Raw genomic sequence first — 57,671 nt, 5'->3', positions numbered from 1 at the left:
GTCCTTCATCACGTGCTTGCCGAACGGTTTGACGTCCGCGAGGTGCGGGACGCGGGCGCCGACGCGGGAGAAGTCCTCGAGTGTGAGTTCCACTTCGGCTTCGCTGGCGATGGCCAGCAGATGCAGGACGGCGTTGGTGGAACCGCCGAACGCCATGACCACGGCGATGGCGTTCTCGAACGCCTCCTTGGTGAGGATGTCCCTGGCGGTGATGCCGCGGCGGAGCAGTTCGACGACGGCTTCGCCGCTGCGCCTCGCGAATCCGTCGCGACGACGGTCGGTGGCGGGCGGGGACGCGCTGCCGGGCAGCGACATGCCGAGCGCCTCGGCGGCACTGGCCATCGTGTTCGCCGTGTACATGCCGCCGCACGCACCTTCGCCGGGGCAGATGGCGCGTTCGATGGCGTCGACGTCCTCGCGGCTCATCAGTCCGCGCGAACACGCGCCGACCGCCTCGAATGCGTCGATGATGGTGACGTCGAGTTCGGTGCCGTCGGACAGTTTGGCGATGCCCGGCAGGATCGACCCCGCGTAGAGGAACACGCTCGACAGGTCGAGGCGGGCCGCGGCCATCAGCATGCCGGGCAGCGACTTGTCGCAACCGGCGAGCAGCACCGACCCGTCGAGGCGTTCGGCCTGCATCACCGTTTCCACACTGTCGGCGATCACCTCACGGGACACGAGGGAGAAGTGCATGCCCTCGTGTCCCATCGAGATGCCGTCGGAGACGGAGATGGTGCCGAACTCGAGGGGGTACCCGCCAGCGGCGTGGACGCCGTCCTTGACGGCCTTCGCGAGCCGGTCGAGCGACAGGTTGCAGGGGGTGATCTCGTTCCACGACGACGCCACGCCGATCTGGGATTTTCCCCAGTCGTCGTCGCCCATTCCCACCGCACGGAGCATGCCGCGTGCTGCGGTCTTCTCCAGTCCGTCGGTGACGTCGCGGCTGCGGGGTTTCGGATCCGGGGTATTCATGGATCCCAGCGTAGGCGGGACCCTCGGGCGCGGTTGGTTAAATGCGTTGCCGGGGATCGCGACCGGTCAGGGCGATCAGGCGATCCTGCAGCGGCGCGTCGCCGGGGACGTCGACGGGGTCGGCGAACAGCCCGCTCTCGGACAGCATCTCGCGTTGGCTGTCGAGGTCCGACCAGACGCCGGCGACGAGGTGCTGGTCGAGCGTGTCGTCGGATCCGGTGGCCTTGGCGAGGTCCCAGGCGTGGATGGTGACGTCGGCGATCTGCTGCCGCAGGTACGGCTCGAGCGGCACCGTGCCGTAGGACAGGTGCACGTGCGTCTGCGGGTCGGTCGACGACCATGCGCGGATGGCCGCATCCGAGTACCGCTGCCATTCGGTCCGCATGTCTCCGTGCAGGGGCTCGATATCCGGGGTCGCCTCGCCCACCGTCTTCCCGGCGAGCAGCGGGGGAACCCACTGCTGCTCCTCGATGACGTGCCGCACCAGTTGGGTGACGTCCCATTCGCGGTCCGGTGTCGGCGCCGACCAGTCGGTGATTGCGGCGACCCGCGCACCGAACTCGCGGTGGGCGATGCGGGCGAGTTCGAACCAGTCGAAGGCCATGCCTTCAGGGTAGAGGCAGCCGGGTCACGATCAGCGCGATTCCAAACGATGCACCTGTCGGGGTGCTCGGGAAGGATGGGGCGCATGACCAACATCCCCACCGTGCAGTTGTCCGAAGGCCTCACCGTCAGTGCGCAGGGCTACGGCGCCATGTCCGTCGCCCCCGTGTACGGGCCCGTCGATCCCGCGGAGGCGCTCGCGACCCTCCACCACGCCATCGACATCGGGGTGACGTTCATCGACACGGCCAACGTGTACGGCGACGGCGCGAGCGAGATCGCGGTGGGCACGGTGCTGAAGGAACGCCGCGACGAGGTGCAGTTGGCCACCAAGTTCGGTCTCGTCGGCAACATCGCGAACGGCAGGCGCAGCATCAACGGCAAGCCCGAGTACGTGGGGCAGGCCCTCGACGAATCGCTGAGCCGGCTCGGCGTCGACACCGTCGACCTCTACTACCTGCACCGCGTCGACCCCGAGGTGCCCATCGAGGACACCGTCGGCGCGATCGCGGAACAGGTGAAGGCCGGGAAAGTCCGCCACATCGGACTGTCGGAGGCGACCGGCGACGAACTCCGTCGCGCGTCGCAGGTGCATCCCATCGCCGCGATCCAGAGCGAGTGGAGCATCTGGAGTCGGGACGTCGAGAAGTACGTGGTTCCCGCGGCGGCGGAACTGGGCATCGGCTTCGTGCCGTACTCGCCCGTGGGCCGGGGCTTCCTCACCGGAACGTACGACCCGGCCGTGCTGGGCGACAAGGATCTGCGTCGCCGGTTCCCGCGTTTCGGGGACGACGCGCTGCCGTCGAACCTGAAGGTGCTCGACGTCGTCCGCGAGGTGGCCGCCGAACTCGACGCGACGCCCGCGCAGGTGTCGCTGGCGTGGCTGGACGCGAAGGGCCGCGAGTTCGGGTTGCCGTCCGTGTCGATTCCCGGCACCCGGTTCGCGGCCCGTGTGACGGAGAACGCAGGCGCGGTCGCCCTCACGCTGACCGAGGGGCAGATCGCCCGCCTGGACCTGCTCGCGGACCTCACCGTCGGCGAGCGCACGGCCGACCCGACGTGGGTGTCGCTGGGCCGCGAGTGACTTCACTCAGCGGGTAATACCTGCTGACGGGTAGTTTGATCTGCGATGAGCAGAGTGTGGTTGGTGTGGGGCGTCGGGGTTGTCGCATATATCGTCGCCGTCCTGCATCGAACCTCGTTCGGTGTGTCGGGGCTCGCGGCGTCGGAACGATTTTCGATCAGTCCGAGTGTGCTGTCGAGTTTCGTCGTGCTCCAGATCGTGGTGTACGCGGGGATGCAGATCCCGGCCGGTGTGCTCCTCGACCGGTACGGGTCGCGGGTCATGATCGCCGCCGGCGCGCTCATCATGGCGTCGGCGCAGATGGTGCTCGCGCTCACCGAATCGCTGCCGCTGGCCGTCGCCGCGCGCGTGTTCGTCGGCATCGGCGACGCGATGACGTTCATCTCCGTGCTGCGCCTGGTGCCGCAATGGTTCGCGCCGCGGCGGGTCCCACTCGTGTCCCAGCTGACGGGCATCTTCGGTCAGATCGGTCAGATCCTGTCGGCGCTGCCGTTGATGCTGCTGCTGAACGGGCCGGGCTGGAGTTTCGCGTACGGCACTGCGGCGTCGCTCGGGTTGCTGTCCTTCGTGCTGGCCGTGTCCGTCATCCGCAACGCCCCGCCCGGTCTCGAGGTGGTGGCCGCACCCGCCGGACTGCGGGAGGTGGGGACGCAGATCCGCGCCGTGTGGCGGCGGCACGGCACCCGGCTGGGCTTCTTCACCCACATGGGCACGCAGTTCTCGATGACGACGTTCGCGCTGCTGTGGGGTGTGCCGTATCTGCGGTCGGCGCAGGGGTTGTCGGCGGCCGAGGCCGGTTCGCTGCTCACCCTGTCGGTGATCTCGGCGATCGTGGCCGGGCCGGTCATCGGCATCCTCAGCGGCCGGTTCCCGATGCGCCGCTCGTATCTGGTGCTGGCGATCATGATCAGCAACGCGGCGATGTGGACCGTCGTGCTGGCGCTGCCGGGTCCGGCGCCGATCTGGTTGCTGGCCCTTCTGGTGATGGTGATCTCGGTGGGTGGCCCCGGTTCGATGATCGGCTTCGACTACGCCCGCATGTTCAACCCCAGCACCAGCATGGGAACCGCGCAGGGAATGGTCAACATCGGTGGCTTCCTGGCGTCGTTGCTGGTCATCCAGGCGATGGGGCTCATCCTCGACGCGATGGGCGGGTACTCGTTCGACAGTTTCCGGGTGGCCTGGCTCGTGCAGTATCCGGTGTGGATCGTGGCGATCACCGGGGTTCTGGTGACGCGGGGGAAGACGCGGAAGCAGATGGGACTGGTGCTGCGGCCGATCCGGCAGGTGTGGCGGGAGCGGGGCGATCGCCCGAAGGGCTAGTTACACTCTTACATAATGTGTAACACTATAACGCATGAGCAATGAGCGTTCGGAAGATCACGCCGTCCTGACGGCACCCCCGATGCAGTGGGACGCCTGGGGCGCGCCCGAGAAGCACAAGGTCCTCTCGGACGGCATCAAGGGACTGCTGCAGCAGGCGCTCGGCGTCACCATCCGGGAACCCTCCGACCGGGCGGCAGACGACGTCGTCCTCGCTCCGAGCGCACTGTCCGAACGGCACGTCGCCGCGCTCGCGGGCATCGTCGGAGAACGGTTCGCCAGTACCGCACACGCCGACCGGTTGCTGCGTTCGGGCGGCAAGAGCACGCTCGACCTGCTGCGCCGCCGCAGCACCGAACCCCAGAACGCGCCCGACGCCGTCGTCACCCCCGGCACCGACGCCGAGGTCGCCGACGTGCTCCGGTACTGCGCCGCCAACGGCGTCGCCGTGGTCCCGTTCGGCGGCGGCACCAGCGTCGTCGGCGGACTCGACCCGGTGCGCGACCGATTCGACGCCGTCGTCTCGCTGGACCTGCGCCGGTTCGACTCGCTGATCGACCTCGACACCGACTCCGGCATCGCGACGCTGGGAGCGGGCGTGACGGGCCCGCTCGCCGAGGAACTGCTCGGCGCACACGGCTTCTCCCTCGGGCACTTCCCGCAGAGTTTCATGTTCGCGACCATCGGCGGTTTCGCAGCAACCCGGTCGTCGGGGCAGGCGTCCGCGGGGTACGGCCGGTTCGAGGACATGGTCCAGGGACTGCGGGTGGTGACCCCCACCGGGACCCTCGACACGGGGCGTGCCCCGGCCTCCGCGGCGGGCCCGGACCTCGGCGAACTGTTCGTCGGGTCGGAGGGCACGCTCGGCGTCATCACCCGGGTGCGGGTGCGGGTGCACGCGGTCCCGGCCACCACCGTCCGGGAGGGGTGGCGTTTCCCCGACTTCGAGACGGGCGCGGCCGCACTGCGCGCGCTGCGGCAGGAGGGTGCGGTCCCGACCGTGCTGCGACTGTCCGACGAGGCGGAGACGGCGGTGAACCTGGCGACCACCGACAAGATCGGCGAGGAGACCGTCACCGGCGGCTGCCTGGCGATCACCACGTTCGAGGGCACCGCCGAGCACACCGCGGAGCGGACGGCGGAGGCCCGCGCGGTGTTGGAGGCGCACGGCGGCACGTCGCTGGGTGAGGAACCCGGAAACGGCTGGGAGCACGGCCGTTTCGACGCACCGTACCTGCGCGACTCGCTGCTCGACGCGGGAGCGCTGTGCGAGACACTGGAAACCGCGACCACCTGGGGCAATCTCGCCGCCCTCCGCACGGCGGCAACCACCGCGCTCACGGAATCGCTGTCGGCGCAGGGCACTCCGCCGCTCGTCCTCTGCCACATCTCGCACACGTACCCGACGGGCGCTTCGCTGTACTTCACCGTCGTGTCCGCGCAGGTGGACGACCCGATCGAGCAGTGGCGGAAGGCCAAGACCGCCGCCGGGGACGCGATCGTCGCCGCCGGCGGAACCATCACGCACCACCACGCGGTCGGCGTCGACCACCGCCCGTGGATGCGGGACGAGATCGGCGATCTGGGCGTCACGATTCTGCGGGCCGTCAAGGACGCCGTCGATCCTGCGGGAATCCTCAACCCCGGCAAGCTGATTCCGTGAGCACGCAGCAGGTGATCGAGAAGGTCACCGTCCTCGTCAACCCGCTCGCCGGGCACGGTCACGCGCCGGTCGCCGGACGCAAGGGCGTCGCGCGCCTGCGGGAACGGGGCGTCGCCGTCACCGAAATCATCGGGACGGACGCCGATCACGCGCGCACGCTGGCCCGGCGGGCGATCGACGACGGCACCGACGCGCTCGTCGTCGTCGGGGGAGACGGCGCCATCAGCATCGGGTTGCAGGCGGCGGCGCAGTCCGGGACACCTGTCGGGCTGATCCCCGCGGGCACCGGCAACGACCATGCGCGCGAATTCGGCATCCCGGTCGGCGATCCCGTCGCGGCCGCCGACGTCATCGCGGACGGCGAGGTGCAGGAATCCGACCTCGCCCGGATCACCCTCGACGACGGTGCGGTCGTGTGGGCGGGCACGATCGTCGCGAGCGGTTTCGACTCACTCGTCACCGACCGCGCCAACCGGATGTCCTGGCCGAAGGGCCCGATGCGGTACAACCTGGCGATGCTCGCCGAACTGACGCAACTCCGGCCGCTGCACTACCGCATCGAACTCGACGACCAGACCGTCGAGGTCGACGCGACGCTGGTCGCCGTCGGCAACGGCCGCTCCTACGGCGGTGGGATGCAGATCTGCCCCAACGCGGACAAGACCGACGGACTGCTCGACGTCACCGTCGTCGACTACGGCCGCCGGTCGAGGCTGGTCCGGCTGTTCCCGCGCGTCTACAAGGGCACCCACGTGGAACTCCCCGACGTGCAGACCTACCGTTCACGGACGGTGCGACTGCAGTGCGACAGCATCACGGCGTACGCGGACGGCGACCGCGTCGGCCCGCTGCCGGTCACCATCGAGGCGGTGCCTGCCGCGCTGCGGATCCTCAGCCACACCCCGGCCTGAACGGTCACAGCCCGCGCAACCGGTCCATGTCGCGGCGTTCGCGTTTGGTGGGCCTGCCCGCGCCGCGGTCGCGCTGCGGGATCGACGCGAGGACCTCGCGCGGCGGGGGTGGTGGTGTGTTGTCGGTGTAGCACTCGACGGCCACCACGGCGCCCACCCGTTTGGTGATCGGCCGGATCACCTCGACGATCCGTTCGACACCCGCCGCGCGGATGCGGACCTCGTCGCCTGCTTTGACCGGCTGCGCGGGTTTCGCGGTGCTGCCGTTGACCCGCACATGCCCCGACCGGCACGCGGCCGCCGCCGCGGAACGCGTCTTGAACAGCCGGACCGCCCACGTCCAGCTGTCGACGCGGACGCTCGACGGGTCGGTACCGGAAATCGCCACCGGACCAGGATACGAAAGCGTGCCGGCGGGTGCGTCACCCCTCGGTGGGCCTCGGCCGCGCGAGGGCCGGTTGCACCGCCGGACCGGTGACGTCGCAATGCGGCTTGCACGCGACCGACTCCGGTATGGGACCGGGCGGGACGGGACCGCGCGGGGCGGGAGCCGGCGCGGCGGGCGCCCGGATCAGGACTGCGGCGATGGCCGCCCCGACGAGGAGCAGTGCGATGCAGATGAACATCGCGATGCGGAAGCCGTCCGAGAAACTGTCCGGGTCGAGCATGCTTTCGGCGTCGATCCCGGCGATCCCGGGGAGCGCGGCCACCGCCAGCAACTGGCTGGTGCGCGCGACCGCGTTGTTCACCCCGGACGCGATACCCGACTGTTCCACCGGGACCGATCCGAGCACGGCCGCGGTCAGCGGCGCGACCATGGCGGACAGTCCGAGACCGAACACGACGACGGCGGGAAGCACCACCGTCCAATAGCTCGCGTCCGGCCCGATCCGCGTCATCAACAGCAACCCGACCGCCGCGAGGGCGGGCCCGACGGTCATCGGCAGTCGCGGGCCGTGGGTCTGGGCGTAGCTGCCGGCGCGGGACGAGAACGCCAGCATCGCCAGCGTGATCGGGATGGTGGCCAGCCCGGCCTCGAGCGGCGAATACCCGGCCACCAACTGCAACTGCAGAACCAGCAGGAAGAAGACGCCGCCCAGCGCGGCATACACGGCGAGTGTCACCAGGTTCGCCGCCACGAACATCCGCGACGAGAACAGGCTCGGCGGCACCAGCGCGTTCGGGGAACGCACTTCCACGACGACGAACGCGATCAGCACGACGGCGCCCACCACCCCGGCGATCAGGTTCATCTCGATCAGACCGTAGGTGAGCGCGCCCAGACCGATAACCGCGCATGCCGAACCGAGTACGTCGAGGTGATCGGGCGGGTGCGGATCCCGGCTCTCCGGGACGTGCCGCATCGACGCCCACACGACGAGTGCGGCCAGCGGAAGGTTGAGCAGGAACACCGACCGCCAGCCGGCCACCTCCACCAGCCAGCCGCCGAGCAGAGGTCCGATGGCCCCCGCCACCCCGCCGAGCCCGGACCACAGTCCGATCGCGGCGCCCCGGTCGTCCTCGTGGATCGACGCCGAGATCAGCGCGAGACTGCCGGGGGTCAGCATCGCGGCCCCGACGCCCTGCAGAATCCGTGCGATCACGAGCAGGGGGATGTCGGGTGCGATGCCGCACAGCAGGGACGCCGCCGCGAACCACACCGTCCCCCAGACGAAGACGCGGCGCCTGCCCCAGCGGTCCCCGAGCGCCCCGCCCAGCAGGATCAGCGACGCCAGGGCCAGGGTGTAGCCGCTGAGAATCCACTGCAGTCCGGCGACACCCGATCCGAGGTCCTCGCCGATGTGCGGCAGGGCGATGTTCACCACCGTGCCGTCCAGCAGCGCGAGGCTCGAGCCGAGCACGGTGGCGACGACGACCCACCGCCCCCGGCGGGTGCTCAGGCGCAGAACGGTCTCGGTCACCTCCCCATGGTGCGCCGCGATCCGCTCGGTGCGGCGCTCGTTGCGAATTCCGGCGCCGGCTTCGGCATACTCGACGTCGTGCGTGCGACGCCGCGGGACAACGGCAACGATCCGAATAGCAACTTCTTCACACTCGCCCTGTGACGGCCGCGCGCGTGCGACACTGTCCGGCACGAACCTCGACAGACGGAGTACTCATGGACATCAAGCGCAAGGTCGCAGTCGGGGCCGTCGCGGTGGCCGGCCTGTCTCTCGTCGGCGCGGGGACGTCCGCGGCGGATCCGATCCCGGCACCCATGCCCGTCCCGGTCCCGCTGCCCGTGATGCCTGCCGGCACCTATGTGGGAACGACCAACCTTCCCGGTGCCGACCTGATCTGGAAGGGAAAGACGTTCGGGCACGGGTGGGTCATGGACAACTTCGGGGTGTTCTTCCCCTACGTCTTCGGCATGACCACCCCGGAACCGGGCGGCTCCCTCGTCACCGACTACAGCCCGTCCGGTCTGAATTTCCTCACCGACCGGATCACCCCGAAGCCGGACGGGACCTACGAGGGCACCGTCTACGTCAACGGCAACCCCGTGGTCGGGTACGCCCTCCACAAGTAGGGCGGTCGACGGCTACACCTTCGACGACGCGAGCGATTCGGTGGGAATCGCGTCCGGCGCCGAGGTCCCGGCACGGCGGGTCGGGATCGCCAGGGTGATGGCCGCGGCGACGAGCGCGACGCCGCACCCGATCAGCAGACCGGTCCGGAATCCGCCCTCCGTGGGCAGGGTGTGGCCCGCGACCTGCACGCTCATCTGTGCCAGGACCACCCCGACGACGGCCGCGGACACCGACGTGCCCACCGAACGCATCAGCGAGTTGACGCTGTTCGCGGACGCCGTCGCGGACTGCGGCACGGCGCTCATCACGAGGGCGGGCATCGCGCCGTAGGCGAGGCCCACGCCGGCGCCGCAGATGCAGGTCACCACCACCAGACCCCACGTCGACCCCATCAGGAACATCGACGATCCGTAGCCGAGGGCGATGACGAGGCTGCCGACGAGCAGCGTGACCTTGGGTCCCCGGGTGGACGACAGCTTGGCCCCGAACGGGGACACCGCCATCATCATCAGGCCCGACGGGGCCATCCACAGACCCATTGCCAGCATCGACTGTCCCAGGCCGTATCCCGTCGACGCGGGCAGCTGGAGCAGCTGCGGAACGATCAGCGACTGCGCGTACATCGCGAAGCCGACGACGACGGACGCGGCGTTGGTCAGCAGCACCTGACGTCCCGCGATGACCCGCAGGTCGACGAGGGGTTCGGGGGTGCGCAGTTCCCACCAGCCCCATGCCGTCAGCGCGATGACGGTGGTCGCGAACAGGCCGAGGGTGGTGCCGCTCGTCCAGCCCCAGTCGGCGCCCTTGGACACGGCCAGCAGCAGGCACACCAGTCCGACGCCGAGCCCGACCGCCCCGACGGGATCGAAGCGGCCCCGGGTGCCGTGGACCGGGGTGGCGGGCACGAAGTACCAGAGCAGCACGGCGATCACCGCGCTGAGCCCGGCGGCGCCCCAGAACAGCACCCGCCAGCTGGCGTTCTCGGCGAACGTCGCGGCGAGCGGCAGGCCGAGAGCGCCGCCGATCCCCATCGACGAGCTCATCAGGGCGATGGAGGAGTGCAGGCGCTCGGGCGGCAGCAGGTCCCGCAGAGCACTGATCCCCAGCGGAATCAGGCCCACACCGACGCCCTGCAGCCCGCGGCCGATCACCATCGGGGCCAGGGTTGTCGCGAGTGCGCAGACCACCGAGCCCAGGACGAGCGGCACCGTGCAGATCAGCATCATCCGGCGCTTGCCGTAGAGGTCGCCGAGACGTCCGGTGACCGGGGTCGCCACCGCGCCGGCGAGCAGCGTCGCGGTGATCACCCAGGACGCGTTGGAGGCGGTCGTGTCGAGGAGCCGGGGCAGGTCACCGATCAGCGGCACCACGAGGGTCTGCATGAGTGCGGCGACGATGCCGGTGAATGCCAGCACGGCGACGAGGCCGCCCGGGCGGACGACGGGCGTCGGACTGTCCACACGAATCTCCTTGACGTTGCGGAACGCAATTTGTGCACCATACACACTCTATGCATGGTGCACAACGTATGCATCCTGCATATTGGTCGGTCGCGGCGTCTTCCGAGGTAAGCGGCGGTGAGGCCGCACGCGACCACGGCGGCCACGGACACTCCCGTCGATGTCCACGCCCACGTGACCGGTCCGCTCGACGGCAGGCTCGACGCGAACGTGTACGTGGCCGCCAGTGGAAGGAGCAGCCACATCGCGCCGAGGTGCAGGTTGTCCCACGGCGGGTGCTCGAACACTGCCGACGCGGCCACCATCGCGAGCGCCGCGATACCCAGCACCGGCCGCGGGAAACGGCGTCCGAGCACGGTGCCCGCGAGCGCCAGCGCCGCGGGCACCAGCAGCCACGGCCACGAATCCGGGAACACGGACCTGCCGATGCCGCCCGTGGCGACGAGCGCCATAGCGGCGAGCAGCACGATCCCGGTCCGGTCCTCCAGCCACAGCGCGGCGGCGATCACCACCGCGACGAGGACGATCCCGAACACCCACCGGCCCCGCATTTCGCCGCCGGAGCCGACGTCCCACGCCCGGTGAACGAACCACCAGCACAGCACCAGTCCGACCAGCGGCACCACGATCCCCGCGACGACGGCGCGCCTGCTCACCGCGAGATCCGCCCGCTCGCCGAAGTCGCCGGACCGCAACGCCACGGCCAGAACCACGGCCGTGAGCGCGAGGACGGCCAGCGCCGCCGCATCGACGGTGGGTCCGGGAAGGTAGTCCGCGTAGCGCCGGGGAAGGGACGTCCGGAGATGCTCGATCGGTCCGCCGAGGAGGACCCCGGCGAGGACACCCGTCGCAAGTGCGGTCTGCAACCACGCTCGGTCGGCGGTGGCGCACAGTCCGACGAGACCGCCGAGGAGAAGTCCCGCAGCGACGCCGCCGAGGTACATGTCGACGTCCCAGGGCCCGGTCGAACGAGCGGCACCCAGCAGTGCGAGGCCGGCGAACGACAGCGCCGACAGGCCCCGGCGGGCACGAACCAGCACCGTCACCAGGACCGCGACCACCGCGGCGAGGGTGGCACCGGCGGCGGGATCGAGGTACGACACGTCCAGGACATCACGGCCCACGACGAACACGAACCCACCGGACCCGGTGGACGTCAACGCAATTCCCGCGACGAACCCGCCCAGCAGCAGGCACATGTGCGAGATCCGGAAAGTCATCCTCCGAGCATCGCGTACGGGTGTCGGCCTTGAAGTGACCGACGCGCAGGAGAAGGGTGGAAGTCGTCGCCGTGCGCTCGGCAGAGAAGGGGTGGTCGGCTTGGTCATCGACAACGACGTCTACAACCGGGTGGGGGAGTCGTGGTGGGAGGAGGACAACCCGCTCAATCTGCTGCACGGAAGCCTGACGCCGGGACGATTCGCCTACTTCCGCAAGGTGCTCGGCGAGACGATCGGTCGTGACTATCGCGGCCTGCGTGCCCTCGACGTCGGTTCCGGTGGCGGGTTCCTCGCGGAGGAGTTCACCCGCATCGGTTTCCGCGTGACGGGCATCGATCCGTCAGCGGTGTCGATCGACACCGCGCGCCGTCACGCCACCGGCGCGGAACTGGACATCGAGTACCGCATCGGGTCGGGCGAGCGACTCCCCGTGCCGGACTCCACATTCGACGTCGTCTACTGCTGCGACGTCCTCGAGCACGTGTCGGATCTCGACCAGGTGATCGCCGAAACCTCCCGCGTGCTGAAACCCGGGGGCCTGTACCTGTTCGACACCATCAACCGCACGTTCGTCAGCAAGCTCGTCGCCATCAAGATCATGCAGGAATGGCGGATGACCCGGATGTTCGACACCCCCATCCACGACTGGTCGATGTGTATCCGTCCCGCGGAACTGACGGCGAGCATGGAACGCCGCGACCTGCGGCTCGGCGAGATCGTCGGGCTCGGGCCGCGGTCGAAGAATCCCCTTCGGCTCCTCGACCTCGCGCGGGCGGGCGGAACCCGGCTCAGCTACGGGGAGTTGAGCCGCCGCCTCGACTTCGGGCAGATCCGGAGCACGGCCATCTCCTACATGGGATACGCCGTCGCGAACGGCGAAAGCCCGCCGCGACAACGCGACGGGCTCCCGGACGGGCGCGATCAGCTGTAGTCGTAGAAACCCTTGCCGCTCTTCTTGCCGAGGTGCCCGGCATCCACCTTGCGCTTGAGCAGCGTCGGGGGAGCGTAGTGCGGCTCGGCGAACTCCGCGTACAGCGACTCCGCCGCGGCGAGCGTGATGTCGAGACCGACGGTGTCGATCAGCGTCAGCGGACCCATCGGGTACCCGCAGCCGCCCTTCATGGCCTCGTCGATGTCCTCGGCAGTGGCGTAGCCCGACTCGAGCATCCGGACCGCCGACGTGAGGTACGGGATGAGTAGTGCGTTCACGATGAATCCCGCGCGGTCGCCGGCCCGCACCGTCTTCTTGCGCAGCGTGTTCTTCGCGTAGTCGGTGACCGCGGTGACGGTCTCCTCCGACGTGACGAGGCTGACCACGATCTCCACCAGCGGCATCACCGGCACCGGGTTGAAGAAGTGGACACCCACGACCTGCCCGGGACGCTGCGTGGCGTTGGCCATCTTGATCAGCGGAATGGACGACGTGTTGGACGCGAGGATGCCGGACGGCTTCACGACCTTGTCGAGCTTCTGGAAGATGTCGACCTTGAGGGACTCGATCTCCGGCGCCGCCTCGATGACGAGGTCGCGGTCGGCGAAGTCGTCGATGTCGAGGGTGACTCGCACGCGGGCGAGCGCGGCGTCCGCGGCCTCCTGGTCGAGCTTGCCTGCCTTGACCCCGCGGGCGAGGGACTTCTCGATCCGGGCCTGAGCGGCCTCGGCGTACTCCGGCTTCGTCTCGAGGATGAGAACCGAGCTGCCGGCCTTGATACATACCTCGGCGATGCCGGCACCCATGGTGCCGCCGCCGATCACGCCTACTAGTTCCACAAATTCTCCTCACGTAGCCGTGCGCCTTTTTGGTAGCGGCAGCTACCAAAAAGGCGCACGGGCGGCGTAGCCGCCTACTTCAACAGTGCGCGCGACATCACGACGCGCTGGATCTGGTTCGTGCCTTCGTAGATCTGTGTGATCTTCGCATCACGCATCATCCGCTCGACAGGGAAGTCCGTGGTGTAGCCGGCGCCACCGAACAGCTGGACGGCGTCGGTGGTGACCTCCATGGCGACGTCGGAGGCGAAGCACTTGGCTGCCGCGGAGATGAATCCGAGGTTCTTCTCGCCGCGCTCGGCGCGTGCCGCGGAGGTGTAGACCATGAGACGCGCGGCCTCGACCTTCATCGCCATGTCGGCGAGCATGAACTGCACGGCCTGGAAGTCGCTGATCGACTTGCCGAACTGCTTGCGGTCCTTGGTGTAGTCGAGGGCGGCGTCGAGGGCGCCCTGCGCGAGGCCGACTGCCTGCGCACCGATGGTGGGGCGGGTGTGGTCGAGCGTCTGCAGCGCCGTCTTGAAACCGGTGCCGGGCTCGCCGATGATGCGGTCGCCGGGGATCCTGCAGTTCTCGAAGTACAGCTCGGCGGTGGGCGAACCCTTGATGCCGAGCTTCTTCTCCTTCGGCCCGACGACGAATCCTTCGTCGTCCTTGTGGACCATGAACGCGGAGATGCCGTTGGCGCCCTTGTCGGCGTCGGTGACGGCCATGACGGTGTACCAGGTGGACTTGCCGCCGTTGGTGATCCAGCACTTCGACCCGTTGAGGATCCAGTCGTCGCCGTCGGCCTTGGCGCGGGTGCGCATGCTCGCGGCGTCCGAACCGGCTTCACGCTCGGACAGCGCGTACGACGCCATCGCCTCGCCGGATGCGAGCTGCGGCAGGACCTGCTGCTTGAGTTCCTCGGAGCCGTTGAGGATCAGGCCCATGGTGCCGAGCTTGTTGACGGCGGGGATCAGGGAGGAGGAGCCGCAGACGCGGGCGACCTCTTCGATGACGATGCAGGTGGCGACGGAGTCGGCGCCCTGACCGTCGTACTGCTCGGGGACGTGGATGGCGTTGAAGCCGGAGGTCACGAGGGCCTGCAGGGCCTCTTCGGGGAAGCGCGAATCTTCGTCGACTTCCTTCGCGTAGGGTGCGATCTCCTTCTCGGAGAGCGCGCGGATCGCGGACCGCAGTTCGTCGTGCTCTTCAGCGAGCTTGAACAGATCGAAGTCCGGATTTCCGGCCATGGGGGCGCTCCTTGTTGAGTCTCGACGGCACCGAGTCTGAGCGGCACTCCGTGCCAGGTTCATTTCCGTTCAGGTGGGCCGCAACGTTCTTGGTCGGCAAACTACTGCCACTACCGTGCAGTCAACCACGGCACTGAGTGCCAGTCAAGGGTGGGAGTCGTCACCCTCGGCCGCTCAACTCCGGCGCCGCGACAACTGGCTCCGAATGCGCCCGGTGATCTCCTCCACGGGAGTCCCCGGCGGGTACGAGACCACCAGCACGGCGTCCTCTTCCTGCGTGGATGCCCCCGGGGCGACGCCGAACGTCCGGCGCACGTCGAGGAGGGCCCGTTCCAGTTCCTCCGCGGTGGCGTCCGGGTCGCCCTTGATCATGTTCCGGAGCAGGAAGTTGTGGCACGCGGTGACAGCGGCCGTGAATCCGATCACCTTCAGGACCGGTTCGGTGGGCACGACACCGCGCAGATAGTCGACGAACAATCGTTCGTAGCGGACGCCGGTGACGATCTCCCGGTCGCGGAGCGCGGGAGATCGCTGCACCACCTGGTACCGGCGCAGCGACAGTTCCCGGTTCTCCCGGAACCTGTCGAAGACCAGGCGCGCCGTCCTGCAGACCGCCGCCCACGGATCGTCGGTTTCCTCGGACAGATAGGCCTCTGCCTGCTGCAACAGTGATTCGTGATCGGCGAAGATCACGTCCTCCTTGGAGCGGAACTGGCGGAAGAACGTCCGCCGGGACACCCCGGCGGCCGACGCGATCTGCTCGACGGTCGTCGCCTCGTACCCGTTCTCGGAGAACAGCCGGATGGCCTGCGCCACCACGTGGACGCGGAAGTCCGCGGGATCGATGCCGGGAGTGTCGACGCGCTCGGTCATGAGGCCCAGTATCCATCGGCGGCATTCGACCCGCAGTGCCCTGGACCCGGAACACCGCGCGGGCGGATACTCGAAACAGTGCGTCCGTCCTGGTAGGGCGGGGCGAGGTCGAGTTCTAGTGTGCCCTGGACAAGGTGAAGGACCCGTTCCGGGGGCGGGGGATCCGCGCCGCCCCGCGGACCTGCGCGTCCCGGGGCAGCGATCGGACGGTTCCGCCCCGGGCGGCGGCGAACCGATTCCGTTGTCGGCGGCGCAGCGGGCCACGTGGTTCGCGCAGCAACTGGAACCGCGGGTCCCGATCTTCATCGCCCAGTACGTCGAGTTCCACGGTGCGCTGGACATGGACCTGCTGCGGCAGGAGACGGTGGAGGCGGCCCGCGAATTCGAATCGCCGTTCCTCAAGGTCTACGACGTCGACGGCCGCCCGCTGCAGTACGTGGACCATCGGACGGACACGTCGATCGCATATGTCGACTTCCGCACCGAAGAGGATCCGGTGGCGGCGGCGCACGAATGGATGGAGCGTGACTACGTCACGCCGATCGACCTGAGCGTCGACCGGCTGGTGGAGACGTCGATCCTGCAGACCGGGGACGCGCACTTCCTGTGGTACAGCAGGATTCACCACGTCGCCCTCGACGGCTACGGAGCCATGACGATGCTGCGCCGCATCGCGCACCGGTATTCCGCGAAAGTCGCGGGCCGCGAACCGGATCCGAACCGGGCGGTCAGCCTGCGGCAGCTGTACGACATCGACAGCCGGTACCGTGCCTCGGACCGGTTCCTGACCGACCGGGAGTACTGGGCGGAGCGGGTCGCCGGGGTCGAGGGCACCACACTGGCGCGAACGGCGGGATACGTGTCCGCCGCCAGCACGGTGGAGAGCGCCGTCCTCTCCGACGACGTCGTGGCCGTTCTCGATTCCCGCGACAGTCCGTCGGCGGCCACCATCATCGCGGCCGCGGCGTGCTACCTGGCGCGACGCACCGGCAGAACCGATGTGCTGGTGACCATCCCGGTGTCGGCGCGCACGACGGCGGTGTTGCGCAATTCCGGCGGCATGCTCGTCAACGTCGCCCCGATGCCCGTCCGCGTCCGCGCCGAGGACACCGTCGCGGACCTGATCGAGCAGGTCCAGCGTGAACTCGTCGCGGCACTGCGGCACCAGCGGTGCAGTCTCGACGACATCCGCCGCGACGCCGGCGACACCGCGTCGACGGCGCTGTACGGGCCGATGGTGAACGTCATGTTGTTCCGCCAGGAGGTGGCGCTGGGTTCGCTGGTCGGCGACTTCCACATCGTCACCTCGGGTCCGGTGGAGGACCTGCTGATCAACGTGTACCAGAGCGGCACGCCCACCAGGATCTTCGTCGACTTCCGCGCGAACCCCAGCCGCTACGAGCGCGGCGAACTGCGGGACCACCATCGGCAGTGCGTCGAACTGCTCGCGGAACTGGCCACCGCCGACCCGGCGTCGCGGGTGGGCGACATCCACGAGGAAAGCGCCCGCATCGGGGAACGGTTGCTGGGCGAGGCCCGGGAAGTCGAGTACTGGCGCCGGCGACTGGACGGGTTGCCCGACCTCCTGCCGTTGCCCACCGACCGGCGCCGGCCCGCCAGGCTGTCGCCGGAGAGCGACCGGGTCACCGTGGTGGTGCCTGCGGAGTTGCACCGCCGGGTGGTCGCGCTGGCCGAGGACGCAGGCACCGCAGGCCGCTCGGTGTTCCTCACCGCCCTGTCGATCCTGCTCGGCCGGGTCACCGGAAGCAGTGACATCGCCGTCGGAACAGCAGTGGACGTGGGCGACCACACGGACACCGTGGTGGTGCGTTCGCGGTACGCGGGCGCGGTGTCGTGCCGCGACTACCTGGCCCACGTCCGGGACGTCGCCGCGGAGGCGGTGTCGCACACCGGGGTTCCGTTCGACCGTCTGGTGCAGGAGCTCGGCGTGTCGGTGTCGGAGGCGTACGCACCGATCGTCCAGGTGCTGCTCGACACCCGGCCCCCGGGCTCCCCGGATGCGGAGTTCCCCGGCCTCGACCTGTGCGTGTCCGTGACGGAGGCGGTCGGCGAGTCGGGGGAACCTGCCGGTGCGACCGTCGAATTCGGCTTCGCCGCAGACCTGTTCGACGCCCGCACCATCCGGGTGGCCGCCGAACGGTACCTGCGCATCCTCGGTGCGATGACGGCCGGTCCGGACGTTCCGGTCGGCGACATCGAGATCCTGTCCGTCGCCGAACGTTCCGCGTTGACACCGGTCCGGGGCCTGCCCGCCCGGTCCGAGCGCACCCTGCCCGACCTGTTCGCCGACGCCGCGGCACTGGAACCGGCGGCGACGGCCCTCACCCGGCAGGGCGAGGAATTGTCCTACGGTGAGCTGGACCGGTGGTCGACGCAGGTCGCGCGGATCCTGATCGACCGGGGTGTGGGACCGGAATCGTTCGTCGCGCTGGCGCTGCCGCGGTCGTTCCGGTCGGTGGCCTCCGTCTGGGCGGTCGCGAAGACGGGGGCGGCGTTCGTTCCCGTGGACCCGAACTACCCGGCCGACCGGGTCGACTACATGCTGGCCGATTCGGGTGTGGTGCTCGGTCTGACCGAGCAGTCGGTGCGCGGCCGCCTGCACGACTCGATTCCGTGGTGCGTGCTGGACGACCCGGACTTCCGAGCCGAGTGCGCCGCCCGCCCGGACAATCCGCTGACCGACTCCGACCGCACTCGGCCGCTGCACCTCGACAACGCCGCGTACCTGATCTACACGTCCGGTTCGACGGGGCAGCCGAAGGGCGTCACCGTCACCCACCGCGGGCTGGACAACTTCGCCGCCGATCAGCAGGAGCGGTTCGGCGCCACCAGATCGTCTCGGACACTGCACTTCTCGACCCCCAGTTTCGACGCGTCCGTGTTCGAGTACTTGCAGGCCTTCGGGGTGGGCGCCACCATGGTGGTGGTGCCGCCGACCGCGTACGGCGGCGCCGAACTGGCCGACCTGCTGCGATCGGAGCGCGTCACGCACGGTTTCGTCACCACCGCGGCGCTGGGAACGATCCCGCCCGATTCGCTGGGCGACTTCCTCGACGTGGCCGTCGGCGGCGAGGCCTGCCCGCCCGACCTCGTGGCCCGGTGGGCGCCCGACCGCAGGCTGTACAACGCGTACGGCCCCACCGAGACCACGATCATGGCGAACATCAGCGCGCCGATGACCGCGGGTGACCCCATCACGCTGGGCGGGCCGATCCGGGGCGCGGAGGAAATGGTGCTCGACGCCCGGCTCCATCCGGTTCCCGTCGGGGTGCCGGGTGAGCTGTACATCGCCGGGTGCGGTGTGGCCCGCGGCTATCACCGGCGTCCCGGACTCACGGCGGCGCGGTTCGTCGCCGACCCGTACGGCCGGGGCCGGATGTACCGCACCGGCGACGTGGTGCGGTGGCGGCCCGACCACACGCTCGAGTACCTGCGGCGCAGCGACTTCCAGGTGAAGGTGCGCGGATTCCGCATCGAGCTCGGCGAGATGGACGCGGTGCTGCAGACACACCCGGACGTGCGACTGGCCGTCACCATCGGCAGGCCGGGCCCGTCCGGGGACACGGTTCTGGTCTCGTACGTCGTCCCCGCTGCCGGCAGGCCGATCGTGACGTCGGAACTGCTGCGGCAGGTGCGGAACCGGTTGCCGGCGTACATGGTTCCCTCGGTGGTCGTGGTGCTGGACGAGATCCCGCTGAACCCGGTCGGGAAGCTGGACCGCGCGGCGCTGCCGGAACCGCGGTTCCTGTCCGCGGCCGCCGAGTTCAAGGCGCCTGCCGACCCGGTCGAGGAGTCGATCGCCGAGGTGTTCACCGAGGTCCTCGGCGTCGAACGGATCAGTGTCGACGACAGCTTCTTCGACCTCGGCGGCAACTCGCTCGTCGCGACGCGGGTGATCGCCCGGGTCAACGCGGCACTCGGTTCGGACGTGGGGGTGCGGGCGTTGTTCGAGGCGCCCACCGTCGAACTGCTGGCGGCGCACGTCCGCCGGGCGGGCACGGAACTCGTGGACCGGCCACCCCTGACCGTCGGGGAGCGGCCCGAGCGCGTCCCGCTGTCGCTGGCGCAGCAGCGGATGTGGTTCATCAACCAGTTCGACACGTCGTCGGTGGCGTACAACATCCCGATGGCCGTGCGGCTCATCGGACCCCTGGACGCAGACACGCTGCGGGCCGCGGTGGGGGACGTGATCGAGCGGCACGAGTCGCTGCGCACCAAGTACCCCGCGTCGGAGGACGGGCCGTACCAGGTGGTCGTCGACACCGCGGACGTCGTTCCCGACCTCACCCCGCAGGTCGACGGCGACGAGTCGCTGCACGACCGGATCGCGACCCTCCTCGAGAGCGGGTTCGACGTGAGCGCGAAGGTCCCGCTGCGCGCGGCCCTGTTGTGGACCGGCCCGGACGAACACGTGCTCGTGATCGTGGTGCATCACATCGCGGCCGACGGGGCGTCGCTCGCGCCGCTGGCCCGCGACCTGATCGTCGCCTACTCGGCGCGCCGGTCCGGGACCCTGCCGAGCTGGGAGCCGCTGCCCGTGCAGTACGCCGACTTCAGCGTGTGGCAGCGCCGCCTGCTCGGCAGTGCCGAGGACCCGGACAGCCTCATGTCCCGGCAATTGCAGTACTGGCGCGAAGTGCTGGCCGACCTCCCGGAGGTCAGCGCGCTCCCGCTCGTCCGGAACCGGCCGGTCACCCGCTCGCTCGCGGGGGCGACCGCGGCGTTCCCGATCGATGCCGGCCTGCACCGGAAACTGCTCCTCCTCGCACGCGAGCACAACGCGACGCTGTTCATGGTGATGCACGCGGCGCTCGCCGTGCTGCTGTCGCGGATGACCGGATCCGGGGACGTCGCCATCGGCACCCCGATCGCGGGTCGCGGCGAGGCGGCGCTGGACGACCTGGTGGGGATGTTCGTCAACACACTGGTGCTGCGGACTCCGGTGGCATCGGGCGACGTGTTCATCGACGTGCTGGCGCGGGCCCGCGACACGGATCTGGGAGCGTTCGGGCACACGGACGTCCCCTTCGAGAGCGTCGTCGACGAGCTGGCCCCCGGCCGGTCGACGTCGCACTCGCCGCTGTTCCAGGTGCTGCTCGAATTCCAGAACACGGTGCGCGCCCACCTCGAACTGCCGGGCCTCACCGTCGAAGCGGTCGACGTCGACCCGGGCGTCGCCAAATTCGACCTGCAGTTGTCGCTCGCCGAGCACCACGACGAGAACGGCGGCGCCGCGGGAATGTCCGCGGCCTTCCTGTATGCGACGGACGTGTTCGACCGGACGTCGGTGGACGGGTTCGGGGAACGCTTCGTCCGGGTTTTGCGGGCGGTGGTGGACGACCCGGTTGCGGTGGTGGGGGACATCCCGGTTCTCGGCGGCGCCGAGCGCGACCTGGTACTGGACCGGTGGAACCGGGAGGGCGTCACCGCCGAGGCGCAAACGGTGGTCGAGTTGTTCGCGCGGGTGGCCGCGGACACCCCCGACGCCACCGCGGTGGTGTGTGGCGACGAGACACTGACCTACGGCCAACTCGACGAGCAGGCGAACCGGTTGGCACGGTTGCTGATCGCCGAGGGGGTGGGCACCGAGTCGCTGGTCGCGGTGATGGTGGATCGCACACCCGCCCTCGTGGTGACGTTGCTGGCGGTGCTTGCGGCCGGCGGCGGGTACGTCCCGGTCGACACCAGCTATCCCGCCGAGCGGGTGGCGGCGATGTTCGAGGACGCGCAGCCCGTCTGCGCCGTGGTGAGCGCGGAATTCGCGTCGGCGGCCCCGGCCGGACTTCCGGTGGTGGTGATCGACGATCCGGCGACGGATCGTGCGGTGGCGGGACTGTCCGGGCTGCCGGTCACCGACTCGGACCGGCTGCGGCCGCTGTGGGGCGACGCCGTCGCGTACGTCATCTTCACGTCCGGATCGACCGGGCGGCCGAAGGGCGTCCAGGTGTCGCATCGGTGCGTCGTCGCGCTGCTGGCCAACACCCGGGACCTGTTCGGGTTCGACTCGTCTGACGTGTGGACGCTGTTCCACTCGTATGCCTTCGACTTCTCCGTCTGGGAACTGTGGGGTGCGCTCGTCCACGGCGGCAGGCTGGTGCTGGTCGACTACTTCACCGCACGCTCGCCGGACACGTTCCTCGAACTGCTCCGGCGGGAACGGGTGACCGTGCTGAACCAGACGCCGACGGCGTTCTATCAACTGACGGAGGCGGATCGCGCGGCGAGCGCCGTCGAGGACGGCGACGCAACGCCATTGTCGTTGCGGCACGTGATCTTCGGTGGCGAAGCCCTCGACGTCGGGCAACTGGAGAAGTGGTACACCCGGCACGACGACCGCGCCCCCGTGCTGGTGAACATGTACGGCATCACCGAGACCACCGTGCACGTCAGCTTCCTCGCCCTCGACCGGGCGCTGGCGGCGTCCGTGCCCGGCTCGGTCATCGGCGGCGGACTCCCCGGACTGCGGGTCTACGTCCTCGACGACCGGTTGCATCCGGTGCCGCCCGGGGTGGTGGGCGAGCTGTACGTGTCCGGCGACCAGGTGACCCGCGGCTACATCGGACGGCAGGGTCTGACCGCGACGCGGTTCGTCGCCGACCCGTTCGATCACCGCCGGGCCGGGGCGCGCATGTACCGGTCGGGCGACGTCGTGAAGTGGGGTGCGGGCGGCCGGCTCGAGTACGTGGGGCGCAGCGATTTCCAGGTGCAGCTGCGCGGATTCCGGGTGGAACTCGGCGAGGTGGAGGCGGCCCTCGCCGCGTGCGCCGGGGTGGCGCAGTCGGTGGTCGTGGTGCGCGGCGACGAGCGGGACGGCGACCGGCTGGTGGGTTACGTGGTCCCCGAGGCGGGCGCCGACGTCGACGCGGCGGCGGTCCTCGACGCGGTCGGGGCGAGCGTGCCGTCGTACATGGTGCCCGCCGCGGTGGTGGTGATCGACGCCCTGCCCCTGACCGTCAACGGCAAGCTCGACCGGAAGTCGCTGCCGGACGCCGACTTCGGCACTGCGACGGTGGGATTCGTGGCCCCGCGCAACCCGGTGGAGGAGATCGTCGCCGCCGTGTTCGCCGACCTCCTCGGCATCGTCCGGGTGGGGGCGAACGACAGTTTCTTCGCGCTCGGCGGGAACTCCCTGACCGCCACCAGGCTCGTCGCCCGCATCAACGCGGCGGTCGGCGACCGCCTGGGTGTTCGGGACGTGTTCGACGCCCCGACCGTCGCCGGCCTCGCCGCCCGCGCCGAGGCCGGGGAATCCCGGACGGACTCCCGGCCCGCGCCCGCCCCACGGGATCCGTCGCGGGAGGTCCCGGTCTCGCTGGCGCAGCAGCGGATGTGGTTCGCCAACCAATTCGACACGGCCAGTGCGGCATACAACGTCGCGATCGCGCTCCGCCTCACCGGCACGCTCGACGTGGCTGCGCTGCAGGCGGCCGTCACCGACGTCGTCGAGCGCCACGAGTCCCTCCGCACCGTCTTCCCGCTCACCGACAGCGGCCCGCGGCAGGTGATCCTCCCACCGGAGTCCGTGGCGCCCGATCTCACACCGCACCCGGTCGCGCCGTCGGACGTCGACGCGGAACTCCACCGCCTGCTCTCCGCGGGATTCGACGTGACGACGGAAGTGCCGCTGCGGGCAAGGCTGTTCGCGGCAGGCGAGCACGAGCACGTGCTGGCCGTGGTGGTGCATCACATCGCGGCGGACGGCTTCTCGATGGTCCCGCTCGCCCGCGACGTCCTGTCGGCGTACACGGCCCGCGCCCACGGCGTGGCACCCGACTGGACCCCGCTGCCGGTGCAGTACGCCGATTACACACTCTGGCAACGGGACCGGCTCGGCGACGAACACGACGAGGAGTCGCCGCTGGCCCGCCAACTCCACTACTGGGCCGCGACGCTCGCCGACATCCCGGACGTGCTGGAGCTGCCCACGGACCGGCCCCGCCCGGCCGCCCGCACCCTCGGGGCGGGCCGCGTCGAGTTCGGCATCGGCCCCGACCTCCACCAGGGTGTCGTGCAGCTCGCGCGCAGGCACGGGTCGACCGTGTTCATGGCGCTGCACGCCACGCTGGCGGTCCTGCTGTCGCGGCTGAGCGCGTCGGACGACGTCGCCGTGGGCACACCGATCGCGGGCCGCGGCGAGGCCGAACTCGACGACCTGGTCGGGATGTTCGTGAACACCCTCGTGCTCCGCACCCACGTCGACGGCGCCCGCACGTTCGCCGAACTGCTCGCGCAGGTCCGCGAGACCGATCTCGGGGCGTTCACGCACGCGGACGTGCCGTTCGAACGCGTCGTGGAGAGCCTGCGCCCCTCCCGCTCGACGGAGTACTCACCGCTGTTCCAGGTGATGCTCGAATTCCAGAACACCGAGCGCCCCGAGTTGGAGCTGCCGGGTCTCCACGTCGAGCCTCTCGACCTCGCGTTCGACACGATCAACTTCGACCTCCAGCTGACCCTGCGGGAGAATGTCGACGCCGAGGGTCGTCCCGCGGGGATCAGTGCGGCGCTGGGATACGCCACCGACATCTTCGACGAGGACACGGTGGCCGCGTTCGCCGAGCGACTGGTCCGGATCCTGGGCGCCGTCACCGACTCGCCGGACGCCCCGGTCGGCGACGTCGACGTCCTCGGCGCCGGCGAGCGGGCCGCCCTGACGCCGGTGAGCGGGGGACCCGGCGTGCCGGCGCGGACGCTGCCGCAGTTGCTGAGGGCCGCCACCGTGGACCCGGATTCCGCGGCACTGGTCTTCGACGGACACCGGGTGTCGTACCGGGACCTCGACGAACGGTCGGACCGGCTCGCCCGGCTCCTGATCGGGCGGGGCGTCGGCCCGGAACAGGTGGTGGCGCTGGCCTTGCCGCGGTCCATCGAATCCGTGCTGGCCATCTGGTCGGTGGCGAAGGCCGGGGCCGCGTTCCTGCCGGTCGACCCGAACCATCCGGCCGAGCGCATCGAGTACATGCTCGGCGATTCGGGCGCCGTCGCGGGTCTCACCACGGCCGCGGTGCGGGCCGCCCTGCCCGCGTCGATCCCGTGGCTGGTGATCGGTGACCCCGGCACCGACGCCGAGCTGTCCCTGTTCCCGGCGACGCCGGTGACCGACACCGATCGCGCGTCCGCGTTGCACGTCGACCACCCCGCGTACGTGATCTACACGTCGGGATCGACCGGCCGGCCGAAGGGTGTGGTGACCACACACCGTGGTCTGGCGAATTTCGCTGCGGCGGAACAGGACACGTTCGGCACCACCGCGGAGTCCCGGACCCTGCACTTCGCGTCGCCGAGCTTCGACGCGTCGGTGCTCGAACTGATGCTGGCGACCGGGCCGGGCGCGACGATGGTGATCGCAGCCCCGTCCGTCTACGGCGGCGAAGACCTGGCGGAACTGCTGCGGCGCGAGCGGGTCACGCACTGTTTCGTCACGCCGGCGGCGCTCGCGTCGGTCGATCCCGCCGGCCTCGAGAGCGTGCGGTGCGTGGTGACCGGCGGCGAGGCCTGCCCGCCGGAACTGGTGGCGCGCTGGGCGCCGGGCCGGACCATGTTCGACGCGTACGGTCCGACCGAGTCGACGGTCGTGTCGAGCATCAGCGCCCCGCTGGCGCCGGGCGAACCGGTCACGATCGGCGCGCCGACACTCGGGTTCACCGAGACCGTCCTCGACGCGCGACTGCACCCGGTACCGGCAGGCGTGGCCGGGGAGTTGTACCTCGCGGGCCCCGCGCTCGCACGCGGCTATCACGGCAGGCACGCCCTCACCGCGGAACGCTTCGTGGCCAACCCGTTCGGGCCGCCGGGCAGCCGGATGTACCGGACCGGCGACCTCGTGCGCTGGACGGCGGACGGACAACTCGACTACCTCGGGCGCACCGACTTCCAGGTGAAGATCCGCGGATTCCGCATCGAACTCGGCGAGGTGGAGTCGGCGCTGCTCGCCCACGCGGACGTGGCGGCGGCGGTCGCGGACGTGCGCCGCGACGGGCACTCCGGCCGGCGGCTGATCGGGTACGTGGTCCCCGAACCCGGCGCGGCCGTCGATCCGGGCGAGGTCCTGCAGTTCGCGGGCACGCGGCTCGCGTCGTACATGGTGCCCGCCGCCGTTCTGGTGATCGCGGCGCTCCCGGTGACGGTGCACGGCAAGATCGATCGGAAGGCGCTGCCGGAACCGGACTTCGGTGTCACCGTCACCGACAGCCGGCCGCCGCGCACCGAGACGGAGGCGCTGCTCGTCGGTCTGTTCCGGGATGTCCTGGGACTCGCCTCGGTGGGCGTGGACGATTCGTTCTTCGCGCTGGGCGGCGACAGCATCATGTCGATCCAACTGGTGGCCCGCGCGAAGGCCGCGGGTCTGATCCTCTCCCCGCGGGACGTGTTCGAGCGCCGGACCGTCGCCGGTCTCGCCGAGGTGGCCCACCACGAACGCGCCGATGCCGTGGTGCTGGAGGAACTTCCCGGCGGCGGAGTCGGCCCGGTGCCGCTGACCCCCGTCGTCGCGTGGATGCTCGACCGCAGCGGCGGCAGGCTGGAGCGGTTCTCCCAGTCGGTGCCGGTCACCGCGCCACGCGGCCTCACCCGCGAGGATCTCGCCGCCGCCGTCGACGCCGTGCTGGACCGTCACGACATGCTCCGCGCGCGACTCGCCGCCGACGACGCGGGGCAGTGGGCGATGACGGTGCTGCCGACCGGGTCGGTGCGGGCCGACGCGCTGATCCACCGCGTGCCCGTGACGTCGTTCGACGCCGGCGACTTCGCGGCAGTCGCGAGAGCGGAACTGAACGCGGCGGCGGACCGGCTGGACCCGGCCGCGGCCAGCATGGTGCAGGTGCTCTGGTTCGACGGCCCGGACGGGCAGGGGCGCCTGCTGCTGGTCGCGCATCATCTCGTCGTCGACGGCGTGTCCTGGCGGATCCTGATCGCGGATCTCGCGGCCGCCCACACCCGCGTCGCCGAGGGTCTGCCCGCGGCGCTGCCGGCGGTCGGGACGTCGATGCGGCGATGGTCGCACGGGCTCACCGATGCCGCGCGGTCCCGGCACGCCGAAGGTGCACTGTGGCAGTCGATCCTGGACGGACCCGATCCGATTCTCGGCTCCCGGCCGCTGGATCCGGACGTCGACGTGGAAGCCACGACGGGCCGCGTCGTCGTGGACGTGCCGACCGGCGTCACCGATGCACTCCTCACCACACTGCCTTCCGCGTTCCACGGCGCCGTCGGCGACGGCCTGCTCACCGCGCTCGCACTGGCGATGATCCGATGGCGGCGGCACCGCGGAATCGACACTGCCGACGTGCTGATCAACCTCGAGGGCCATGGCCGCGAGGACCACGTCGTGCCGGGCGCCGACCTGTCCCGCACCGTCGGATGGTTCACCACACTGTTCCCGGCGCGACTCGACCTCACCGGCATCGACGTCGACGCGGCACTCGCCGCCGACGATTCGGCCGGGGCCGCGATCAAGTCCGTCAAGGAACAACTGCTCGCCATCCCCGACCACGGCATCGGGTACGGCATGCTGCGGTACCTGGACCCCGGCGACTCCGCGGCACTGCGCCGATTCCGGCCGCCGCAGCTGAGTTTCAACTACCTCGGCCGGGTGGCGACGAGCGCAGGCGACGTGCCCTGGCTCCCGGTCGCGGACAGCGGGGACCTCGGAGGAACCCAGAACCACGACATGCCCGCCGCCTGGGTCGTCGATATCAACGCCGCGACCACCGTCCGGGACGGGGCGCCGGTGCTGACGGCGACGTGGTCGTACCCCACCGGTGTGCTGGCCGCCGAGGATGTGGAAGACCTGTCCGCACTGTGGGTGCGGGCGCTCACGGCACTCGCCGAGCATGCGGGCAGGCCGGGCGCGGGCGGGCTGACCCCGTCCGACCTCGACCTGGTGTCCGTCGGGCAGGCCGATATCGACCGGCTCGAGCGCACCTACCCGGACCTCGCCGACATCTGGCCGCTGTCCCCGCTGCAGGCGGGTCTGCTGTTCCACGCGCAGTTGTCCGAGCATCGCCTCGACGCCTATCAGGTGCAGTTGGTCCTCGACCTGCGCGGCACCGTCGACCCGGCGAGGCTACGCCGGGCCGCTCAGGGCCTGCTGGATCGGCACGCGAATCTTCGTGTGGCGTTCGCCGACACCGGCAACGGACCGGTGCAGGTGGTACTCGATTCGGCGATCGCGCCGTGGAGCGACGTCGATCTCTCAGACATCGACGACTCGGCGTTCCTCGCCGCCGACCGCGCCGTCCCGTTCGAGATGGCCGAGGCGCCGTTGCTCCGATTCACGTTGCTGCGCACCGCACCCGACCGGTACCGGCTGGTGCTCACCCACCACCACATCCTGCTCGACGGCTGGTCGACGCCGCTGGTGATCAAGGACCTGCTCGTCCTGTACGCCACCGACGGCGATACGAGCGCCCTGCCCCGCGTCACGCCCTACCGCGACTACCTGCAATGGATCGGCAGGCAGGACCACGAACGGTCCACGGCCGCCTGGGTGTCCGCCCTCGCCGGCGCGGACGAGCCGACGTTCGTGGCACCCGCGGCGCACGGCGAACAGTCCTTCGCCGAACCCGAGGACGTGCGCCTCGAGGTGGGCGAGGAGAAGACCCGCGCGTTGGAGTCCCTCGCACGCGAGCGCGGACTGACGATGAACACCCTCGTCCAGGTGGCGTGGGGGCTGGTGCTGACCACGCTCGGCACCCGGGAGGACGTGACGTTCGGTGCCACCGTGTCCGGCCGACCACCGGCGGTCGCGGGCATCGAGTCGATGGTCGGGCTGTTCATCAACACGGTGCCCGTTCGGCTGCGCCTGCGCCGGGAGGAGACGCTCGCCGAACTGCTGCAGCGTTTCCAGCGCGAACAATCGGCCTTGCTCGATCACCACTACCTGGGACTCACCGAGATCCAGCGCGCCGTCGGGGAGGGAGCCGCGTTCGACACGCTGACCGTGTTCGAGTCGTACCCGGTCGACCGGATGGGGCTGTCGGAAGACACCGACATCGGCGGCATGCACGTCGCCGGGATCGAGGGCATCGACTCCACCCACTATCCGTTCACCTTGATGGCGCACGTCGACACGGCACTGCACCTGCGACTGCGGTACCAGCCGAACGTCTTCGGCAGCGAGTTCGCGGAGTCGGTGGCCGCCCGTGTCGCACGGGTCGTGCAGATCCTGCTGTCCGACATCGACACCCCGCTCGCGCACCTGACCCTGCTGTCGGAGGCCGAACTCCGGGAGTACACCGCGGTCTGCGGCGCCCCCGCCGGGCCGCCGAGGACACTGCCCGAGATCCTCACGACGTCGGCCGGGCACCGGCCGGACGCGTCCGCGTTCGTCTTCGACGGGCTCGAGACGAGCTACCGCGAACTCGACGAGCGGTCGAGCGCGCTGGCCCGCGTGCTGATCGAACGGGGTGCCGGGCCGGAGACGTTCGTGGCGCTCGGGCTGCCCCGGTCACCGGAATCGGTGCCTGCGGTGTGGGCGGTCGCCAAGACCGGAGCCGCGTTCGTGCCCGTCGACCCGACCTATCCCGCCGACCGCATCGAGAACATGCTGGCCGATTCCGGTGCGGCACTGGGGGTCACGACGTCGGCGCACCGGCACCGGATGCCCGACACCGTGCCGTGGCTGGTGCTGGACGATCCGGCCTTCGAGCGCACCTGGTCCGCCGCCTCTTCCGCCCGAATCACCGACCTGGACCGCCGGTCGGTGCTCGACGTCGACCACGCCGCCTACGCGATCTACACGTCCGGGTCCACCGGCAGGCCGAAGGGCGTCGTCGTCACCCACCGCGGTCTGGCGAACCTGCTCACCGAGCAGACCGAGCACTACACCGTGTCGCCCGACTCCCGCTGCCTGCACATCTGCTCACCCAGTTTCGACGTGGCGATCCTCGAACTCGTCCAGTCGTGCGCGGCGGGCGCGACGCTCGTGATCGCGCCCCCGGACGTCTACGGCGGCGCGGAACTCGCGGACCTGCTGCGCCGCGAACGGGTCACCCACGCCTGCATCACCCCGGCCGTCCTGGCCACCGTGGAGCGCGACGGCATCGAGCACCTCGAGGCGCTCGTCGTGGCGGGCGACGCCGTCGGCGAAGAACTGGTGGCCACGTGGGGCGCGGACCGGGCGATGTTCAACGGTTACGGCCCCACCGAGGCGACCGTCCTCACGACGTTCAGCACGCCGATGACACCGGGAGAACCGGTCACGATCGGGAGCCCCGTCCGCGGCATCGCACTGTCCGTCCTCGACGCCCGGCTGCAGCCCGTCCCGGCCGGGGTGCCCGGCGAGTTGTACATCGCGGGACCGGCTCTGGCCCGCGGCTACCACCGGCGCCCGTCGCTCACCGCAGAGCGGTTCGTCGCCAACCCCTACGGCCGCGGCCGGATGTACCGCACGGGCGACGTCGTGCGGTGGCGTCGCGACCACACCCTCGAGTACCTCGGGCGCAGCGACTTCCAGGTGAAGATCCGCGGTCAGCGCGTGGAACTGGGGGAGATCGACTCCGTTCTCACCACCCACCCGCACCTCGACTTCGCCGCGACCCTCGGCAGGCCGGGCCCGCTGGGAGACACGGCACTCGTGTCGTACGTCCTGCCGCACGACGGCGAGGAGGTGGCGGCGCCGGACGTGCTCGCGTTCGCGGGCCGCATCCTGCCGAAGTACATGGTGCCCGCGGCCGTGGTGGTGCTCGACGAGATCCCGCTGACCCCCGTCGGAAAACTCGACCGGAAGGCGCTGCCGGCACCGGAATTCGTCACGGCGACGCTCGGTTACCGGGCGCCCACCACTCCGGTCGAGGAGGCCGTCGCGGACGTGTTCGCCGAGGTGCTCGGCGCCCCGCGCGTCGGTGCGGACGACAGCTTCTTCGACCTCGGCGGCGACTCGCTCAGCGCCACCCGGGCCGTCGCGCGCATCAACTCCGCCCTCGACGCCGGGATCGGGGTGGCCGCACTGTTCGACGCGCCCGTGGTGGCCGATCTGGCGGTCCGGATCGATTCGGCCGCATCGACGAGGACGCCGTCGGTGGCGCTCGCCGCCGGGCCGCGACCCGACCGGATACCGCTGTCGCTGGCGCAGCAGCGGATGTGGTTCGTCAACCAGTTCGACACGACCTCGCCCGCCTACAACATCCCGATCGCCCTGCGGCTGACAGGCGCGCTCGACCGCGCCGCCCTGCACGCGGCGGTCGGCGACGTCGTGGAGCGGCAGGAATCGCTGCGCACGGTGTTCCCCGGGTCGGTCGACGGGCCGCACCAGGTGATCGTCGATCCCGGACGAGCCACCCCCGGCCTCGACCCGGTGCCCGTGTCCGGTGACCGTGCACTGCAGGACGCCGTCGCGGCACTCGTCGGCACGGGTTTCGACGTGAGCGACGAGATTCCTTTCCGCACAAAGCTGTTCGAGCTAGGTCCTGATCAGCACGTCCTCGCCATCGTCGTGCACCACATCGCCGCCGACGGGTTCTCGATGATGCCGCTGGCCCGCGACGTCATGCTCGCGTACACCGCCCGGACCGTCGGGGAGACACCTGGCTGGACGCCGCTGGCGGTGCAGTACGCCGACTACAGCGTGTGGCAGCGGGACGTCCTCGGCGGGGTGGACGATCCGGGCTCGGTGATGTCTCGCCAACTGGGCTACTGGACGGACACGCTGTCCGGCGCGCCCGAGTTGTTGCAGATCCCGGTCGACCGGCCTCGACCCGCGCAGCGGTCGTACCGCGGGGACGTCGTCGAGTTCGACGTGCCCGCGCGACTGCACCGGGCGCTGAACACGATCGCGGCCCAGCACAATTCGACGCTGTTCATGGCCGTGCACGCGGCGTTCGCCGTGCTGCTGTCCCGGCTGTCGGGCACCGGCGACGTCACGATGGGAACGCCGGTCGCCGGTCGCGGGCAGGCGGCACTCGACGACGTGGTCGGCATGTTCGTCAACACCCTCGTCCTGCGGACCGTGGTGGACCCGCGGGCGTCGTTCGGTGAGGTCCTGACCGCGGTCCGGGCCGCGGATCTCGGCGCGTTCGAGCATGCGGACATCCCGTTCGAGCGGCTCGTCGACCACCTCGCCCCCGAGCGGTCCACGTCGCACGCCCCGCTGTTCCAGGTGCTCATCGAGTTCCGGAACGCGGAGGGCACCCACCTCGAGTTGCCGGGACTCACTGTGGATTCGCTCGACGTGGACCTTCGGGTCGCGAAATTCGACCTCGAACTGAGCGTCGCCGAACAGGTCGACGAGGACGGCGCACCCGCCGGACTCGCCGCCGGCCTGCGGTTCGCGACGGACGTGCTCGACCGCGACACGGTGACCCGGTTCGCGGAACGGTTCCTGCGCGTGCTCGACTCGATCGCCGCGGCCGGGGCGCTCCCGGTGGGGGACATCGACATCCTGGACCCGGCGGAGCGGGAGTCGGTGCTGCCCGCGTTCGCCGAACCGGTCGGAGCGCACGCGACGCTGGTGGAACTCTTCGAGCGGGCCGCGGAGCGGTCCCGCGACGCGACGGCCGTCGTCTGCGAGGGCGCGTCGCTCACCTACGAAGAGCTGGACACCCGGTCGAATCGCCTGGCGCGGTTGCTGATCGCGCGCGGCGCGGGCCCGGAGACCCTGGTGGCCGTCGCCGCCGCGCGGTCGGTGGACCTGGTGGTGGCGCTGCTCGCGGTGGTGAAATCGGGAGCCGGCTATGTGCCCGTCGACGTCTCGTACCCGGAAGAGCGGCTCGCGTACGTGTTCGCCGACGCCCGGCCGGTGTGTGTGCTGACGACTGAGGCCGAATCCGGTGCGGTCCGGCCGAGCGGGATCCCGGCCGTCCTCGTCGACAGCGCGGAGACGGCGGCCGAACTGGACCGCATGTCGCCGCTGCCGGTGACCGATGGTGACCGGAGCGGACCCCTGCACCCCGACTCGGTGGCGTATGTCATCTACACCTCCGGCTCGACGGGACAGCCGAAAGGCGTTCAGGTGTCGCACCGCAACGTCGCCGGCCTGTTCGCGCACACGCAGCCGCTGTTCGGTTTCGCCGCCTCCGACGTGTGGACCATGTTCCACTCGGCGGCGTTCGACTTCTCCGTCTGGGAGTTGTGGGGTGCGCTGCTCCACGGCGGCAGGCTGGTGGTGGTCGACTACTTCACCACCCGCTCACCCGACGCGTTCCTGCGACTGCTGCGGGACGAGAACGTCACCGTCCTGAATCAGACCCCCACGGCCTTCTACCAACTTGCCGAGGCGGACCGGGTGTCCGGCGGCACCGAACTGGCGCTGCGCGTGGTGGTGTTCGGCGGCGAGGCCCTCGACCTGGGGCAGCTCACCCGCTGGTACGCGCGACACGGAGACACCGTCCCGGCGCTGGTGAACATGTACGGCATCACCGAAACCACCGTGCACGTCAGCCATCTGCCGCTGGACGAGGAAGTCGCCGCGTCCGCGTCGGCGTCCGTGATCGGCCGGGCCCTGCCCGGACTGCGCGTGCACGTGCTCGACTCCCGCCTGCACCCGGTGCCGCCGGGAGTGGTCGGGGAACTCTACGTGTCCGGCGCGCAGGTGTCCCGCGGGTACCTGGGCCGGTTCACGCTCACGTCGACCCGGTTCGTGGCCGACCCGTACACCCCCGGATCCCGGATGTACCGGTCCGGCGACCTCGGCCGGTGGAACCGCGAGGGTCAGCTGGACTATCTGGGCCGCAACGACTTCCAGGTTCAAGTGAAGGGGTTCCGCATCGAACTGGGCGAGGTGGAGTCGGCGCTCCTCGCCTGCGACGGTGTGGCGCAGTCGGTGGTGCTGGCGCGGAACGAGCGCCTGGTGGGCTACGTGGTGCCCGAGGCGGGCCGGGTGCTGGACCCCGCCGGGATCGTCGACACGGTCGGGGGCCGGCTGGCGGCGCACATGGTGCCCGCCGCCGTGGTTGTGCTCGACGCCCTGCCGCTCACCGTGAACGGCAAACTCGACCGCCGGGCGCTGCCCGAACCGGACTACGGCCGGCAGGTGTCGCTCGGCCGCGCACCGGCGACGGAGACGGAACGGATCCTCGCCGGCCTGTTCGCCGAGGTCCTCGGCCTCGACACGGTGGGAGTCGACGATTCGTTCTTCGCGGTGGGCGGTGACTCGATCATGTCGATCCAGCTGGTCACCCGGGCGAAGGCGTCCGGGGTGGTGATCACCCCGCGGGACGTGTTCGAACGCAAGACGGTGGCCGCGCTCGCGGAGGTCGCCACGTCGGGGGAGGAGACGATCACCCTCGAGGAGCTGCCCGGCGGCGGCGTCGGTGAGTTCCCACTGACCCCGATCGTGCGCTGGATGCTGGGCCGGGAAGGCGATTTCCGGCGGTACTCGCAGGCCGCGCTGTTCACGACGCCCGCCGAACTGGACGAGGACACGCTGACTGCGGCGATGCAGGCCGTCCTGGACCGGCACGACATGCTGCGTGCCCGCCTGTACCGCAGCGACCGCTGGATCATGGCGACCGCGCCGCCGGGATGGGTGCGGGCCACCGAGGTGGTGCGCACGGTGCCGCTCGGTGCCGCGGACTCGTTCACCGACGCCGCGTCCCGCGAACTGGACGCCGCCGCGGGCCGTCTGGACCCGGAGTCGGGTGTGATGGTGCAGGCGGTGTGGTTCGCGAGCACCGGAGAACCCGCGGCGGGGCGATTGCTGATCGTCGCCCATCACGTGGTGGTCGACGGGGTGTCGTGGCGCATCCTCGTCCCCGATCTCGCCCTCGCCTGCGCCCGGTTGCTGTCCGGTGAGGCGCCCGCCCTGCCCGACACCGGCACGTCGATGCGCACCTGGGCGCACGCCCTCACCGACGTCGCGCAGGAACCCTCCCGCACAGCCGAACTCGGCCTGTGGCGGCGGATGCTCGACACCCCCGACCCGCCGCTGGGGTCGCGGCCGCTGACCCCTGCCGACGTCCAGACCTCCGACGTCGAGGTCCAGCTTCCCGTTGCCGTCACCGAGACCTTGCTGACTTCGCTCCCGCAGGCGTTCCACGGGAACGTGGCGGACGGGTTGCTGACGGCGCTGGCGCTGGCGCTCGTCCGGTGGCGCCGCGACCGCGGGATCGAGTCGTCCGCCGCGCTCGTGAACCTGGAAGGGCACGGTCGTGAGGAACACGTGGTCCCGGGCGCCGATCTGGCGCGCACGGTCGGCTGGTTCACCACGATCTTCCCGGTGGGCCTCGACTTGGGCGGCGTGGACGTGGGGGACGCGTTCGCGGCGGGTCCGGCCGCCGGCGACGCGGTCAAGGCGGTGAAGGAGCGGCTGCACTCGATCCCCGACCACGGCATCGGGTTCGGGCTCCTCCGGTACCTCGACGACGACACGGCCCGGGAACTGTCGGCACAGGCGAGTCCGCAGGTGAGCTTCAACTACCTCGGCAGACTCGGCGCGGGCACCGCCCCGGGCGGTGACTGGATGCCACTCTCCGACGCGGGACTTGCCGCCGCCGCGCACTCCGGGCTGCCCGCGGCGGCTATCGTCGACGTGAACGCCAGAACCAGCGACACCGCCGCAGGTCCGGTGCTCACGGCGACGTGGTCGTTCCCCGTCGGGGTGATCGCGGCGGCGGACGTCGGCGAACTCGCGCGACTGTGGGTGCGGGCGCTGGAGGCCGTGTCCGAGCACGCCCGGTCGGGTGGCGGCGGCTTCACCCCGTCCGACCTGAACCTCGTCCGACTCGGCCAGAGCGCGATCGACGACCTCGAATGCCGGTACCCGGCGATGACCGACGTCTGGCCGTTGTCGCCGTTGCAGGCGGGCATGCTGTTCCACGCCGAACTGGCCGTCGAGTCGGTGGACGCCTACCTCGTCCAGCTGATTCTCGACCTCGCCGGTGACGTCGATGCGGCACGGTTGCGCCGGGCGGCAGGGGCGCTCCTCGACCGTCACCCGAATCTGCGCAGCACGTTCTGCCACGATGCCGACGGCGGGGCCGTGCAGGTCGTCTCGGGCCGGGTCACCGTGCCCTGGCGGGAGATCGACCTGAGCGGACTGGACGGGGACGCGGCGGAGGCCGAGATCGAGCGGCTGCTGGCCGCCGACCGGACCACCCCCTTCGACATGGCCACCGCTCCGCTGATCCGGTTCCTGCTGGCGTGGACGGGGGGCGGCCGCTGCCGACTGGTGTCGACGAACCACCACATCCTGCTCGACGGCTGGTCGATGCCGCTGATGATCCGGGAACTGCTCACGCTGTACGCCACGGACGCCGACCCCTCGCCGCTGCCCCGCGTGCGGGACTACCGCGACTACCTGGCGTGGATGAGCGGGCGCGACACGGGCATGTCCGCGCGGGCCTGGGCGCACGCCCTGGACGGGGTAGAGGAACCGACGCTGCTGATCCCCGCGGACCGGGGGCGGCAACTGTCGACCGTCTCGCGGGAGTGGGTGTTCGACCTCGACGAGGACCGGACCGACCGGTTGCGCGAATCCGCGCGCACCCGCGGGCTCACGCTCAACAGCATCCTGCAGACGGCGTGGGGCATCGTGCTGGGAATGCTCACCGGACGCGACGACGTCGTGTTCGGTGCCACCGTGTCCGGCAGGCCGCCGGAACTCGCGGGCATCGAGACGATGGTCGGGCTGTTCATCAACACCGTGCCGGTGCGGGTCACGCTGCGCCCCGACGAGACGCTCGGCGCGTTGCTGGAGCGGGTGCAGGCCGAGCAGGCGGCGATGCTCGATCACCACTACACGGGTCTCGCCGAGATCCGGGACGCCGCGGGCCCCGGCGCCGGATTCGACACTCTCACGGTGTTCGAGTCGTATCCGGTGGACCGGGCCGGGCTGTCGGAGGACACCGACATCGCCGGGCTACGAGTGACCGGCGTCGACGCCCGCGATGCCGCCCACTACCCACTGAGTCTCGTCGCGTCCGCGGCGGCGAGCCTGCACCTGAAGTTCGAGTACATCCCAGACCTGTTCGCCCCCGGCGAGGTCGAGGACATCGCCGACCGGGTGGTGCGGGTGCTCGACGCCTGTGCCGGACCCGACGTTCCGCTGGCCCGGCTGTCGCTGCTCACCGAGCGGGAACGCGAGGAACTGGTGCCGGTCCGTGGTGGCCCGGCAGGTTCCGTGCGCACTCTCGCGCAGATCTTCACCGACGCCGCGGCGGTCGACCCGGAAGCGGTCGCCCTGTCGTCCGGCGACGTCGAGGTGTCGTATCGGGAGCTGGACGAGCGGTCCACCCGGCTCGCGCGTGCCCTGATCGGTCGCGGTCTCGGCCCGGAAATGTCGGTGGCCGTGGGTGTTCCGCGTTCGATCGAATCGGTGCTGTGCATGTGGGCGGTGGCCAAGGCCGGGGCCCTGTTCGTGCCCGTCGACCCGAACTATCCCGACGAACGCATCGCGCACATGCTCACCGACTCGGAATGCGCTCTCGGGCTGACGACGTCCGAGCATCGCGCCCGGCTGCCCGGGAGCACGCGCTGGCTCGTCCTCGACGACCCCGCGTTCGACGCCGAGTGCGCCGCCGGTTCCACGGCGCCGGTCGGCGACCGCGACCGCACGGCACCGGTCACGCTCGACTCCGCCGCCTACGTCGTCTACACGTCGGGCTCCACCGGAATGCCGAAGGGCGTCACCGTGACGCACCGCGGCCTGGACAACTTCGCCAAAGACCAACTCGCCCGCTTCGGGGCGGACTCGGAGTCCCGGACGCTGCACTTCTCGACCCCGAGCTTCGACGGGTCCGTGTTCGAATACCTGCAGGCGTTCGGCGCCGCCGCGACGATGGTGATCGCGCCGCCCACCGTGTTCGGCGGCGACGAACTCGCCCAGCTGATCCGCGACCGGCGGGTCACGCACGCTTTCGTCACCACCGCGGCGCTCGCATCCCTCGACCCCGCCGGGCTGGATCTGTTCGCCGACGTCGTGGTCGGCGGCGAGGCCTGCCCACCCGAACTCGTGTCCCGGTGGGCGCCGGGACGCCGGTTGTACAACGGGTACGGGCCGACCGAGACCACGGTCATGTCCAACATCAGCGATCCCCTGACCGCGGGGGAGCGCATCACCATCGGCGGACCGATCCGCGGTGTCACGGAACTGGTGCTGAATTCGCGGTTGCAGCCGGTTCCGGCCGGGGTTCCGGGGGAGTTGTACCTTGCCGGTGCGGGACTGGCGCGCGGCTACCACCGCCGTCCCGGGCTCACCGCGGCACGGTTCGTGGCCGACCCGTGCCGTCCCGGCGAGCGGATGTACCGCACCGGCGACATCGTGCGCTGGACCGCCGGGCACACCATCGAATACCTGGGCCGCAGCGACTTCCAGGTGAAGGTCCGCGGATTCCGCATCGAACTCGGCGAGATCGACACAACGCTCGCGGCGGTCCCCGGCGTCCGGTTCGCGGTCACCGTCGCCTACCGCGGCCCCGCCGGCGACACGCTCCTCGCGTCCTACGTCGTGCCCGCCCCCGGGCACACCCTCGACACCGTCGACCTCACCCGCGGTCTCGCGAGCAGGCTGCCCGCCCACATGGTTCCGTCATCGATCACCGTGCTGGACGAAATCCCGCTGAACGCCGTCGGCAAGTTCGACCGCAAAGCCCTGCCCACCCCCGAATTCGACGTCGGCGCCGCCGAATACCGGGCACCCGCCGACCCGGTGCAGGAGACGGTGGCCGACGTCTTCGCGGAGGTACTCGGACTGGACCGGGTCAGCGCGGACGCCGGATTCTTCGACCTCGGCGGCAACTCGCTGAGCGCCACCCGCGCGGTGGCCCGCCTGCGCGCCGCGCTCGGCACCGACATCGGGGTGCGGGCCCTGTTCGAGGCGCCCACGGTGGAGACGCTCGCCGCGCGCATCGAGCACGCGGGAGCGGGTCCGTCCGGCCGTCCCGCCCTGACCGCCGGGGACCGCCCGGGCCGCATCCCGCTGTCCTACGCCCAGCAGCGCATGTGGTTCATCAACCAGTTCGACACGAGTTCGCCCGCCTACAACATTCCGATGGTGGTGCGGCTCACCGGCGACCTCGACGTGGACGCGCTGAGGCTGGCGGTCACGGACGTCGTGACCAGGCACGAGTCGCTGCGCACCCGTTTCCCGCTCCGTGACGGCGAACCGGTGCAGGAGATCCTCCCGCTGCCGGCGCCGATGCCCCCGCCCACCGCGGTCGCGGACGACAGCCGGCTCCGGGAGGAACTCACCCGGCTGGTGTCGGCCGGCTTCGACGTCGCCGCCGCCGTCCCGCTGCGCATCGCCCTGTTCACGCTCGACCCGACCACACGGGTCCTCGCCGTCGTGGTGCACCACATCTCGGCCGACGGCTTCTCGATGGCCCCGCTGGTGCGGGATGTGATGGTGGCGTACGAATCCCGCGCCCACGGTCGCGCTCCCGCGTGGACGCCGCTACCGGTTCAGTACGCCGACTACACCCTGTGGCAGCGCAGACTGCTCGGTTCGGAGGACGACCCCGGGTCGCTGATCTCGCGGCAACTGTCCTACTGGGAGTCGGCGCTGGCCGGGCTGCCCGAACTCCTCGAACTGCCCATCGACCGCCGGCGTCCCGCGCAGCAGTCGTTCCACGGCGACCGGGTGGGCTTCACGATCGAGGCGGGGCTGCACGAGCGGATCCGGGCGGCGGCTCGCGAGCATCGGTCCACCGAGTTCATGATCGTGCACGCCGCGCTCGCCGTCCTGCTCGGGCGGCTCGGTGGCACGGGCGACGTGGCGATCGGCACCCCGATCGCAGGCCGCGGTGAGGCGGCGCTCGACGACCTCGTCGGCATGTTCGTCGGCACACTGGCCCTGCGCACGACGATCGAGGCAGGGCAGCCGTTCCGCGACCTGCTCGCGCAGGTCCGCGACGCCGATCTCGGTGCGTTCGCACACGCCGACCTGCCCTTCGAACGGGTGGTGGACGCCGTCGGCCCGGTGCGCTCGACCGCCCACTCGCCGCTCTTCCAGGTGTCCCTCGAATTCCAGAACACCGAGAGTCCCGCGCTGCGGTTGCCCGGGCTGAGCGTCGAGGGACTCGATCCCGACCTCGCGGTCGTGAAGGTGGACCTCGAGGTGATCCTCGACGAGCGGTTCGACACCGACGGCGCCCCGGCGGGCATGACGGGGGCGATCGACTACGCGACCGACCTGTTCGACGCCGACACGGTTCAGGGTTTCGCGGAACGGTTCGTGCGCATCCTCGACTCCGTCACCGCCGAACCCGGCCTCCCGGTCGGCGACATCGAGATCCTCGGCACCGACGAGGTCGCGGCGCTCACCCCGGCGCGCGGAGCACCCGACGCGCCCAACGTCCTGCTGCCGGACCTGCTGACGGCAGCGGTCCGACTCGACCCGGATGCCGACGCGCTGTCGTACCGGGGCCGCGCGATCACGTACCGCGAACTCGACGAGACGTCGAACCGACTGGCGCGCCGGCTGATCGAGGCCGGGGCGGGACCGGGAACCACTGTCGCGCTGAGCCTGTCGAGGTCGATCGAATCGGTGCTGTCGGTGTGGGCCGTCGCCCGGACGGGCGCCGCGTTCCTGCCCGTCGACCCCGGGTATCCGCCCGACCGGATCGAGCACATGCTCACCGACTCGGGTGCGGTGTCGGGCGTGACCGTCCGGGAACACCGCGATCGGCTGCCCACCGCCGTGACCTGGATCGTGCTCGACGACGTCCGGGACGCCGACCGGATCAGGTCGCAGTCACCGGACCCGGTCACCGACGCGGACCGGACCGCACCGCTCCACGAATCGCATCCCGCGTATCTCATCTACACCTCCGGATCCACGGGCGTGCCCAAGGGCGTGGCCGTCACGCACCGCGGCCTGGCAAACCTCGCCGCGGAGGAACGGGACCGCCTCGCCGTCACCCGAGGCTCGCGGGTGCTGCACTTCGCGTCGCCGAGTTTCGACGCGTCCGTCTTCGAACTCGTCATGGCGTTCTGCGCGGGTGCGACGCTGGTGATCGCACCGCCCACGATCTACGGCGGCACCGAACTGGCCGCGCTGCTGAGCGAAGAGCGGGTGTCCCACGGATTCGTCACCCCGACCGCACTGGCGTCGATGGACCCGCTCGGCTTCGAGTCGCTGCGGACGCTGGTCGTGGCCGGTGAGGCCTGCCCACCCGAACTCGTCGCCCGGTGGGCGCCCGGCCGCCGCATGTTCAACGCCTACGGTCCGACCGAGACGACGATCATGTCGAACATCAGCGACGCGCTGGTGCCGGGCGACCCGATCACACTCGGCGCACCCACCCGCGGCGTCGCGGAGGTGGTGCTCGATTCCCGGCTGCGCCCGGTGCCGGTCGGTGTGGTCGGTGAGCTGTACGTCTCGGGCCGCGCCCTGGCCTCCGGGTATCACCGCCGGTCCGGTCTGACGGCGTCCCGTTTCGTGGCCGCACCCTGGGGCGCCCCCGGCGACCGGATGTACCGCACGGGTGACGTGGTGCGGTGGCGCCGCGACGGCACCCTCGAATACGTCGGGCGTAGCGACTTCCAGATGAAGATCCGCGGGTTCCGTATCGAGCCCGGCGAGATCGACGCCGTCCTCACCGCCCACCCCGACGTCGGGTTCGCCGTCACGATCGGCCGGGCCGGGCCGGCCGGGGAACCGCTTCTCGTCTCCTATGTCCGGCCGGTCGGCGGCGCGGACGTCGACACCGCGGAACTGTCCCGCCTCGTCGGTGAACGGCTGCCGTCCCACATGGTGCCCGCCGCGATCGTCGTGCTCGACCGGATCCCGTTGACGCCGGTCGGCAAGCTGGATCGCGCCGCGCTGCCCGCTCCCGAGTTCCTCTCGGGCACCCGCTTCCGGCCACCCGCCACCGACCTCGAGGCGGCGATCGTGGACGTGTTCGCCGAGGTCCTCGGTCTCGACCGGGTCGGGGCCGACGACAACTTCTTCGAGAGGAGCGGCAACTCCCTGCTCGCCACGAAGGCGGTCGCCGCGCTGCAGGAGCGACTCGACCGGAAGATCCCGTTGCAGTGGATGTTCCTCGATCCCACACCGTCCGGCCTCGCCCGCAGGATCGCACTGCCGTCGGCCGAGGGCGCAGTGACGGAGGCGCTGGCGGTGGTGATTCCGCTGCGCACCGAGGGCACCGGACGACCGCTGTTCTGCGTTCACCCGGGAATCGGGCTGTCCTGGGGATACGCGGGCCTCGTCCGCTATCTGCCCGCCGACCGCCGCGCGTACGGTCTGCAATTGCCCACGATCAGCGGGGACGGTGAATACCGGTCGATCGAGCAACTCGCGCACCGGTACGTCGAAGAGATGAAGGCCATTCAGCCGGAGGGGCCGTACGACCTGCTCGGCTGGTCGCTGGGCGGGGTCATCGCCCACGCGATGGCCGTCGAACTCCAGCGGGCAGGCGACGACGTCGCGACCCTCGCCGTCATGGACAGCTATCCCGACAACGGTGAGGACCCGCTGTTCGGGAAACTCGACATGCGGGATCTGCTCCGCGGGCTGGGCCTCGTCGTCGCCACCGACGGCGAACTCACGTACGAACGCGCAGCGCAACTGCTCAACGAATCGTGGGGTAGCGACTCCGGACTGCGCGGAGAACACCTCGAGCGGATCAACGCCGGATACGAGAATTCGCGGGAACTCGTCCACCGGTTCGAACCGCAGGTCTACGACGGCGACCTGCTGATCTTCCCCGCGACCGGCGACGACGACGGCACCACCCGCGCCCGGTCGGCGGAGGAGTGGCGGCCGCTGGTGACCGGCCGGATCGCGGAGTATCCGGTGGACTGCGGGCACAACGACATGATCGAGCCGCAGTCCCTCGCCGTCATCGGTCCGGTGCTGTCGAGGTATCTCGACACCGATCGCACCCCGCGCCGCGACGACCGAATCGGCTGAACGCGGCCACGCCGCTGTGCAACGATGGGTTCTGTGCGCCCTGTGGACGGCGAACGATCGATCTGGGGGACGGCGAAGAACTACCGCCTCCCGCATTCGCGAGTCAGGATCCGGACGCACTCACGACGTCAACGGTCGGGGATACCTTACGGGGAGGAACCACCGTGAAGCCCCCAGACACGCGGAAGACCGCCACGCGGAAGCCGGCTACACAGAATTCGGACGCGGACGCATTCCCGCTGTCCGCGGCGCAGCGTGCCACGTGGTTCGCGCAGCAACTCGACCCGGCGGTGCCGATCTCGGTAGCGCACTACGTGGAGTTGCGCGGCGACCTCGACATCGATCTGTTGCGACGCGAGACCATCGCGGTGGCCCGCGAGTTCCAGTCGCCGTTCCTCAGGGTCGTCGAGGTCGACGGCACGCCGATGCAGTACGTGGACCCCACCACCGACACGTCCATCGAGTTCGTCGACTTTCGCGGCGACGACGACCCGGTCACCGCCGCGCACGAATGGATGGACCGGGACTACCAGGCCCCGCTCGACCTCGAAGCCGATCGGCTGTTCGAGACGTCGATCCTGTGCGTGGGCGAGGCGCATTACCTGTGGTACAGCCGCATTCACCACGTCGCGCTCGACGGCTACGGTGCCATGACGCTGATCAACCGCATCGCGCACCGGTATTCGGCCGCGGTCGCCGGTCGTGAACCGGATCCGAGCCGGGCCGCGACGCTGCGCGCACTGTACGACGTCGACGCCCTCTACCGGGCGTCCGATCGTTTCGTGGCCGATCGGGAGTACTGGGCGAAGCGAGTCGAGGGAATCGGCGGGTCGACTCTGGCCGACGCGCCCGCACCTGCGCTCGCCAGGAGCAAGGTCGAGAGCGCGCTGCTGTCCGAGGCGGCCGCGTCCGGCATCCAGAGTTCCGACAGCCAGGCCACCGCCGCGGCGGCCGTCACGATCATCGCCGCCTTCGCCTGCTACCTGTCGCGTGCCACCGCGAAAACCGAAGTACTCGTGAACGTTCCGATGTCCGGCCGGACCACGTCGCTGCTGCGCAATTCCGGCGGCATGACGGTCAGCGTCGCACCGCTGGCGATCACCGTCGACGAGGGCGGGGCGGTCGCGGACCTCGTGTCGCAGGTCAGGCGAGAGCTGATGGGCGCGTTGCGTCATCAGCGGTGCAGCGTCGAGGACATCCGCCGTGACGTCGGCGCGGGCGGTGTCGCGGAACTGCACGGACCCATGGTCAACGTCATGCTGTTCCACCAGGACGTGGTGCTCGGACCCATCGTCGGCGAGTACCACATCGTCACGTCGGGCCCGGTGGAAGACCTCCTGGTCAACGTGTACCCGAGTGGGACGCCTGCGGAGATCTTCGTCGATTTCCGGGCCAACCCGAATCGGTACGAGGATGCGGCGCTGCGACGGCACCACCGGCACTTCGTCGAACTGCTGGAAGAGTTCGTCCCGGCGGATCCGCACGCCCGGCTCGCGACCGTTCACGAGGCGACCGCCCGCGAAGGTGAGCGGCGACGCCGCGAGGCGCATCACCTCGCGTACTGGACCGATCGGCTGTCGGGGATGCCCGAGGTGCTGCACTTGCCGTCCGATCGGGCCCGGCCGCCCGCGCAGTCCGGGAACACCGACCGCGTCGACGTCCCGATCGGGGCCCAGACTCACCGCGGAGTGCGGGCGCTGGCCGACGAACACGACACCACCACGTTCAGCGTGCTGCACGCGGCCGCGGCAGTGCTGCTGAGCCGGCTCTCCGGCGCCCCGGAGGTCGCGGTCGGAACGACGGCCACAGTGGACCGGGGGCAGAACCTCGTCGTGCTCCGGACCCGCGCCGAACCGGACGCGACCTTCACGCAGCACCTCCGTCACGTTCGCGACGTCGACCGGGAGGCGTTCGAGCACCGCGACGCCCCGTTCGAGCAGGTGGTCCGGGCGCTCGCGGTCCGCGATTCGCCCGCGTTCTCACCGATCGTCCAGGTGCTGTTCGACTGCGGCGACGCGGCCGGAACCCCCGGGATCGAACGATTCGACCTCCGGGTCACCGCGGCGGAGACCGTCGACGCCGACGGCATCCCGGCCGGCATCACCGTGACCCTCGGGTTCGCCACCGACCTGTTCGACCCCGGCACGGTTCGTCGACTCGGCGAACGATTCCGCCGAATCCTGGAGGCGGTCACCGGCGACCCCGATCGCGTCGTCGGCGACATCTGCATCCTGTCCGACGCCGAACGCGCCACCCTCGTCCCGGTACCCGGCGCCCCCGGACAGCCGGGGCGCACGCTACCCGAATTGTTCTCGGCGGCAGCCGAAGCCAACCCCACCGGTATCGCGCTCTCGTATCTCGGAATCGACCTGACGTACCGGGAATTGGACGAGCGCTCCAACCAGCTGGCCCATGTCCTGATCGAGCGCGGCATCGGGCCGGAGAACGTCGTGGCACTGGGCATGACCCGCTCGATCGAGTCGGTGCTGTCGATGCTGGCGGTCGCAAAGGCCGGGGCCGTGTTCCTGCCCGCCGACCCGAACTACCCGGCCGAGCGGATCGAGCACATGCTCGACGACTCGGGTGCCGCACTGGGTGTGACCGTGGCGGCCGTGCGGTCCCGGCTCCCCGGATCGGTGCCGTGGCTGGTGCTCGACGACGACGCGTTCCGGTCACACTGTGCGAGTCGGTCTTTGTCCGCCGTCACCGACGCCGACCGGGTTCGGCCGCTCCGCCCGGAGAATCCGGCGTACGTGATCTACACGTCCGGTTCGACCGGCAGACCCAAGGGGGTCGTGGTCACCCACAGCGGCCTGGACAACTTCGCGGCCGAGCAACTCACCCGATCCGGCGCGTCCCAGTCCTCCCGGATTCTGCATTTCTCCACACCGAGTTTCGACGCGTCCGTCTCGGAGTACCTGCACGTGTTCGCCGCCGCGGCGACCATGGTGATCGTGCCGCCCACGATCTACGGCGGGGAGGAACTGTCCCGGTTCCTGCAGTCGGAGAACGTCACTCACGGATTCGTCACCACCGCGGCGCTCGGCACCATCGAGCCGCACGGACTCTCCGACTTCCAGGACGTCGTGTTCGGTGGCGAAGCATGTCCCCCGGAACTGGTGCAGCGGTGGGCGCCCGGCCGCCGACTGTCGAATGCATACGGGCCCACCGAGGCCACCGTCATGTCGAACATCAGCGCACCGCTGTCCCCGGACGGCGCCGTCACGCTGGGCGGCCCGCTCCGCGGATTCCGCGAGGTCGTCCTCGACGAACGGCTGGCGCCGGTGCCTGCCGGCGTGGCCGGGGAGTTGTACATCGCCGGCGACGGCCTCGCCCGCGGGTACCACGGCAGGTCGGCGCTCACAGCGGAACGCTTCGTGGCCGACCCGTTCGGCGGCCCCGGCGACCGGATGTACCGCACCGGGGACGTGGTGCGGTGGCAACCCGACCGCACACTGGAGTACCTGGGTCGCAGCGATTTCCAGGTGAAGGTGCGCGGATTCCGCATCGAACTCGGCGAGATCGACACGGTCCTCCACACCCATCCGCGGGTGCGGACCGCGGTGACGATGCAGCGCACGGCACCGTCCGGCGACCCGATGCTCGTGTCGTACGTGCTGCCCGCCGCCGGGCAACCCCTCACCGTGACCGAGTTGACGGACCACGCCGCACGGCAACTGCCGACGTACATGGTGCCTGCGGCGATCGTGATACTGGACGAGTTGCCGCTGACACCGGTGGGGAAACTCGATCGAGCCGCATTGCCCGCGCCGGAATTCCTGTCCACCACCGCCGAATTCCGTGCTCCTGCCACCGCGGAGGAGCAGGCCGTCGCGCGGGTGTTCGCGGACGTCCTCGGTGTGGAGCGAATCGGTCTCGACGACAGCTTCTTCGACCTCGGCGGAAATTCGCTCGTCGCGACGAGGGTCGTCGCACGTGTGAATGCCGCACTCGGCGTCGAACTCGTGGTGCGGACCCTGTTCGAGGCGCCGACCGTGGAGGCGTTGGCCGAACGCATCGGGAGTGCGCACGCGAGGCCTTCGGGCCGCCCGGACCTCGTCGCGCAGCAGCGCCCCGACCGGATCCCGCTCTCACTTGCCCAGCAGCGGCTGTGGTTCGTCAACCAGTACGACACCTCCTCGCCCGCCTACAACATCCCGATGGCGCTGCGCCTCAAAGGAACCCTCGACGTGGCGGCACTCCGGGCCGCGGTCGGGGACATCCTCGAACGACACGAATCGCTGCGCACCGTGTACCCGGCGTCCGTCGACGGACCGCATCAGGTGATCCTGCCACTGGGCGAGATGATTCCGGATCTGGAGCCGAGCACCGTCGAGGACGAGGCGGCCTTGCGCGCCCGACTGGCCGAGTTGACCGCGCAGGGATTCGACGTGAGCACCGACGTGCCCGTCCGCGGCGCCCTGTTCCGGACCGACCGGGACGACCACGTTCTCATGCTCGTGGTGCACCACATTGCGGCGGACGGAGCGTCGCTGGCACCGCTCGCTCGTGACCTCATGGTCGCGTACTCGGCACGGGCGCAGCAACAGTTGCCGGACTGGCGGCCGCTGCCGGTGCAGTACGCCGACTACAGCCTCTGGCAGAGGGCCGCCCTCGGCAGCGGAGACGATCCCGGCAGCGTGATGTCGGCGCAAGTGGACTACTGGAAGCAGACGCTGTCCGGCCTCCCCGACGCGATCGACCTGCCCCTGGACCGACCGAGACCCGCTGACAGGGCGCTCCGCGGCGGGGTCGTCCGGTTCACGGTGCCCGCGGACGACCACCGGGCGCTTCTCGCCCTCGCGCGGCAACACGATTCCACGATGTTCATGGTGATGCACGCGGCGCTCGCGGTGCTGACCGCGCGGCTGAGCGGGACCGGAGACGTCGCGATCGGGACGCCGATCGCCGGTCGCGGCGAGGAAGCACTCGACGACGTCGTGGGGATGCTCGTCAACACCCTGGTCCTGCGGACAGCCGTCGACCCCGCCGCGACGTTCGCCGACGTGCTGTCCCGGGTGCGGGAGGCGGATCTGGCGGCGTTCGGGCACGCGGACGTGCCCTTCGAGAGCGTGGTGGACGCGGTCGCACCGACCCGCTCGACCGCGTACTCTCCGCTGTTCCAGATCTTGCTGGAGTTCCAGAACACCGCCCCGGTCCACGTGACCCTGCCCGGACTGACGGTGGAAACCGTCGACGTCGAACCCGGTGTCTCCAAGTTCGACCTGCAGTTGACGCTCACCGAGCAGTACGACGCGACGGGGACCGCAGCGGGCATCGCCGCATCGTTCACGTTTGCCTCCGACGTGTTCGACCGGGCGACGGTGGTGGGATTCGGGGAGCGGTTCGTCCGGGTCCTGGGGGCGTTCGCGCGGGGTGCGGATTCTGTGGTGGGGGATGTGGAGGTTCTGGGTCCGGGTGAGCGGGGGTTGGTGGTCGGGTCGTGGAATGCGACGTCGCAGGCGGTGCCGAGTTCGACGTTGGTGGAGTTGTTCGAGGCGCAGGTGGTGCGGTCTCCGGATGCGCCGGCGGTGGTGTTCGAGGGTGTGGTGTTGTCGTATGGGGAGTTTGCGGCGCGGGTGCATCGGTTGGCGCGGTGGTTGATCGGGGAGGGGGTGGGTCCGGAGTCGTCGGTGGGTGTGGCGGTGCGGCGGTCGGTGGACATGGTGGTGGGGATGTATGCGGTGGTGGTGGCGGGTGGGGCGTATGTGCCGATNGATCCGGATCAGCCTTCGGAGCGGGTCGGGTATGTGGTGGACACGGCTGCTCCGGTGGTGGTGTTGACGACGGCGGCGGATGCGGGGGTGTTCGCGGGGTCGGTGCGGGTGGTCGTGGTGGATCGGCTGGATGTGTCGGGGTTGCCTGGGGGTCCGGTGGGGGATGGGGAGCGGTTGTCGCGGCTGCGGCCGGAGCATCCGGGGTATGTGATGTTCACGTCGGGGTCGACGGGTCGGCCGAAGGGGGTGTCGGTTCCGCATGTGGGGATTGTGAATCGGTTGTTGTGGATGCAGGACCGGTATCCGTTGGGGTCTGATGATGTGGTGTTGCAGAAGACGCCGGTGACGTTCGATGTGTCGGTGTGGGAGTTGTTCTGGCCGTTGCTGTGTGGGGCGCGGTTGGTGATCGCCGCCCCGGACGGTCACCGCGACCCGGCATACCTTTCCGGTCTGATCGTCGAACACGGTGTGACCACAGTGCATTTCGTCCCCTCCATGCTGGCGGTCTTCTCCGCCGAGCCGGCCGCGGCGCGATGCACGAGCCTGCAGCGGGTGTTCGCCTCGGGTGAGGCGCTGCCCGCGCAGACCGCGTCGAGGATGCGGGCACTGCTCCCCGAGGCCCGTATCCACAATTTGTACGGTCCGACGGAGGCTGCGGTGGATGTGACGTTCCACGAGGTCACCGATGCGGATCGGGTGGTGGTGCCGATCGGGGCGCCGGTGTGGAATACGCAGACGTTCGTGCTGGATGGGCGGTTGCGGCCGGTGCCGGTGGGGGTGGCGGGGGAGTTGTATCTCGGTGGGGTGCAGTTGGCGCGGGGGTANGCGGNGCGGGCGGAGTTGACGGCGGATCGGTTCGTGGCGAACCCCTTCGGGGAAAGTACTCGGTTGTATCGGACGGGGGATCGGGTTCGGTGGTTGTCCTCGGGGGAGCTGGAGTATCTGGGGCGTACGGATTTTCAGGTGAAGGTGCGGGGTCAGCGGGTGGANTTGGGGGAGGTCGAGGCGGTGTTGCTGCGCCGGGTGGAGGTGGCGCAGGCGGTGGTGGTGCTGCGCGGGGACGGTGCGGCGGGGGAGTATCTGGCGGGGTATGTGGTGCCGGCGGCCGGGATGGTGGTGGACGANCGGGCGGTGCGGGAGTCGGCGGCGGTGGTGTTGCCGGGGTTCATGGTGCCGTCGGTGGTGGTGGTGTTGCCGGAGTTGCCGGTGACGGTGAACGGCAAACTCGATCGGAAGGCGTTGCCGAAACCCGACTTCGGCACGACCACCCGCGGATACCGCGCGCCGACGACACCCGCGGAAGAAGCGGTCGCGTCCGCCTTCGCCGCCGTCCTCGGAATCGACCGCGTCGGCGCCGACGACAGCTTCCTCGACCTCGGCGGGGATTCGCTCAGTGCCACCCGGGCGGTGGGGCGCATCAACAGCGCGCTGGACACGAATCTCGGTGTCGCTGCGCTGTTCGACGCACCCGTGGTGGCCGATCTGGCCGTCCGGATCGACTCGGAGATGATGACGAGTTCCGTCTCTCCGGCGCTCACCGCGAGGCCGCGGCCCGAGCGGATTCCGCTGTCGCTCGCGCAGCAGCGGATGTGGTTCGTCAACCAATTCGACACGTCCTCACCTGCCTACAACATTCCGGTCGCGCTGCAACTGGACGGGGCGCTCGATCTGGATGCACTGCGGGCGGCGCTCGGCGACGTCCTGGAGCGACACGAATCGCTGCGCACCGTGTTCCCCGGTTCCGCGGACGGTCCCCGGCAGATGATCGCCGATTCCGCGCTCGTCACTCCCGACCTCGAACCGGTCCCGGTTGCCGAAAGTGCGCTCCGGGATTCGCTCGCCGCGTTCTTCGGCGTCGGATTCGATGTCACCGAGGACCTTCCGCTTCGCGTCCGGCTGTTGCGATTCACCCCCGAGCGGCACGTCCTCGCCCTCGTCGTGCACCACATCGCGGCCGACGGCTTCTCGATGGCGCCCCTGGCACGCGACGTGATGCTCGCCTACACGGCACGCGTGCAGCAGCAGGCACCCGGCTGGGCGCCGCTGCCAGTGCAGTACGCCGACTACAGCCTGTGGCAGCGCGAGGCCCTGGGCACGGACACGCAGCCCGATTCGATGATCTCCGGCCTGCTCGGCTACTGGACCCGGACATTGTCGGGCATCCCGGACGTGCTGCCGCTACCCCTGGACCGGCCACGGCCCGCGCAGCGGTCCCTCCTCGGGGATGTCGTCCCGTTCGACATCCCACCGGACGTCCACAAGACCCTGGCCGACCTTGCACACCAATGCAATTCGACGCTGTTCATGGCGGTGCACGCGGCCTTGGCCGTGCTGCTGACGAGGGTCTCGGGATCGGAAGACGTGGTGGTCGGGACCCCGATCGCGGGCCGCGGCCATGCCGCACTCGACGATGTCGTGGGAATGTTCGTCAACACACTGGTACTCCGCACCCCGGTCCCCGCGGGATCGTCGTTCACCGAGGTGCTCACCGGCGTGCGGTCGGTGGACCTCGGTGCGTTCGAGCACGCAGACCTGCCGTTCGAGCGACTGGTCGACGAACTCGCACCCGAGCGGTCCACCGCGCACTCACCGCTGTTCCAGGTGCTGCTCGAATTCCAGAACGCCACCCGCACCCACCTGGAACTGCCCGGGCTGACCGCCCGGTCCCTCGACGTCGATCTGGACGTCGCGAAATTCGATCTGCAGTTGAGCCTGGTGGAGCGGGTCGACGAGCAGGGCGTACCCGCCGGGATCAGCGCCGGTGTCCGCTACGCGACGGACGTCTTCGATCGTGCGTCGGTGCAGAGGTTCGCGGAGCGACTCGTGCGGGTGATCGGGGCCGTGACCACCGACCCGGCCGCACCCGTCGGCGACGTCGACATCCTGGACGCGCCCGAACGCGAACTCGTGCTCACCTCCGGGCATCGGCCGGGAACCGACGTTGCACCGCTGTCGCTGGTCGATCTGTTCGACCGGGCGGTGGTGTCCGACGGCGAGGCTGTAGCCGTGCGCTGCGAGGGCTCGTCGGTGACGTACCGGGAACTCGACGAGCGGGCCAACCTGCTCGCCCGACTGCTGGTGACGCGGGGGGCTGGCGCGGAAACACTGGTGGCGGTGGGGATGACGCGGTCGGTCGATCTCGTCGTGGCGCTGGTGGCGGTGGTGAAGGCGGGCGCCGGGTACCTCCCGGTGGATGTGGCCTCTCCCGCCGAGCGGCTGGCCTTCCTGCTCGGCGACGCCCGGCCGGGGTGTGTGCTCACCACCGCGGCGGACGCCGAGATCTTCCGAAGTTCCGGGGTGCCGGTGGTCGTGGTGGACGACCCCGCGACCGTGACTGCACTACAGCCCCTGTCGCCGCTTCCGGTGACCGACGACGACCGCCGTACTCCGCTGCACCTGGACTCGGTGGCCTACGTGATCTATACCTCCGGTTCCACCGGGCAGCCGAAGGGTGTGCAGGTCTCGCACCGCAACGTCGTCACGCTGATGGCGAACACGCAGACGGTGTTCGGATTCGGACCGGCCGACGTCTGGACCATGTTCCATTCCGCCGCATTCGACTTCTCGGTCTGGGAGATGTGGGGAGCGCTCGCCCACGGCGGCCGTCTGGTTCTCGTGGACTACTTCACGGCGCGCTCGCCCGAGATGTTCCTCGATCTCCTGCGCGACGAACGCGTCACGGTCGTGAACCAAACCCCCACCGCCTTCTACCAATTGGCGGAGGCCGATCGCCTCGCCGGCGGCCCCGCGCTGTCGCTGCGGTACGTGATCTTCGGCGGGGAGGCTCTCGACTTCGGGCAACTGCGGCGCTGGTATGCCCGGCGGGGCGACACCGCGCCGGTCCTGGCGAACATGTACGGCATCACGGAAACGACCGTGCACGTCACCCACCTGCCGATCGACCGGGACCTCGTGGAGGAGGTGTCCGGATCGGTGATCGGCCGGGGTCTGCCGGGACTGCACGTGTACGTTCTCGACGGACGGCTCCACCCGGTGCCGCCGGGAGTGGTGGGGGAGATGTACGTCTCCGGGGCGCAGGTCTCGCGCGGCTACCTCGGCAGGCCCGCCCTCACGTCCGGCCGATTCGTTCCCGACCCGTTCGTGCCCGGGGCCCGGATGTACCGGTCCGGCGATCTGGGTAGGTGGAACGCGCACGGACAACTCGAGTACCTCGGCCGCAACGACCTCCAGGTGCAGGTGAAGGGCTACCGGATCGAACTCGGGGAGGTGGAGTCGGCCCTGCTCGCGAGCGAGGGGGTGGCGCAGGCGGCGGTGACGGCGCGCGGCGACCGGTTGGTGGGGTACGTGGTGCCGGAGGCCGGCGTCGCGATCGATCCGGCCGTGATCGCCGACGCGGCCGCGGAGCGATTGGCGTCGCACATGGTGCCGGCCGCGGTGGTGGTGCTCGACGCAGTGCCGCTGACGGTGAACGGCAAACTCGATCGGAAAGCGCTGCCCGAACCGGACTTCGGGCAGCGGGTGACCGCGGGCCGCAGACCGGTCACCGAGACCGAACGCCTCCTCGTCGACCTGTTCGCGGAGGTCCTGGGTCTGGACTCGGTGGGTGTCGACGACTCCTTCTTCGCGCTCGGCGGCGATTCGATCATGTCGATCCAACTGGTCACCCGCGCGAAGGCCGCCGGGGTACTGATCTCGCCGCGGGACGTGTTCGAGCGCAAGACCGTTGCCGGGCTGGCCGCGACAGCCGGGACGGACGACGAGGCGGTGGTTCTCGACGAACTGCCCGGTGGTGGGATCGGCGAGATCGTGCTGACGCCGATCGTGCGGTGGATGCTCGCCAGGGGTGGAGACTTCCGCCGCTACGCGCAGTCCGCGCTGTTCACCCTCCCGGCGGCGACGACCGAAGACACCCTGACGCGCGCCCTGCAGGCCGTGCTGGACCGGCACGATGTCTTTCGGGCGCGGTTGTACCGCACGTCCAGCGCCCAACCAGGCTGGTCGATGGAGGTGCAGGCCGAAGGGTCGGTGCGGGCGGCGACCGTGCTGCGCCGGGGCCGGGCGGACGCCGTCGGCGCCGAATTCGACGACGCTCTCGATCGACTCGACCCGGAGTCGGGCGTGCTGATGCAGGCGGTCTGGTTCGACGGGGGCGAACGCCCGGGTCGAGTGCTGATCGTCGTGCATCACCTGGCGATGGACGGGGTGTCCTGGCGGATCCTGATCCCCGACCTCGCCGCGGCGTGCGCGCAACTGCAGTCCGGCAGCGCACCGATCCTGGAGCGGCCGGGGACGTCGATGCGCCGGTGGGCGCACGGCCTTGCCGACGCCGCGCGTGAGCCCCGGCGCGCCGCCGAACTCGACCTGTGGCGCGCGATGCTGGACGCACCCGACCCGTTGCTGGGGTCACGCCCGTTGACCGCGTCGGACACTGCCGCCACCGCCGCGGACATCACGGTACGCGTGCCCGCCGCGCTGACCGAGACGTTGCTGACGACCGTGCCTCGGGCGTTCCACGGCAGCGTGGCCGATGCCCTGCTGACGGCACTGACGATGGCGCTGACGCGATGGCGGCGACGCCGCGGCGTCGACCTTCCCGGCGCGCTGGTGGGGCTCGAAGGCCACGGCCGGGAAGAGCAGGTGGTGCCCGGCGCCGATCTCGCACGCACCATCGGCTGGTTCACCACGATCTTCCCCGTGCGACTCGATCTGAGCGGGGTCGACTTCGACGACGCGTTCGCCGCAGGTCCGTCAGCGGGGGCCGCACTCAAGTCCGTGAAGGAGCAATTCCTCGCCGTTCCCGACCACGGCATCGGCTTCGGGCTTCTCCGGTACCTGAACGACGAAACAGCGCAGGATCTTTCGTCGCTGACGATGCCTCAGGTCAGCTTCAACTACCTCGGCAGAATGGGCGGGACCGCCGCGGGCGCCGCGGAGGGGTGGGTGCCGGTCGACGAGCCCGGACTGCGCGAGAACCCGGCCGTCCCGGTCGCGGCCGTCGTCGACATCAATGCCATGACCGTCGACTCGGACGACGGCCCCCAGCTGACTTCCACGTGGACCTACCCACCGGAGGTCCTCACCCGCACGGAGGTCGCGGAACTCACACAGCTGTGGCTGCAGGCCCTCGCCGCCCTCGGCACCCACGCGGAGTCGGGCGGCACCGGATTCACGCCGTCGGACCTCGATCTCGTCGCACTACGACAGGACGGGATCGAGGCGCTCGAAAGCCGTTGCCCCGACCTGACGGACGTATGGCCGCTGTCGCCGCTGCAGGCCGGCATGCTCTTCCACGCCGAACTCGCCGACGACTCCCTCGACGCCTACCTGGTGCAGGTGAGCCTCGAACTCGACGGCGCCGTGGATCCGCGACGACTGCGCCGCGCGGCCGATGCACTGCTGGCCCGGCACGACAACCTGCGCGCCGGCTTCCTCCGGGACGCCGAGGGCAACGCCGTTCAGGTGGTCCGGGCACGCGTGGAGGCACCGTGGCGCGAGGTCGACCTGACGGCTCTGGGCGAGGAGGCCGCGGCGTCCGAGGTCACGCGACTGCTGGCCGAGGACCGGGTCCGGCCGTTCGACATGACGCGCGCCCCGCTGATCCGGTTCATGCTGATCGCGACCGGGCCGAACCGATACCGGCTGGTGTCGACGAACCATCACATCCTGCTCGATGGCTGGTCGATGCCGTTGCTGGTCCGGGAGTTGCTGACGCTGTACGCGACCGACGGGGACGCGTCGCCGCTGCCCCGCGCCCGCGCATACCGCGACTACCTGGCGTGGATGACCCGCCGCGATCAGGACGCCTCCCGGGAGGTGTGGGCCCGGGCTCTCGCCGGGGTGGAGGGGCCGACGTTGCTGGCCGGCGGAGCGACGGGGAATGTGGCCGACCGGGGTCACCGGTTGTCCACGATGTCCGACGAGTTCGTGTTCGACCTCGACGAGGAGCGCACCGCCCGGTTGCGGGACGTCGCGCGTTCGCGGGGGCTGACCGTGAACACTCTCCTCCAGGTGTCGTGGGGGATCGTGCTGGGTGCGTTGACCGCCCGCGACGACGTGCTGTTCGGTGCCACCGTGTCGGGGCGCCCTCCCGAGTTGGCGGGCATCGAGACGATGGTCGGCCTGTTCATCAACACCCTCCCCGTGCGGATCAGGCTGCGTCCCGGCGACACCGTCGGCGCACTGCTGGAGCGGGTGCAGGCCGAGCAGGCGGCGCTGCTGGATCACCATTACCTGGGCCTGTCCGAGATTCAGGGCGCGGCGGGGCCGGAGGTCGGGTTCGACACGTTGACCGTGTTCGAGTCGTACCCCGTCGACCGCGCCGGGCTGTCCACCGACACCGACATCGCCGGCATGCGCGTCACCGGGGTGGACGCGCGGGACGCCGCCCACTACCCACTCAGCCTGGTGGCGTCGGTCGACGCGCGGCTGCACCTGAAGTTCGAGTACCTCCCGGACGTCTTCGACGCGGACACCGTCGCCGACGTCGCGGGTCGGGTGCTCCGGGTGCTCGACGCCTGCACTCGTCCGGACCGGCCGCTGGCCGCACTGTCGCTGCTGACGGACCGGGAGCGCGCCGAACTGGTGCCGGTCCTCGGCAGTCCGGGCGGATCGACCCGCACACTGCCGCAGATTTTCGAGGAGGGCGCCGCGCTCGACGCGCACGCGGTCGCCCTGTCCTTCGAGGACGTCGACGTCACCTACGGCGAGTTGGACGAGCAGTCGAATCGTCTGGCCCGCGCCCTCATCGCGCGCGGGGCGGGCCCGGAGACGTTCGTGGCCATCGGGATTCCGCGGTCCCTCGACTCGGTGCTGTCGGTGTGGGCGGTCGCGAAGACCGGTGCAGCGTTCGTGCCGATCGACCCGAACTACCCCGACGAGCGCATCACCCACATGCTCGTCGATTCCGGAGTCACGCTCGGCCTGACCACGACCGGGTACCGGGACCGGCTCCCGGGGGACGCGCACTGGCTGCTGCTCGACGAACCCGGCTTCGCGGTCGAGTGCGCCGAGCGTCCGGCGACACCGGTGACCGACGCCGACCGGAGCGGACCGGTCACGCTGGACACCGCCGCGTACGCCGTCTACACGTCGGGGTCCACGGGCCTGCCGAAGGGGGTGGTGGTCACCCACCGCGGTCTCGACAACTTCGCCCTCGACCAACTCGAACGTTTCGGGGCGACACCGCAATCCCGGACGCTGCACTTCTCCACCCCGAGCTTCGACGGGTCGCTGTTCGAGTATCTCCAGGCGTTCGGCGCCGGCGCGACAATGGTGATCGCGCCGCCCACTGTGTTCGGCGGCGACGAACTCGCGCGGCTGCTGGCCGACCGGAACGTCACCCACGCGTTCATCACCACCGCCGCGCTGGCGTCGCTCGACCCAGCCGGGCTGACCCACCTCACTGACCTGGTGTTCGGGGGCGAGGCGTGCCCACCCGAACTCGTCGCCCGCTGGGCGCCCGGCCGCCGCCTGTACAACGCGTACGGACCGACCGAGACCACGATCATGTCCAATATCGGCGCACCGATGGTCCCGGGGGAGCGGATCACCATCGGCGGGCCGATCCGCGGCGTCACGGAACTGGTGCTCGACACCCGGCTGCAACCGGTCCCCGCCGGTGTTGCCGGCGAGTTGTATCTCGCCGGGGCGGGCCTGGCCCGCGGCTACCACCGCCGCCAGGCACTGACCGCCGAACGGTTCGTCGCCGACCCGTTCCGGCCCGGCGAGCGGATGTACCGCACCGGCGACATCGTGCGCTGGACGCCCGACCACAGCATCGAGTACGTGGGCCGCACCGACTTCCAGGTCAAGGTGCGCGGTTTCCGCATCGAACTCGGCGAGATCGACGCCACGCTCATGTCGGAGCAGAACGTCGGATTCGCGGCCACTCTCGCGCACCGCGGTCCCGCCGGCGACACCCTGCTGGTGTCCTACGTCGTACCGTCTTCGGGCTCCTCCCTCGACACCGCCGAACTCACGCGGCACCTGGCGGACCGTCTGCCGCCACACATGGTGCCCACCTCGATCACGGTGCTGGAACGCATCCCGCTGACGGCGGTCGGCAAGCTGGACCGCGCGGCGCTGCCGGAGCCCGACCTGCTGTCCGGGGCAGGGCACTACCGGAGTCCGGCCGGCCCGATCGAGGAGACGGTGGCCGGGGTCTTCGCGGACGTACTCGCGCTGGGGCGGGTCGGCGCCGACGCCGACTTCTTCGACCTCGGCGGCAACTCCCTGAGCGCCACCCGGGTCACGGCGCGGCTGCGCGCGCTGCTCGGCACCGACTGCGGGGTGCGGGACCTGTTCGAGGCGCCCACCGTCGCGGCGCTGGCGGCGCGGATCGAGCAGTCCGGGGCGGGACCGTCCGGCCGTCCGGTGCTCGCGGCCCGCATCCGGCCCGACGACATTCCGCTGTCGTTCGCGCAGCAGCGGATGTGGTTCGTCAACCAGCTCGACACCACCTCGGCCGCCTACAACATCCCGATCGTGGTGACACTGAGTGGGAATCTCGATGTGGGAGTGCTGAACTCGGCCCTCACCGA

The 57,671-nt window shown here is 70.3% G+C and carries 18 protein-coding genes (2 of these 18 cut by a window edge); 9 read left to right on the top strand and 9 right to left on the bottom strand.

Going from position 1 to position 57,671, the window contains the following annotated elements:
- Positions 1 to 975: the 5' portion of a dihydroxy-acid dehydratase gene (gene ilvD / locus CA951_RS10780; RefSeq protein ID WP_087556841.1), read on the bottom strand. It extends 720 nt beyond the left edge of the window; the window shows 975 of its 1,695 coding nt (coding positions 1-975); the start codon lies at positions 973 to 975; the stop codon falls past the left edge of the window.
- Between the two features lie 37 nt (positions 976 to 1,012).
- The gene (locus CA951_RS10775) at positions 1,013 to 1,579 is read right to left on the bottom strand and encodes a TIGR03086 family metal-binding protein (RefSeq protein WP_087556840.1); all 567 of its coding nucleotides are present in this window, start codon (positions 1,577 to 1,579) and stop codon (positions 1,013 to 1,015) included.
- Positions 1,580 to 1,663: 84 nt separating this feature from the next.
- Between CA951_RS10775 and CA951_RS10770 the strand changes: the two genes are divergently transcribed.
- The 4 genes from CA951_RS10770 to CA951_RS10755 all read left to right on the top strand — a co-directional run bounded on the left by CA951_RS10770 (position 1,664) and on the right by CA951_RS10755 (position 6,559).
- Positions 1,664 to 2,662, top strand: coding sequence for an aldo/keto reductase (locus CA951_RS10770; RefSeq protein ID WP_087556839.1), 999 nt, complete (start codon positions 1,664 to 1,666; stop codon positions 2,660 to 2,662).
- Positions 2,663 to 2,707: 45 nt separating this feature from the next.
- A complete protein-coding gene (locus CA951_RS10765; RefSeq protein WP_087556838.1) occupies positions 2,708 to 3,985 on the top strand; it encodes a nitrate/nitrite transporter in 1,278 nt (425 codons plus the stop codon).
- Positions 3,986 to 4,067: 82 nt separating this feature from the next.
- A complete protein-coding gene (locus tag CA951_RS10760) occupies positions 4,068 to 5,648 on the top strand; it encodes an FAD-binding oxidoreductase (protein WP_087556837.1) in 1,581 nt (526 codons plus the stop codon).
- Entirely contained in the window at positions 5,645 to 6,559 is a 915-nt protein-coding gene (locus CA951_RS10755; protein WP_087556836.1) for a diacylglycerol kinase, read from the top strand. Before CA951_RS10760 ends, CA951_RS10755 begins: the two co-directional genes overlap by 4 nt.
- 4 nt (positions 6,560 to 6,563) lie before the next feature.
- Here CA951_RS10755 and CA951_RS10750 read toward each other — a convergent pair whose 3' ends face one another.
- Together CA951_RS10750 and CA951_RS10745 are read right to left on the bottom strand one after the other, a co-directional pair.
- Positions 6,564 to 6,947, bottom strand: a complete 384-nt coding sequence (locus CA951_RS10750; RefSeq protein ID WP_087556835.1) for an RNA-binding S4 domain-containing protein — start codon at positions 6,945 to 6,947, stop codon at positions 6,564 to 6,566.
- Positions 6,948 to 6,981: 34 nt separating this feature from the next.
- Positions 6,982 to 8,481, bottom strand: a complete 1,500-nt coding sequence (locus tag CA951_RS10745) for an MFS transporter (protein WP_087556834.1) — start codon at positions 8,479 to 8,481, stop codon at positions 6,982 to 6,984.
- A 6-nt stretch (positions 8,482 to 8,487) separates the two neighbouring features.
- Between CA951_RS10745 and CA951_RS43390 the strand changes: the two genes are divergently transcribed.
- Both CA951_RS43390 and CA951_RS10740 read left to right on the top strand, forming a co-directional pair.
- Complete coding sequence (locus tag CA951_RS43390; protein WP_179220168.1) at positions 8,488 to 8,625, top strand: hypothetical protein; 138 nt, start codon at positions 8,488 to 8,490, stop codon at positions 8,623 to 8,625.
- 53 nt (positions 8,626 to 8,678) lie between these two features.
- Positions 8,679 to 9,089 (top strand): hypothetical protein, encoded by a 411-nt coding sequence (locus CA951_RS10740; RefSeq protein WP_087556833.1) that lies wholly within the window; start codon positions 8,679 to 8,681, stop codon positions 9,087 to 9,089.
- Positions 9,090 to 9,101: 12 nt separating this feature from the next.
- Here CA951_RS10740 and CA951_RS10735 read toward each other — a convergent pair whose 3' ends face one another.
- A complete protein-coding gene (locus tag CA951_RS10735) occupies positions 9,102 to 10,550 on the bottom strand; it encodes an MFS transporter (RefSeq protein WP_087556832.1) in 1,449 nt (482 codons plus the stop codon).
- The gene (locus tag CA951_RS10730; protein ID WP_256973469.1) at positions 10,448 to 11,770 is read right to left on the bottom strand and encodes a hypothetical protein; all 1,323 of its coding nucleotides are present in this window, start codon (positions 11,768 to 11,770) and stop codon (positions 10,448 to 10,450) included. Before CA951_RS10730 ends, CA951_RS10735 begins: the two co-directional genes overlap by 103 nt.
- A 91-nt stretch (positions 11,771 to 11,861) precedes the next feature.
- Here CA951_RS10730 and ubiG point away from each other — a divergent pair, with 91 nt between their 5' ends.
- Complete coding sequence (gene ubiG, locus CA951_RS10725; protein ID WP_087556831.1) at positions 11,862 to 12,701, top strand: bifunctional 2-polyprenyl-6-hydroxyphenol methylase/3-demethylubiquinol 3-O-methyltransferase UbiG; 840 nt, start codon at positions 11,862 to 11,864, stop codon at positions 12,699 to 12,701.
- On the opposite strand, the gene CA951_RS10720 is transcribed toward ubiG, so the two are convergent.
- From CA951_RS10720 to CA951_RS10710, 3 genes are all read right to left on the bottom strand, one after another.
- Positions 12,692 to 13,540, bottom strand: coding sequence for a 3-hydroxybutyryl-CoA dehydrogenase (locus CA951_RS10720; RefSeq protein ID WP_087556830.1), 849 nt, complete (start codon positions 13,538 to 13,540; stop codon positions 12,692 to 12,694). The two genes, ubiG and CA951_RS10720, sit on opposite strands and share 10 nt — an antisense overlap.
- 74 nt (positions 13,541 to 13,614) lie before the next feature.
- A complete protein-coding gene (locus CA951_RS10715) occupies positions 13,615 to 14,775 on the bottom strand; it encodes an acyl-CoA dehydrogenase (protein ID WP_087556829.1) in 1,161 nt (386 codons plus the stop codon).
- A 174-nt stretch (positions 14,776 to 14,949) separates the two neighbouring features.
- Positions 14,950 to 15,648 (bottom strand): TetR family transcriptional regulator, encoded by a 699-nt coding sequence (locus CA951_RS10710; RefSeq protein ID WP_087556828.1) that lies wholly within the window; start codon positions 15,646 to 15,648, stop codon positions 14,950 to 14,952.
- Between the two features lie 118 nt (positions 15,649 to 15,766).
- Here CA951_RS10710 and CA951_RS10705 point away from each other — a divergent pair, with 118 nt between their 5' ends.
- On the top strand, positions 15,767 to 42,454 hold the full coding sequence (locus tag CA951_RS10705) for a non-ribosomal peptide synthase/polyketide synthase (RefSeq protein WP_087556827.1): 26,688 nt from the start codon (positions 15,767 to 15,769) through the stop codon (positions 42,452 to 42,454).
- Between the two features lie 164 nt (positions 42,455 to 42,618).
- Positions 42,619 to 57,671, top strand: partial view of a non-ribosomal peptide synthetase gene (locus CA951_RS10700; RefSeq protein ID WP_087556826.1) — the 5' portion only. The gene runs 3,784 nt beyond the window's last position; 15,053 of the gene's 18,837 nt are visible here — the first part of the coding sequence; the start codon lies at positions 42,619 to 42,621; its stop codon lies beyond the right edge, outside the window.

The organism is Rhodococcus sp. NCIMB 12038 (genome assembly GCF_002165735.1).
Taxonomy (GTDB): Bacteria; Actinomycetota; Actinomycetes; order Mycobacteriales; family Mycobacteriaceae; genus Rhodococcus_F.
The sequence above is the reverse complement of the archived record's forward strand: the minus strand, read 5'-3'. Positions and strand labels throughout refer to the sequence as shown.

Coding starts and splice junctions, on each gene's coding strand:
- CA951_RS10730 (WP_256973469.1), bottom strand. CDS start 11,770: ATGACTTTCCGGATCTCGCACATGTGCCTGCTGCTGGGCGGGTTCGTC.
- CA951_RS10765 (WP_087556838.1), top strand. CDS start 2,708: ATGAGCAGAGTGTGGTTGGTGTGGGGCGTCGGGGTTGTCGCATATATC.
- CA951_RS10715 (WP_087556829.1), bottom strand. CDS start 14,775: ATGGCCGGAAATCCGGACTTCGATCTGTTCAAGCTCGCTGAAGAGCAC.
- CA951_RS10770 (WP_087556839.1), top strand. CDS start 1,664: ATGACCAACATCCCCACCGTGCAGTTGTCCGAAGGCCTCACCGTCAGT.
- CA951_RS10775 (WP_087556840.1), bottom strand. CDS start 1,579: ATGGCCTTCGACTGGTTCGAACTCGCCCGCATCGCCCACCGCGAGTTC.
- CA951_RS43390 (WP_179220168.1), top strand. CDS start 8,488: ATGGTGCGCCGCGATCCGCTCGGTGCGGCGCTCGTTGCGAATTCCGGC.
- CA951_RS10760 (WP_087556837.1), top strand. CDS start 4,068: ATGCAGTGGGACGCCTGGGGCGCGCCCGAGAAGCACAAGGTCCTCTCG.
- CA951_RS10740 (WP_087556833.1), top strand. CDS start 8,679: ATGGACATCAAGCGCAAGGTCGCAGTCGGGGCCGTCGCGGTGGCCGGC.
- CA951_RS10710 (WP_087556828.1), bottom strand. CDS start 15,648: ATGACCGAGCGCGTCGACACTCCCGGCATCGATCCCGCGGACTTCCGC.